Annotated in this window: 33 protein-coding genes and 3 pseudogenes (2 of these 36 cut by a window edge); 15 read left to right on the top strand and 21 right to left on the bottom strand. The window is 43.9% G+C overall.

From position 1 onward, the window contains the following. Positions 1 to 650, top strand: the 3' portion of a protein-coding gene (gene pgk, locus PSI14_RS07475) for a phosphoglycerate kinase (protein WP_273575317.1). It extends 517 nt beyond the left edge of the window; the window shows 650 of its 1,167 coding nt (coding positions 518-1,167); the start codon falls outside the window, past its left edge; the stop codon is at positions 648 to 650. 57 nt (positions 651 to 707) lie between these two features. After that, positions 708 to 1,784, top strand: coding sequence for a class II fructose-bisphosphate aldolase (gene fbaA / locus PSI14_RS07470; protein ID WP_273575316.1), 1,077 nt, complete (start codon positions 708 to 710; stop codon positions 1,782 to 1,784). Between the two features lie 265 nt (positions 1,785 to 2,049). On the opposite strand, the gene dtpB is transcribed toward fbaA, so the two are convergent. From dtpB to PSI14_RS07405, 13 genes are all read right to left on the bottom strand, one after another. Then, positions 2,050 to 3,516 carry a dipeptide/tripeptide permease DtpB gene (gene dtpB, locus PSI14_RS07465; RefSeq protein WP_273575315.1) on the bottom strand — a complete coding sequence of 489 codons (1,467 nt, stop codon included), beginning with the start codon at positions 3,514 to 3,516 and terminating at the stop codon, positions 2,050 to 2,052. A gap of 598 nt (positions 3,517 to 4,114) precedes the next feature. Beyond that, the gene (gene hpaC, locus PSI14_RS07460; protein WP_273575314.1) at positions 4,115 to 4,633 is read right to left on the bottom strand and encodes a 4-hydroxyphenylacetate 3-monooxygenase, reductase component; all 519 of its coding nucleotides are present in this window, start codon (positions 4,631 to 4,633) and stop codon (positions 4,115 to 4,117) included. A gap of 21 nt (positions 4,634 to 4,654) precedes the next feature. Continuing rightward, complete coding sequence (hpaB, locus tag PSI14_RS07455; RefSeq protein WP_273575313.1) at positions 4,655 to 6,217, bottom strand: 4-hydroxyphenylacetate 3-monooxygenase, oxygenase component; 1,563 nt, start codon at positions 6,215 to 6,217, stop codon at positions 4,655 to 4,657. An 802-nt stretch (positions 6,218 to 7,019) separates the two neighbouring features. Continuing rightward, positions 7,020 to 7,925 carry a 4-hydroxyphenylacetate catabolism regulatory protein HpaA gene (gene hpaA / locus PSI14_RS07450; RefSeq protein WP_273575311.1) on the bottom strand — a complete coding sequence of 302 codons (906 nt, stop codon included), beginning with the start codon at positions 7,923 to 7,925 and terminating at the stop codon, positions 7,020 to 7,022. A gap of 65 nt (positions 7,926 to 7,990) precedes the next feature. Then, complete coding sequence (gene hpaX / locus PSI14_RS07445) at positions 7,991 to 9,355, bottom strand: 4-hydroxyphenylacetate permease (RefSeq protein ID WP_273575309.1); 1,365 nt, start codon at positions 9,353 to 9,355, stop codon at positions 7,991 to 7,993. 145 nt (positions 9,356 to 9,500) lie between these two features. Then, positions 9,501 to 10,307 carry a 4-hydroxy-2-oxoheptanedioate aldolase gene (gene hpaI / locus PSI14_RS07440; protein WP_273575308.1) on the bottom strand — a complete coding sequence of 269 codons (807 nt, stop codon included), beginning with the start codon at positions 10,305 to 10,307 and terminating at the stop codon, positions 9,501 to 9,503. A 47-nt stretch (positions 10,308 to 10,354) separates the two neighbouring features. Next, positions 10,355 to 11,158: a 2-oxo-hept-4-ene-1,7-dioate hydratase gene (hpaH, locus tag PSI14_RS07435; protein WP_273575307.1), complete on the bottom strand. Its 804-nt coding sequence runs from the start codon at positions 11,156 to 11,158 to the stop codon at positions 10,355 to 10,357. Positions 11,159 to 11,178: 20 nt separating this feature from the next. Further along, entirely contained in the window at positions 11,179 to 12,636 is a 1,458-nt protein-coding gene (locus PSI14_RS07430) for an NAD-dependent succinate-semialdehyde dehydrogenase (protein WP_273575306.1), read from the bottom strand. 119 nt (positions 12,637 to 12,755) lie between these two features. Beyond that, positions 12,756 to 13,145: a 5-carboxymethyl-2-hydroxymuconate Delta-isomerase gene (locus tag PSI14_RS07425; protein WP_273575305.1), complete on the bottom strand. Its 390-nt coding sequence runs from the start codon at positions 13,143 to 13,145 to the stop codon at positions 12,756 to 12,758. Positions 13,146 to 13,195: 50 nt separating this feature from the next. Next, the gene (gene hpaD / locus PSI14_RS07420; RefSeq protein WP_273575304.1) at positions 13,196 to 14,065 is read right to left on the bottom strand and encodes a 3,4-dihydroxyphenylacetate 2,3-dioxygenase; all 870 of its coding nucleotides are present in this window, start codon (positions 14,063 to 14,065) and stop codon (positions 13,196 to 13,198) included. 121 nt (positions 14,066 to 14,186) lie between these two features. Beyond that, a complete protein-coding gene (gene hpaE / locus PSI14_RS07415) occupies positions 14,187 to 15,653 on the bottom strand; it encodes a 5-carboxymethyl-2-hydroxymuconate semialdehyde dehydrogenase (RefSeq protein ID WP_273575303.1) in 1,467 nt (488 codons plus the stop codon). Then, positions 15,650 to 16,414, bottom strand: coding sequence for a fumarylacetoacetate hydrolase family protein (locus PSI14_RS07410; protein ID WP_273575302.1), 765 nt, complete (start codon positions 16,412 to 16,414; stop codon positions 15,650 to 15,652). The genes hpaE and PSI14_RS07410 overlap by 4 nt, the downstream gene beginning before the upstream one ends. Beyond that, entirely contained in the window at positions 16,411 to 17,043 is a 633-nt protein-coding gene (locus PSI14_RS07405) for a fumarylacetoacetate hydrolase family protein (protein WP_273575301.1), read from the bottom strand. Before PSI14_RS07405 ends, PSI14_RS07410 begins: the two co-directional genes overlap by 4 nt. Positions 17,044 to 17,706: 663 nt before the next feature. On the opposite strand from PSI14_RS07405, the gene hpaR reads away from it, so the two are divergent. Both hpaR and PSI14_RS07395 read left to right on the top strand, forming a co-directional pair. Then, entirely contained in the window at positions 17,707 to 18,147 is a 441-nt protein-coding gene (gene hpaR / locus PSI14_RS07400) for a homoprotocatechuate degradation operon regulator HpaR (RefSeq protein ID WP_273575300.1), read from the top strand. 482 nt (positions 18,148 to 18,629) lie between these two features. Continuing rightward, positions 18,630 to 19,409, top strand: a complete 780-nt coding sequence (locus PSI14_RS07395) for an SDR family oxidoreductase (RefSeq protein ID WP_273575299.1) — start codon at positions 18,630 to 18,632, stop codon at positions 19,407 to 19,409. Positions 19,410 to 19,675: 266 nt separating this feature from the next. On the opposite strand, the gene PSI14_RS07390 is transcribed toward PSI14_RS07395, so the two are convergent. The 4 genes from PSI14_RS07390 to PSI14_RS07375 all read right to left on the bottom strand — a co-directional run bounded on the left by PSI14_RS07390 (position 19,676) and on the right by PSI14_RS07375 (position 35,559). Further along, positions 19,676 to 19,903: a hypothetical protein gene (locus tag PSI14_RS07390; RefSeq protein WP_273575297.1), complete on the bottom strand. Its 228-nt coding sequence runs from the start codon at positions 19,901 to 19,903 to the stop codon at positions 19,676 to 19,678. 157 nt (positions 19,904 to 20,060) lie between these two features. Then, the gene (locus tag PSI14_RS07385) at positions 20,061 to 31,661 is read right to left on the bottom strand and encodes a non-ribosomal peptide synthetase (RefSeq protein ID WP_273575296.1); all 11,601 of its coding nucleotides are present in this window, start codon (positions 31,659 to 31,661) and stop codon (positions 20,061 to 20,063) included. Positions 31,662 to 32,551: 890 nt separating this feature from the next. Further along, positions 32,552 to 34,225, bottom strand: a complete 1,674-nt coding sequence (locus PSI14_RS07380) for a condensation domain-containing protein (RefSeq protein ID WP_273575294.1) — start codon at positions 34,223 to 34,225, stop codon at positions 32,552 to 32,554. A gap of 500 nt (positions 34,226 to 34,725) precedes the next feature. Then, positions 34,726 to 35,559, bottom strand: a complete 834-nt coding sequence (locus PSI14_RS07375) for a MurR/RpiR family transcriptional regulator (RefSeq protein ID WP_273575293.1) — start codon at positions 35,557 to 35,559, stop codon at positions 34,726 to 34,728. A gap of 284 nt (positions 35,560 to 35,843) precedes the next feature. On the opposite strand from PSI14_RS07375, the gene PSI14_RS07370 reads away from it, so the two are divergent. After that, positions 35,844 to 37,355, top strand: a complete 1,512-nt coding sequence (locus PSI14_RS07370) for a CoA-acylating methylmalonate-semialdehyde dehydrogenase (RefSeq protein WP_273575292.1) — start codon at positions 35,844 to 35,846, stop codon at positions 37,353 to 37,355. Between the two features lie 7 nt (positions 37,356 to 37,362). Next, positions 37,363 to 39,310 (top strand): annotated as a pseudogene (gene iolD, locus PSI14_RS07365) (3D-(3,5/4)-trihydroxycyclohexane-1,2-dione acylhydrolase (decyclizing)). 212 nt (positions 39,311 to 39,522) lie between these two features. Here iolD and PSI14_RS07360 read toward each other — a convergent pair. Both PSI14_RS07360 and speD read right to left on the bottom strand, forming a co-directional pair. Beyond that, positions 39,523 to 40,178 (bottom strand): IS1 family transposase gene (locus PSI14_RS07360; protein ID WP_273575384.1). Its coding sequence is split into 2 segments (ribosomal slippage): positions 39,523 to 39,968 and positions 39,968 to 40,178, totalling 657 coding nucleotides; the frame shifts between segments, so codons are not numbered across the junction. 18 nt (positions 40,179 to 40,196) lie between these two features. Then, positions 40,197 to 41,702: an adenosylmethionine decarboxylase gene (gene speD / locus PSI14_RS07355; protein WP_273575291.1), complete on the bottom strand. Its 1,506-nt coding sequence runs from the start codon at positions 41,700 to 41,702 to the stop codon at positions 40,197 to 40,199. A 309-nt stretch (positions 41,703 to 42,011) separates the two neighbouring features. Between speD and PSI14_RS07350 the strand changes: the two genes are divergently transcribed. The 5 genes from PSI14_RS07350 (at position 42,012) to PSI14_RS07330 (ending at position 53,062) form a co-directional block, all read left to right on the top strand. Further along, positions 42,012 to 42,706, top strand: a protein-coding gene (locus tag PSI14_RS07350) for an IS1 family transposase (RefSeq protein ID WP_273575289.1) whose coding sequence is annotated in 2 segments (ribosomal slippage) — positions 42,012 to 42,258 and positions 42,258 to 42,706 — 696 coding nt in all. Because the reading frame shifts where the segments join, the coding sequence is not laid out codon by codon here. A gap of 624 nt (positions 42,707 to 43,330) precedes the next feature. Further along, positions 43,331 to 43,945 carry a helix-turn-helix domain-containing protein gene (locus tag PSI14_RS07345; protein ID WP_273575288.1) on the top strand — a complete coding sequence of 205 codons (615 nt, stop codon included), beginning with the start codon at positions 43,331 to 43,333 and terminating at the stop codon, positions 43,943 to 43,945. Next, positions 43,929 to 44,786: a queuosine precursor transporter gene (locus PSI14_RS07340; RefSeq protein WP_273575287.1), complete on the top strand. Its 858-nt coding sequence runs from the start codon at positions 43,929 to 43,931 to the stop codon at positions 44,784 to 44,786. Before PSI14_RS07345 ends, PSI14_RS07340 begins: the two co-directional genes overlap by 17 nt. Positions 44,787 to 46,105: 1,319 nt before the next feature. After that, positions 46,106 to 46,309 carry a hypothetical protein gene (locus PSI14_RS07335; protein WP_273575286.1) on the top strand — a complete coding sequence of 68 codons (204 nt, stop codon included), beginning with the start codon at positions 46,106 to 46,108 and terminating at the stop codon, positions 46,307 to 46,309. A gap of 60 nt (positions 46,310 to 46,369) precedes the next feature. Beyond that, positions 46,370 to 53,062 (top strand): TcdA/TcdB pore-forming domain-containing protein, encoded by a 6,693-nt coding sequence (locus tag PSI14_RS07330; protein ID WP_273575285.1) that lies wholly within the window; start codon positions 46,370 to 46,372, stop codon positions 53,060 to 53,062. A gap of 182 nt (positions 53,063 to 53,244) precedes the next feature. Here the strand turns inward: PSI14_RS07330 and PSI14_RS07325 are convergent, their stop codons facing one another. Continuing rightward, positions 53,245 to 54,132, bottom strand: a complete 888-nt coding sequence (locus PSI14_RS07325; RefSeq protein WP_273575283.1) for an alpha/beta fold hydrolase — start codon at positions 54,130 to 54,132, stop codon at positions 53,245 to 53,247. A 201-nt stretch (positions 54,133 to 54,333) separates the two neighbouring features. Between PSI14_RS07325 and PSI14_RS07320 the strand changes: the two are divergent. Further along, a pseudogene (locus PSI14_RS07320) lies at positions 54,334 to 54,450 on the top strand (phosphoenolpyruvate hydrolase family protein); the annotation flags it as partial. 80 nt (positions 54,451 to 54,530) lie between these two features. Continuing rightward, positions 54,531 to 55,224, top strand: a protein-coding gene (locus PSI14_RS07315; RefSeq protein ID WP_273575281.1) for an IS1 family transposase whose coding sequence is annotated in 2 segments (ribosomal slippage) — positions 54,531 to 54,784 and positions 54,783 to 55,224 — 696 coding nt in all. Because the reading frame shifts where the segments join, the coding sequence is not laid out codon by codon here. Between the two features lie 22 nt (positions 55,225 to 55,246). Here the strand turns inward: PSI14_RS07315 and PSI14_RS07310 are convergent. Continuing rightward, positions 55,247 to 55,671, bottom strand: a pseudogene (locus tag PSI14_RS07310) (ParA family protein); the annotation flags it as partial. Between the two features lie 565 nt (positions 55,672 to 56,236). On the opposite strand from PSI14_RS07310, the gene pdhR reads away from it, so the two are divergent. Together pdhR and aceE are read left to right on the top strand one after the other, a co-directional pair. After that, the gene (gene pdhR, locus PSI14_RS07305; protein ID WP_273575280.1) at positions 56,237 to 57,001 is read left to right on the top strand and encodes a pyruvate dehydrogenase complex transcriptional repressor PdhR; all 765 of its coding nucleotides are present in this window, start codon (positions 56,237 to 56,239) and stop codon (positions 56,999 to 57,001) included. 241 nt (positions 57,002 to 57,242) lie between these two features. Next, positions 57,243 to 57,671, top strand: the start of a protein-coding gene (aceE, locus tag PSI14_RS07300) for a pyruvate dehydrogenase (acetyl-transferring), homodimeric type (protein ID WP_273575278.1). Its footprint extends 2,235 nt past the window's final position; 429 of the gene's 2,664 nt are visible here — the first part of the coding sequence; it begins with the start codon at positions 57,243 to 57,245; the stop codon falls past the right edge of the window.

The raw sequence follows: 57,671 nt of genomic DNA, 5'->3' as shown, positions 1-57,671 counted from the left end.
CTTTGGGTAAAGCGCTGCATAACCCAGCCCGCCCAATGGTGGCGATTGTGGGTGGTTCTAAAGTTTCAACCAAACTGACTGTTCTTGATTCACTGTCCAAAATTGCCGATCAACTGATCGTGGGTGGTGGGATTGCCAATACATTCGTTGCCGCTGAAGGGCACAATGTTGGCCGTTCACTGTATGAAGATGATTTGATTCCAGAAGCGAAAAAACTGCTGGAAAGCTGTGATATCCCAGTTCCTACCGATGTTCGTGTTGCGACAGAGTTCTCTGAAACTGCGGAAGCAACGCTGAAATCCACCAGCGAAATTAAAGACGAAGAACAGATCCTTGACTTGGGAGATGATTCTGCCGAACGTCTGGCTGAAATTCTGAAAAGTGCCAAGACCATTCTGTGGAATGGCCCGGTAGGTGTTTTTGAATTCCCTAACTTCCGTAAAGGAACCGAAATTATTGCCCGTGCAATTGCTGAAAGCGATGCTTTCTCAATCGCAGGTGGCGGTGATACCTTAGCAGCAATCGATCTGTTCGGAATTGCTGACAAGATCTCTTACATCTCTACTGGTGGTGGTGCTTTCCTTGAGTTCGTTGAAGGCAAAAAACTGCCAGCCGTTGTGATGCTGGAAGAACGTGCTAAAAGTAACTAAGTTGTAATAGCAGGCAGCATTGACTGCCTGTTCAATGTCAATACAGGACCACGTAACATGTCTAAAATTTTTGATTTCGTAAAACCGGGTGTCATCACTGGTGATGATGTTCAAAAAGTCTTTGCCGTCGCTAAAGAAAACAACTTCGCGTTACCAGCGGTTAACTGTGTCGGTACTGATTCTATCAACGCAGTGTTGGAAACGGCGGCAAAAGTACGTGCTCCGGTCATTATCCAGTTTTCTAACGGCGGTGCGTCTTTCGTTGCTGGTAAAGGTCTGAAAGCCGAAGGTCAGCAAGCCGCGATTATCGGTTCCATTTCTGGCGCTCACCATGTTCACCAGATGGCAGAACATTATGGTGTTCCTGTTATCCTGCATACCGACCATTGTGCACGTAAGTTGCTGCCATGGATCGACGGTCTGTTGGATGCGGGTGAAAAACACTACGCACAAACTGGCAAGCCACTGTTCTCTTCTCACATGATTGATCTGTCTGAAGAATCTCTGGAAGAAAACATCGAGATTTGCGGCCAATATCTGGCACGCATGGCGAAAATCGACATGACGCTGGAAATTGAACTGGGTTGTACCGGTGGTGAAGAAGATGGCGTTGATAACACTCATCTGGACAGCTCTTCCCTGTATACTCAGCCAGAAGACGTGGCTTACGCGTATGAGAAACTGAACGCTATCAGCCCCCGTTTTACTATCGCGGCTTCTTTTGGCAACGTTCACGGTGTTTATAAACCAGGCAATGTTAAACTGACGCCAAAAATCCTGCGCAACTCACAGGACTACATTTCTGAGAAATTCAACCTGCCACACAACAGCTTGGATTTCGTCTTCCACGGTGGCTCCGGCTCTACCGCAGAAGAGATTCAGGAAGCGGTTAGCTACGGTGTAGTGAAAATGAATATCGATACCGACACCCAGTGGGCAACTTGGGAAGGTATTCTGAACTATTACAAAAAGAACGAAGGCTACCTGCAAGGCCAGTTGGGTAACCCAGAAGGCGCGGACAAGCCTAACAAGAAATTCTACGATCCGCGTGTATGGTTGCGTGCCGGTCAAACTGCCATGATCGTTCGTCTGGAACAGGCTTTTAAAGAACTAAATGCGATTGACGTGCTGTAATTGAGATAATTCATTGCATTGCATAGATAGTCAATTTTCACATTGCACTCCATAACGGAGTGCAATTTGATTTAAGCTCTAACTCAGATTGGGGAATTTACAGCCACGAGTTAACCTATTGTTATCACCGCCATAGGATAAACAGCCTGATAGGGACCTGACAGTGCAGGTAAGGTAGCATTAGATTTGAAGAGACAGAATTTCCGCCCGTTATTTGAATTATCAACGAGCGGAAAATTTGCTCAATAAAGCAGAATTAGGCAGATTACGCCTTCACTTCCTCTTTCATAATACGATTCAGCCACGGCACCATAAAGGCCATAATCACGGCAACAACCAGAGTAGCAATCCCGATTTTACTGAACACGCTAGTATAAATTGGCAGAGTTTGCAGGGGATCAGTCACACCATCTGGTGCGGCGGTAAAGGCAGCTACATAACTGCCCAATACTGATGCAGCGGCTTGTGACAGGAACCACATACCCAGAATAAAGCCAGTCAGATAGCTAGGAACAAATGCAGCCACCATTGCCAGTCCCAGAGCACTAATCATCAATTCGCCGACACTTTGGAACAGATAAACCAGCACAATAAACCACGGGGAAGTTATGCCATTTTCATCGGCAAATAGACCTGAAGCTGCGGCTGTCAAGAAGCCCAGAGAGCACAAGAACATGCCGAAGGTGAATTTTGTTGGCATGGAGAAATCTTTGCCTTTGGCACCCAACTTAGTATAAACAACCGCCAATATTGGACTAACAACGATAATCCAGAATGGGTTCAGTGCTTGGAAACTGATAGGGTTGACATCAAAACCCAAAATTTGGTGATGCACGTTATTGATGGCAAAGAAATTGAGGGAAGTGGGCATTTGGTTATACAGGATGAAAAATACGACCGCCTGAAGCATCAAAATAAATGCCACGAACATTTTATTACGGCCAATGCGATTTTGTTTAAATGCCTGCCAGAAGAAAATGAAAACGACAACAGCGGAAATCACCATCAGGGCGATATTGGCAATTTTGATATTGTGGAGCAACCAGGTACAGATGCCAATCGTGATCACTGTGCCGATAAGAACCGCAAACAAAGTTGCATAGTTTACCGGAGCATGATCGGGTTCTGAACCAATGTCATGCACCATACGGCGGCAGGCGATATAAACCAGCAGAGCGATAATCAGACCAATACCACAGATATTATAGGTAACTGCATAACCATATTTTTCGGCAATGACGGGAGCAAGAGAAAGAGAAACCAGAGAACCAAGATTAATGGACATATAGAAGAGCGTAAATGCACCATCTAAACGTGGGTCTTGTGGCTGGTAACATTTTGCCAGCAGGCTGGCGGGGTTGGCTTTGAAAAGGCCATTACCAACAGCGACGGTTCCCAATGCATAAAAAATCAGGTCAGGGTGCATGATAGACAGGCCAATCATGAAATAGCCGATTGCCATTACAATGACACCCAGAATAATGGTGCGTTTTGTCCCTAGTAAGTGATCACCAACATAACCACCGATAGAAATCAGGCCATAAACCAGTGCAGTAAATGCACCAAAGGTGATAAAAGCTTGTGCTTCTGAAAAACCGAGTTGGTGAACGAAATAAACGGCAAGAATGCCTTGAACTCCGTAGTAACCAAACCGTTCCCATAGTTCCACAAAAAAGATCATAAAAAAGGGTTTTGGTTGATCCCATAAACCGACCGGACCGGTTTTACTCATAGTGAATGCCTCTGTTAACTATCATTGCGATGGGCAATACATCCAGATAATTATACTGTTGTTAACATGTTTGTAACTTAATGTATCGCACGGGTTGTGATTTGGTTTATTTATTCAGGGTGATCGTGAAGCGAAGTAGGTTAATATACTGGTATAGTATCTTCTCAATGGTTGATCACACTAACGGAAAAAAGTAATACCAGATTTGACAGAATATTCACTAAATTAATATCAAAAATTATTAATCAGAGGCTTGTGTGTTCGTAAATGAATCGATTTGATTGTCATTTAACCTATTGTATTTATTATGTGTTGAAAAATGAGAGATGAAATGAAAGTAAACACCAAATAAAATCACTAATATCTATATATTAATTTTTTGTTATGTATTTAACTGTCGATTTCATCTTTTTAAATAATATGGAGGATTTTCAAATTGGGATTTATCAAAACTTTTAGGTGATAATCAGTTAAAAATCTCTTAAATATTAATTAAGAAAGATATTGGTAAGAATGAGTAGATGAAGGCCTTTTGATAAAGAACCTTCATATTTGGAGGCTAAGTTGGGAATATTGCTGTTTTAAACATGAGGTTATTTTAAACAGTGGCCGTCATGTTTTTATCCATTACTGAATGAAAATCACGCTTAAAATAAATCAATCCATGGCCTTCTTCTCTGACCATGATCTGTTTTATTTCCACTAAATAAACATAGTGAGTACCGACTTCCTGTATCTGCTCGATACTGCCTTCCAGATTGGCAAGGGTTCCTTTTAGCATAGGTTGCCCCAGTGAGCTGTTGTGCCAAATATCCCAATTGAAGCGCTCTTCCATACTGACATCAGTCATGCCAGCGAAATGGCGAGCCAGCGATTCTTGTTCATGATTCAGGATATTGACACACAGGTGACCATTTTCCTGAAATACCGGATTCATGGCGCTATTGCGATTCATACATATCATCAGAGTCGGAGGCGTATCTGTCACAGAACACACCGCCGTTGCAGTTATACCACAGCGCCCCGCAGGGCCATCCGTGGTGATGATATTCACCGCAGCGGAAAGGCTTGCCATCGCATCTCTGAAACTCAGGCGATGTTTATTTTCTATAGACATAATAGGCCTCCTGCTACTGATTTATTTCAGCAGCTTATCTAACAGGTTAATATCACGGTTATTGTGTAAGTGGGGTTTGGTCCAGCCATCCAAATCATAGTCAGAGAGGCAGCGATCCACTAATTCCGTCATTTTTTTCATATTGCCGGAGCCATGGGCATGACGCAGACATTGCAAGCGAATTTCGTCCTGACTGCCGGCATAATTGATTTCGTATAATTCATGGCGACCGCCGAATTCACTGCCAATGGCATCCCACATTAATTTCAAAATCTTAATTCGTTCTACGTGGTCAATACCATTAGAGCCACGGACATACTTTTCAAGATACTTATTGATTTCAGGGTTATTCATATCACGCACACTGGATGGCAAATAAATCAAGCCGCTGGTGACATTGCTTTCAATAATATTCTTGATTTTGGTATAAGCCATGGGAGCCATCACGCGATAGGATTGAATCGCTTGGGTATCGGGCAAATAAGCGCCGTTTTCCCACGGCTTGGATTCTGCCCACATCGCATCTGTCAGTGACCAGAACAGATTGCGCCATGCGACGACTTCTCCCAGATCGGCCTGAACGCCGCGAAAATCCACCACGCCAGTGCATTCAAGGCTTTTTTGCAGTAGGCCCGTGATGAAATCCAGCTTAACGGCAAGGCGCGTACAGGCTTGCATAGGGAATAGTCGTGCAAATCCACTTTGTACTGCCCAGTGACGGGCGCGATCAAAATCGCGATAAATTAACACATTTTCCCATGGAATTAATACCTTATCCATCACCAGAATAGCGTCATTTTCATCAAACCGACTGGAAAGAGGGTAATCAAAAGGTGATCCGGTAGCACCCGCCACCAATTCATAGGAAGCGCGAGAGATCAATTTCACGCCATCGGCATCCATTGGTGCAACGAACATAAGGGCAAAATCAGGGTTGTCACCAATAACCTGCGCAGAGCCAAAACCGATAAAATTATAGTGAGTCAGGGCTGAATTGGTTGCGACAACTTTGGCGCCACTGACAATAATTCCGGCATCCGTCTCTTTTTCTATCTGGATAAAAACATCTTTGACCTGATCCGCGGGCTTGTGGCGATCAATTGGTGGATTAACAATCGCATGATTGAAATAGATGCAACTTTCCTGAATGCGCTTATACCAGATGCGGGCATTGTCAGCGAATTGTCCATAATATTCGGGATAAGCTCCCAGTGAGCAGCAGAATGCAGCTTTATAATCGGGTGAACGCCCCATCCAGCCGTAGTTTTGGCGCGACCATTCGGCGATGGCATCACGCTGTTGGCGGAGGTCATCAGTGCTGGTGGCGAAACGGAAGAATTTGTGGGTGTAGCCGCCATTTCCGGTATCGGTATCCCAACAGAGTACATCATGAGTTTCCGGGGCATGCAGGGAATCATACAGCTGACCAATTGAAGCAGCCGCATTGCGGAAAGCCGGATGTGTTGTAACATCTTTGACTCGTTCACCGTAGATGTAAATTTCGCGGCCATCTTGTAGTGAACTCAGATACTCTTTGCTGGTAAATGGGCGTTTATGATCAGCACGCAAATCTTCTAGTTTCATAGTAACCTCATGCTCCGCAGAATCCCCTCATTTTGATTTGTTATCCATATGAGGATTAGGTGTTAATTTTATGTTTCTTTCACTGTTTGATTGAAGCGGCTAAATGGTTTCTATTGAAGAGATTTTCAGAAGGTTTGCTGGTACTTTTCGGTGAATGAGAATAAATTGTTGTGAAAGTGTGATCAAGTAGGTGTTTTGAAGATTAAAAAAATCCATATCGTTATATGTCTAATGGATTTCACAGGAATATAATGCGGCTGGGAACTTAATTCCCAATCGCATTATATTTCATGGGGATGGAGGACTGCTATTTGTGAGATTAATACTTTTTGTGAGATTAATGCTTTGTTTCGGGTTGTGGTGTTGTTAACGTTTTTTTAGATATACCAAAATATTTTTCTATTGAATAAGCTAACACTTCTTGGCGTTTGGCTTCGGGAATAAGTAACATGGAGGAGTCCAATAAAAAACAAGTAATTAACTATAAATAGTGCTTTTGAGAAAATATCTTGTATATAGCGAGCGCTCATTTTAGATATTTTCTGTTGAGATGAAAGAAAATCACTATCAAAGCTAATTGAACGAGTAATTTGTATTACAACAGACTTGGAGTTTTTCTCACTTTTTCTTTTAGTGTGCATATAAATCTCCTTTTTATTCGTTCATATATTTTTTAACTTACACGAGTTTAGTCTAAACTTGGATGTTATACCATCGTAATATTATTTATAGTATGAAGTTATTTATATAAAATAATACAAATAAATAATTGTTTCATTTAAACTAATTTTAAAGCACTCTTTTATCCTCCAGTTACACTCCTTTCTCGCCAAACACTTGGTGAGCACCCCACCAACCGGTTAAAAAATCGGGTAAAGTAAGCCGGATCTTTAAACCCAAGCTGATATGCCACTTCAAATACGGGGCTGTCACTAAACAGCAATAACCGTTTTGCTTCTCGTAACAGTCGGTCAAAGATCAACTTTTTCGGTGGTCGATTGGCAAAACGTCGGCACATATCTTTCAGGCGTGATTCTGTAATATCCAATTTTTCCGCATATTTCGGCACAGGAAGATGCTGGTGATAATGTTGATCGACTAACTGGTGAAAGCGCTGGAATAGTTTTAATTCTCCTCTGACACCACCGGAACGGTGATCATCAAGGGGAATAGTGCGCAGCAGAAAGGTAAACAAAGATTGAGCCAGAAATGCCAGTGATTGTTCTCGTCCAGCAAATTGATTGGCAGATTCCCGCCCGATCAGTGCCCAATAATGGTTGAATGTTTCCAATTCATCGGATTTCTCTGCGACAGAAAGGCAGATGGCCGGAATATCAACCATTTCTCGATGAGTAGGATAAAGCGAACTGAGCAATGGGGTAATCAATTCCTGACGGACGGTCAGTACATAACCGTCAGTATCTTCCTGCGTAAAAAAGGCGTGGGGGACAGAAGGCGGGGTCAGGATAAACAACGGAGCTTGTACGGAATAGCGCTGTTCGTCCAATTGCAGTTCAATTCGCCCTGTTACCAGATAGTGCAGCTGAAAAAAACCATCATGGCGATGCGCCTGCATATCACGCCCGAAAAATGCCGCCATGCGACCAAAAGTTTGATAATGGATATCATCCGATCCCTGTGTTTCATCATAGTCCTTGCTGATATCAATATTGGTGATGATGGATTTAGCGTTATTACATGCAGGCATTGACTTTCCCTCTGGTATCTTATTGTTGGTTCAGGTATTTGGCGTATGAACATGTTGCTCGTTCTTTACGGGGTAACCTGTGACCGTAAGTGTTTCATCGGAATCAGAAAAACCATCAATGCCCCGATGATCAGTAATCCGGCTACGAAATAAAGCCCTGCGTTGAAATTACCTGTTTGATCTTTCAGCCAGCCGATCAGCAGAGGACTGACGGCTGATCCCACATTTCCAGTTGCATTGATCACGGCGATCCCGACGGCACGGGCGCGCAAGCTGAGCGATTGATCCGGTGTCGTCCAGAATACCGCCATCGCAGTAAACGATCCGGTGGAAGCCATAATGATCCCTAACAATTGCACCATGCTGTTATTGGTTAGTGAGGTTAAAATCCAGCCAGCGGCGGCAAACAGGTAAGGTAAGGCCGTGTGCATTTTGCGCTCTTGCAGGCGGTCTGAGCGACGGCTCCAGTAAATCATGCCCAAAATCGTGCAGAATTGTGGAATGGCAGTCAAAATACCAATGACAATATGGCTGCTGTTCTGATTGAAGCTCTGCATAATCTGTGGTGTCCAGATATTAATAGCGCTCAGAGTATTGGTCAGGCAGAAATAAGCGAAGGTGTACATTAATACCATTGGGGTAAAAACTTCGCGCCATAAGCTGGTTTGTTGTTGAATATGTTCATTGGGCTGCATCGTCGAAAGATTATCGTTTTCTATCATTTCTTGAAGACATCGTTTATCTTCACGAGTCAGCCACTTGGCCTTTTCCGGTGAATCATCCAGATAAAACCAGACAGCAAAACCAAGCAGAACAGAAGGGAAACCTTCCAGCAAAAATAACCACTGCCAGCCCCGCAGATTCCAGATGCCGTCCATTTCCAGAATATAACCGGAAATCAGTGAACCAAACGCCATCGTTACAGGCATGGCGATCATAAACAGTGCATTGGCACGCGCACGGTAATAAGCCGGAAACCAATAAGTCAGGTAAACTAAAATACCCGGCAAAAATCCCGCTTCTGCAATACCTACCAACATACGCAGGATATACAGGCTCGTAGGGCCAGTGGCAAACATGGTTGCAGTGGAAGCGATACCCCATAACACCATAATGCTAGCGATCCAGCGACGAGCACCCACAATGCTTAACATGACATTGCTGGGAATGCCGAAAATGACGTAAGTAGCGTAAAATAGCGTGGCGGCCAATCCAAACATTGTGGATGTTAAACCAAGATCTTTCCCCATCGTCAAACCCGCAAAACCAATATTGATGCGATCCAGAAAAGAGAAAACGAACAGGATAAAGAGAAAGAGGATCAAACGCCGGAATAATTTATTGATAACACTTTGCTGTTGGGACGTCAGTTTCTTATGTTGATGGGGCGGATTTTCTGGTTTTGGTATGGCGTCAGGTGAAGTGCTCATTGTTGTTTCCTTTTTTATTATTGTTATACCCCTTTATCTTTCTAATCCTTGTTTATTGCTTGCTTTTCCTTTAGGTGGGGATTTGAAATCCTTCAAATTCAATGGCAGATGTCACGATCAACATCAGCCATATTGGGAAATTAAATTAATAAGTGTTAGATGATGGTGTATTTTGCTCTCCCTTAATTTTGCCGAAACGTTTTGCCAAAGCGTTGGCTGCTCCGGTTAGCAAGATGGTATCAACTCCCACGGCAACAAACAGTGCGCCCAGATTGAGGTAATGTTCAGCGATATCAACATTGGTCATCAAAATGCCGGCGGCTTTGCCGGAAGATTGGATCTGAACAATGGCTTGTTCAATTGCCGCCTGGACTTCAGGATGCTGTGGGTTACTTATGTGTCCCATATCGGCGCTGAGATCTGCCGGGCCGATAAACACACCATCGACACCTTCGACTGCCGCTATCTCCGCTATGTTTTGCAGAGCTTCACGAGTTTCTACCTGTACCAGTACACACATTTCATCATTGGCACGGGATAGATAATCAGGGATGCGGTTCCAGCGGGAAGCTCGTGCCAGAGCACTCCCTACGCCACGAATACCCGCGGGAGGATAGCGGGTCGCCCTGACGGCTGCACGCGCTTGTTCCGCATTTTGAATCATCGGGAGTAACAAGGTTTGCGCGCCAATATCCAACAATTGTTTGATGATCACAGGATCATTCCAGGCAGGACGAATGACAGGTTGGCTTGGATAAGGGGCAATGCCCTGCAATTGTGCAAGCATGGTAGAAATATCATTGGGGGCATGTTCACCATCAATCAATAGCCAATCAAACCCTGCTCCTGCCAGTATTTCCGCACTATACCCACTGCTTAGTCCAAGCCATAACCCGATTTGTGGATGCCCTGCTTTCAGGGCATATTTAAATTTATTTGTTAGTTGATCCATGTGTTATCTCATTAGACCTTATATCTCAGAAGACGTTAAACAAGGCTTTAAACAAAGTGACAGCTAATTGAACCTAATACGCCATAATCCACATGAAAGGTGTCACCTTTGCGCGCGGGAATAGGGCGGGTAAAGGAACCGGCCAGAATAATCTGGCCCGCTTCAAGTTCGACACCATGCGGAGCCAGCTTATTGGCAAGCCATGCCACACCATTAGCAGGATGATTGAGAACTGCTGCTGCCACGCCGGATTCTTCAATCACCCCATTGCGGTAAAGCAGGGCACTGACCCAGCGCAGATCAAGTTCATTTGGCTTGATCGGTCGTCCTCCAATAATCACTCCACCGTTGGCGGCATTGTCAGAAATCGTATCGAATACTTTGCGCGGACGCTGAGTATCGGGATCAATGTTGTGGCAGCGGGCATCGATCAGCTCCAGTGCCGGAATGACATAATCTGTCGCGTTATAAACATCAAACAGCGTACAGTTTGGCCCACGCAGGGGCTTTGCCAGCACAAAGGCCAGCTCTACCTCAATGCGTGGCACAATAAAACGTTCGCAAGGAATGTTACTGCCGTCCTGAAAAAACATATCATCCAGCAAGGCACCATAATCCGGTTCATCAATCTGTGAACTGGCTTGCATGGCCTTGGATGTCAGACCGATCTTGTGTCCTTTCAGAATCCGGCCTTCCTTGATTTTCAAATCCACCCATTCACGTTGAATGGCGTAAGCATCCTCAATAGTTATCTCTGGATAATCCAGTGAGATTTGTCGGATTTGCTCACGGTTTTTCTCTGCCTGATGTAAACGGCGTGCCACTAGAGATACGACTTCTTGCTGTAGCATAGGTGTTAAGCTCCTTTAGCTTATAATCCACCAAAACAGAGGTATTTCACTTCCAGATAATCTTCGATACCGTAACGTGAACCTTCACGTCCCAGCCCCGATTGCTTAATACCGCCAAATGGCGCAATTTCGTTGGAGATCAAACCTTCATTGATGCCGACCATGCCACTTTCCAATGCTTCCGCTACCCGATAAATTCGGCCAATGTCGCGGGAATAGAAGTAAGCAGCCAGACCAAATTCAGTGTTATTGGCGATGCGGATGGCTTCATCCTCATCACAGAATTTGAACAGTGGTGCCAGAGGGCCGAAGGTTTCTTCATGGGCAACCTGCATAGATTCAGTAACATCCGCCAGTACCGTTGGTTCAAAGAACAGGCCACCCAAAGCATGGGGTTTACCACCAACCAGAATACGTGCGCCGTTGGAAACTGCATCACTGATGTGTGCTTGTACTTTTTCTACTGCTGCTTGATTAATCAGAGGGCCTTGTTGTGATGCAAGGTCAATGGCTGGCCCGACTTGAAGCTGTTTCACAGCTTGCGTCAGACGTTCGGCAAAAGCATCGTAAATGCCTTCCTGTACCAGAATGCGGTTGGCACAGACACAAGTTTGTCCGCTGTTACGGAATTTCGCTGCCATCGCACCTTTCACTGCGGCATCAAGATCGGCATCATCAAACACAATAAAAGGTGCGTTGCCACCCAGTTCGAGGGAGAGTTTTTTTACGGTATCGGTGCTTTGTGCCATCAATAACTTGCCAACACGGGTAGAGCCGGTGAACGAAAGTTTACGCACGATAGGGCTTGACGTCAGCACTTCACCAATCGCCTTGGCATCTATTCCTGTTACGATATTCAGTACGCCCGCCGGAATGCCTGCCTGTTCTGCCAATACAGCCAATGCCAGCGCAGAGAGTGGCGTTTCAGCCGCAGGTTTCAGAACTACTGTACAACCCGCAGCGAGTGCCGGGCCAACTTTACGGGTGATCATCGCATTGGGGAAATTCCACGGTGTAATGGCGGCAACAACGCCAATGGGCTGTTTAATAGTAGCGAGACGTTGACCCGGCATTGGGGAAGGAAAGGTTTCACCATAAATACGTTTGCCTTCTTCCGCGAACCATTCGATAAAACTGGCACCGTAAGCAATCTCCCCCATAGCTTCGGCATGGGGTTTACCCTGTTCTGTACTCAGTATTTCAGCCAGGGCAGTTTGGTTTTCCATCATCAGATGAAACCATTGCCTGAGCTTTTGGCTACGCTGTTTGGCAGTCAGTGACCGCCATGCAGGAAGGGCATTCTGAGCTGCTTCAATGGCACATTGTGTCTCTTTGTTTCCCATATTACTGACATTAGCAATCACTTCACCATTGGCAGGGTTGGTGACTTTAAAAGTCGCTTTATTGTCCGCATCAACCCATTGACCGTTGATATAAGCCTGTTGGCGCAGTAATGATGTATCCAAATTACTTGTCATGGTTTCCTCTTTAATTCAACAAAATATACCCGTCGTCTTTCAAGTTGCAGTTTTGTTGGCCGCATCTTGAAATCCACAGAGATAGAGATGAGCGGCCTTAATTATGTCACTTATTACCATCACGCTTTTGCTTGAAACAGGTTATGAACGTTGTTGGATTTATAATTCAGCACCGGGTCGAGTTCTTCCATAGTGAAAGAGAGGCCAAGATAGCGCCGTGCCATCAATTCGCTGAAATGCGCCTTGATTAAGCCAAACAACATTTCACCGACTTTTTGCCGATCTTCAAGGCTGCGTCCGGCACCAATTTTCAGTGTCATGTGAACGAAGGCATAATCTTGTTTACCATCCGCCATTTGCCACGTATCCAACCAAATGGCACGGCTGCGGATACCGCCCAGCGGAAAAATGCCCGTATCTGCCAGTGTTTGATTCACGTTGGCAAACAATTCCGGCAACTTGGCTTCTTCACGAATATTTTCAGTACACTCAGCGTAAAAATGTGGCACGGTTTTCTCCTGTCAGACTTCCGTTTTATTGATGGTTTTTTGATTAATAACTAATTCGGATTAACAATATAGTCCGGCAGTGGGAAAACTGCGTTAACTTGTCCTGTCCCGGAGCTGGCGAACAATTCCGTTAAAAACTCCACCTTGCCGTCATACTTGTCCCATCCGAGCAGGCCCAGCAGCATCACGGTATCGTGCATGTTGCCTTCTCCCCGGCAATATTGCGCATATTCCGGCAGCATTTTGCAGAACTCCTGAAACTTCCCTTCTTTCCAAAGTTGTACGACGCGGCGATCCATCTGTTCATCAAACTCGCGGGTATAGCTGTTCATGCCTTCTTCGGCTCGTTGATCTTCAATGAAACTGTGGGAGAGTGAACCGCTTGCCAGCACGGCAACTGTGCCATCGTATTTCTCAATCGCCCGTAAAATTGCCTCTCCCAGTTTGCGGCTGTCCTCAAACGCATGGACAGTACAAAAGGCAGAAATTGAAATCACCTTGAAATGGCGGTCGCTGTTCATATAACGCATTGGCACCAGCGTGCCATATTCCAGTTTCAAGCTTGGAATTTCGTGTGACTGAGCACGAACCCCCATTTGACGTGCTTCTTCCGCAATCACCCTGCCAAGTTCGGGGTTACCGTCATACTCGTAGGTCATATCGCGGATAAAATGTGGTAGCTCATTGCTGGTATAGATGCCGGAAAAATGATCGGCACAATTAATATGGTAGGCACTGTTAACCAGCCAATGGGTGTCGAACACGATAATTGTATCAACTCCCATTTCACGGCAGCGCCGGCTGATCTCTTTGTGTCCGTCAATGGCACCTTGCCGGCAACCGTGATGCTTGCCCGGTAATTCAGACAGGTACATTGAAGGTACATGTGTAATTTTCGCTGCTAACGCTAACTTTCCCATAAATCCTCACTTGGTATCAGAATGGCAATCCGTGGTTAACGCTGAGATTTATTACGTTCCTTATTGCTCAAATTTTTTTATTCGAGTCTTTTATTCAAACCTTTTATTCAAATCGTATGGCTCAAACGCCCCAACGAGGAATAGGATGCTCTCCCATTGAGATACAAACGTTCTTCACTTCGGCAAACACTTCAAAACTGTATTCCCCACCTTCACGCCCTACGCCGGAAGCTTTGATGCCACCAAATGGCTGGCGCAGATCGCGAACATTCTGAGAATTGACAAACACCATGCCAGCCTCAATGCCACGAGCCAGACGCAAAACTTTGCTGACATCTTGTGTCCAGATATAGGATGCAAGGCCATACTCCACATCATTGGCCATGCGCAGCCCATCCTCTTCGCTCTTGAACGGCAGCAAACAGGCTACAGGCCCGAAGATCTCTTCCTGTGCCACGCGCATGTGGTTATCTACATCTGCCAATACAGTCGGGCGCAGGAAGTTGCCATTTTTCAGATGAGCAGGTAAATCGGCCGGTTTATCGGGGCCTCCGGCTAGCAGTGTCGCGCCTTCTTCGATTCCCAGGCGGATATAATTGGAGACTTTTTCCCAGTGTTGCTGGCTTATCAGGCTGCCAACCTGAGTTTGCGGATCTTGGGGATCACCGACACGTAACCGATTAGCGCGTTCAGCAAAGCGTTTGACAAATTCAGGGTAGATACTTTCTTGGATGAAAATGCGGGAACCTGCTGTACAGCGTTCGCCATTGAGGGAGAAAATGGTGAACAGGGCGGCATCCAGCGCGCGTTCGATATCTGCATCTTCAAAGATGAGAACAGGAGATTTTCCGCCCAGCTCCATGGAATATTTTTTCAGTCCGGCATTTTGCATGATCAGGCGGCCCGTTGCTGTCCCACCAGTGAAGGAAACAGCGCGCACATCATGATGTTTTACCAGCGCATCGCCTGCGGTGTTACCGTAACCCTGTACCACATTCAGCACTCCGGCCGGAATTCCGGCTTCCAGCGCCAGCTCCCCTAAACGGTTGGCAGTCAATGGGGAAAGCTCGGACATCTTCAAAACAGCCGTATTTCCCAGTGCCAGACAAGGTGCGACTTTCCACGTTGCTGTCATGAAAGGCACATTCCACGGGGAAATCAATGCGCAAACACCAACAGGCTGGATTAACGTATAGTTGAGCATCTTGTCATCAACGGGATAGGTACGTCCGTTCATCTGCTGGCAAGTTTCAGCGAAAAAATTGAAATTCTGTGAAGCCCGTGGGATCAGGACATTTTGTGTTTGGTGGATGGGGAGCCCCGTATCCTTAGTTTCCATCGCAGAAATATCAGGAATATTTTGGTCGATTAATTCACCCAAACGGCACATCAAACGGGCGCGTTCTTTCATTGGGGTATTTGCCCATTTGGGGAAAGCCTCTTTGGCCGCTTCGACGGCGTGGGCGATCTCTTCCTGCCCACCCGATGCAACTTCAGCCAGCACCTCACCTGTAGCAGGATTGGTCGTTTCAAAATAGGTTTTGCTGCCGATATTCTTGCCGTTGATCCAATGGTTAATCATGGTCATAACAAATTCTCCTCATATTCTTGCTGGCTGACGATGTGATTCACCAGACGCCCAACACCTTCAACTTCCACAATGACTTCATCTCCCGGAACAACGTTGGACAGCCCTTTAGGCGTTCCTGTGGCGATCATGTCGCCCGGTTGCAATGTCATGAAATCGCTGAGATAGCTGATTAAGAAAGGAATGTCGAAGATTAAATCGGCTGTTGTACCTTGTTGGCGAAGCTCACCGTTCACCCATGTTTTCAAGGTCAGATTATGAGGATCGGCAATCTTCTGCTTATCTATGATCCAGGGACCGATTGGGGTAAGTGTATCGCGGCTTTTCACTCGCAGATTGGGGCGATAATAATTTTCCAGATAATCACGAATGGCGTAATCGTTACAAACGGTATAACCCGCAACGTAATTCATGGCTTCTTCTTTGGAAACTTTGTGGGCGGGTTTACCAATCACGACAACTAATTCTGCTTCATAATGCATGTATTCCACATTATCAGGACGCACAGAAACTTGACGGTGCCCTGTTAAGCTATTGGCTGCCTTAATGAATACCAAAGGTTCTTCCGGTGGCTTAAACTCCAGTTCTGTTGCATGGTCGGCATAATTCAGTCCCAATGCGAACAGAGTTCCATTGGCGGGAGGAAGCCACAAAACCTCGTCACCGCTTACCGTATTTCCATCCGGCAGAAGGATATTTTCCCGTTCGTCAATGTTGACATTTAGATATTGGTCTTGATAAAAAATTTTGGCGTATCTCATTCTTGACCTCCAGTCAATACAACCGAATTTTCCAAGTTAGGGAAGCCTTCGGCCCTGACTGTGACTTTGTCGGCAGGATGGAGAGTGACACGCTGGTGGGGAGTTCCCAATAGAATTGCATCACCCTCTTTTAAAGTGGCGAATTCGCTTAATGCTGCCAACAATTCTGGTGCTGAACGGACAAGATCTTGGGTAGACCAGCGATCGACTTCGTGTCCGTTAATCTCGGTCACGATATCGAGTGATTCCACTGAATGAGTCTTGGACATTTGACCCATCGGACAAAAACCGTCCCGACATTTTTCTTTAATGGCGGGACGATAAAATGAAGTTTCTGGTAGGCTAATTTCGTTTGCCAATGCATAACCTGCAATATATTGTTCTGCCTCCTGAACTGAAACTTTGTGTGCTGTTTTTCCTATCAACAGCGCCAAAGTTGCTCCACTTTGCACCGTTTCACCGATGGGATGAGGAATAATATCCCCTGAGTTAATGACGGTATTGCGGGGTTTTATAAACCAAATTGGCGTTTTTGGGGGGGAATTATAAGGTACTTGGTGAAATGTCTCATGCCAGAAACTGATTTGGCTACTATGGTTGAGGGCAACGGCAAAGACAGTGCCTTTCATTGACAGCTCCTTGAAACCTGAATGACGTATGGCAAGATGATTTATTAATAAGGCATGTGGTAATAATCTTCAATATGTTAGATAAATTGTTAATTTTAATTGTGATCTATGTAACAGTGCCTTGTGGGCGCTTGTTTTTTATACACCAAAATCCACTGTTATATTGTTGGTAAAGTCATTTGAGATCAAATCTAAGACAGTTCCTTGAAAACTAAATGACGTATGGCAAGGTGATTTATTGATATGCTGTGTTGACAATGTAATATTAAATATAGAGTATATAACATTAGTTATTCTATGTTATATGCTCTATATTCCAAATAAATTTGTTAATTTTAATCGTGATCTGTGCAACAATGCCTTATCTATGGATGTTTTTTACACATTAACATTTTCCGTTATATTACTGGTAGAGTCATTTGAGATCGAACCTAACTATTATTAGATTATCTTTTTTAAAATTTTAAGAGAGATTTTTATTTTATTGTTTATATTGAATTGTTTTTATGAGGGGGTATCGATAAGCATGATATAGTCTTTATTACTTTATGTATTCCATTGTATGAAATTTGAAATAACCGTGACGACTATAATTAAACGCATTATGCGCCAAGATTATAATTTATATGTAACTGATTTAACTGAAAAGAGTTTACTTTAATTATGAACCAATCTTTGACAATTTCATTACTTCAAGCTAAAGGCACAGCTATGTTTTTCTTTCGGCCTATATTGAAAGATTATAAGCTGACGGAACAGCAATGGCGCATTATATCAATACTGGCACATAGGCGTTCTGTTGATTTTCATGAGTTATCTCGCCACACTTATATTTTGCGTCCAAGCCTGACAGGTATTTTGACACGTATGGAGCGTGAAGGCCTTATCCACCGTATGAAGCCTTTAAACGATAAGCGCAAGCTGTATATTAGCCTGACTTCGAAGGGCCAGAAATACTATGATCAGGTAAAAGGGCCGATAGAAGAAAGCTATAAGGAGATTGAGATTGCCTTTTCTCCAGAAAAGTTAACTCAATTTTTAGGGTTATTGGATGAATTTAATTCTATCGGAAATCATTCTCCAGAAGATATGGATGAGGTATAAGATTAAAAATTTATGAATATAATAATCATTAGCACTTTATGAATGTAATAACGAATTATTTTTTTGGTTATTTTAAATGTAGTATAAAGCCGCAGTAGGTAAATTTCATAAAATTAATTAAAGAAAATTGAAGTTTCTATAAGGTATTGCGGCGTTTTTTTTAATAAAAATATAATTAAAAACAAAGCTGATTGAATCATTGCTGAAATGGAAATTGAGATAACTTTTGTATTTGAAACATAAAAAATTTTTTAAAATCATATAAAAATAGCACAAAGTAATAGCACTATAATGAAAACTTTCAAGTAAAGTTGGCTTTCTAAACCCAATGAATTTCAAGATGCGTCGCGGCGGCCAGGGAGTACAACCAACAAAGTGGCAATTTGAAAGACGAAGGGTATAAACCGTAACTTATTAATAAATCAGACCAGCAGAGTGACGGTTCCTCATCCAGCTTAATCACTGATATAAGGAAAGCCAACATGATGTTCAATGAAGTTAAAGTATCGAGTGTTTTGAAAGGTAAGCGAGTGGTGGTGACAGGCGGAGGGCGTGATTTTGGGCAGGCAGTTTCTGTTTGGTTGGCCCGTGAAGGCGCATATGTTGATCTCTGTGCCCGCCAATTAGCCAGCGTTGAAGCGACATGTGAAATTATCCGCAATGAAGGCGGCATAGCCCGAGGTTACCAGTGTGATATGAGTGATGCCCGATCTGTGAGTGATTTCGCCACTCAGTTGCTGCAAGACAATCAACCTATCGATATTCTGATTTTGAGTGCTGCCCAATGGTTGGAAGGGCATTTAGGAGAAGGTGATCGTGATGCTGATATCGTCAGTACAGTGAATTCAGGTATAACCGGTTCTATCCTGCTGACCAAGGCACTCTTGCCGAGCCTGCGCCAGTCAAAAGGTGCCGACATTGTTGCAATGGTATCAGTTTGTGGTATTCCTCAATTTACTGAATCCGTCGCTCATCCGGCATTCTTTGCAGCTAAACATGCCATGAGTGGCTTTAGCCAGAATTTAGCCCATCATTTAAGCAAAGAAAATATTCGCGTGACCGGGCTTTATCCACCTGACTTTGAACTTAATGGCTTTGATGAGGAGTTAGGTGATCATCAAATTGATCATAAAACAACAGGAAAGCAAATGCTTAACGGCCGTTCCGTATGGGAAACGCTACGGTTTGTGATCACCCAACCTCGCAGTTGCCATATCAACGCTGTTTATTTCCAAGGCCCGACTTTTCAGGATTTTGAATAGTGTAAAGCTGGCTAAGTTATTTTGAATTAGCCAGCTTAATCCAGTAATACTAATGCTGTTAAGAGTGCTTCATCATTTTTAACATTGTATTTAGAATGAGTAGAGAGAAATTCCCTAAATCCCATCACACGCTTGTAATCATGTAACTCTTTTTTGATACTTTTATCGCTGGCATATTCTGTTGGTTTATTGGCATCCCAGACAGCATTGGTTATGTCATTTTGTATCAGTATATTGTTTTTTATCTTTTCCTTTTTTCCAAGACATTAACCGAATCTGGACAATAATGTTTTTGAAGAATCTAGCGTAGGGCCTTTACGCTTAAATCCCATTTTATCTAGCTTTGATAAAGCGCTAGCCCTTGGTGCATCCAGATCATAGAGAATATCACCTTGCTTAAATTCATTGATGAGGAACGGTGTTGCTGTTTCTTGCTGTGAAGTAGGCTCCAGATTTTGATCAACAAGTTGAGTTCTTTTATACCCGCTTGGCACGCTCGATAGGCGTAATCAAGTTGAAAGGTTCGTTTAACGCTATTAAGAAGATGAAGGATATATATTTCCTAATCTGATTAGGAAATAATTAGGCGCAATTAATAGGACTCTTACCCTAAAAATTGCGCCTTTTTACTAAAGACTTACTAAAATTGACTTAATCAGCCAGTTCTAACACTCCCTCAATACGCTCAATAATCTGTGATTTCTGCTCGATAATATCGTGGTGATCGCAAAGCAGTGGAATGATAGACAGATGCTGGCAAGCTTGCCCGATATGGTTGTCATTGGCATACATTGCCTCGGCTGCCGATATCGTTCCGTGTTTATTTAACTGGGAATGAAATTTCGGTAGTCGGGTGGCTTTGAACAGGGTGACTTGGCTATGTTGCAAGCGTTGGGAAATGTCACTCTGGCAAATGCCATCATCCGCAGGGCCGGCTTCCAGTGCCCGTGCTGCGGCATCACCTTCAAGCCCCAACTCATGCAGTAACGTTTGCCGCCAGCTTGGGTGCATGGAGCTTAAGCTGACCCGATAGAAACTGTCCAGCAGATAGAGATGGATATCAGTAACCCCTTTGGCTTCCAGTTGGGCGGCAATTTCCAGCGCAATCAGTCCTCCCATTGACCAACCCAAAATATGCACAGGGCCTTGAGTCAATGGCTGATAGTGTTCCATTTGCTCCAGATAGAAGCGGGCAATGTCATGCAATGACGTGATTAACGGTCGGTGGTACAGATTGTAATTATCGACTCCCAGACAATGCAGTTGCCCTTCCAGTGTTTTGGCGATATCCAGATAAACTTCACATCCTGCCATCGCTGGATGGATCATCCACAAGGTTTCCTGAGCTGTTTTCTTGTTCAATGGCTGTATCAATTGGTATTCCAGACTGTCCAGAATGCCACAGATATTGCGTTGCTTGAACAATTCCATCACAGGGATCGACTGTCCCAGTATGGCGGACATCTGTTGGCAGACAGGAATTGCCAGAATAGAGGTGCCCCCACATTCAAAAAAGTCATCACTCACGCCAATATGATCCACCCCTAGTTTTTGCTGCCAGAGCTGGCAAAGTTGCTGTTCTTGCTCGGTTTGTGGTGCTTGATAGTGAAGCTGTTTTGGCGCGAAGTGATGGAGTGCCGACAGTTGCTTACGGTCGATCTTGCCACTGGCATTCAGCGGCAATTCCGGCATCTGCACCAATACAGCCGGCACCATATACGGTGGTAGTGTTTGGGCAAGGCGTTGGCGCAAGCCAGTTTCATCAAGCGGCACATCACTGACATAATACGCGGCCAGACTATCAGATGAACCACTCACTTTGACCAACGCACATTGGCGGATCTCCTCCACTTCCATCAGTGTGTTTTCAATCTCTCCCAGCTCAACCCGATAACCATTGATTTTAACCTGACTATCCATCCGGCCTAAGAATTCGATATTGCCATCTGGCAGCCAGCGGCCTAAATCGCCTGTGCGATACAGGCGTTCACCACTTATCGGGTGTTGGATGAAGCGTTCTTCTGTGCGAATCGGATCTTGGTAGTAACCTATCGCCAATCCGACTCCACTGATATACATTTCACCGATGGCATGGGCCGGTACAGGTTCCAGATCATTATCCAAGATCAGGAAGGCTTGATTGGCTAATGCTTTGCCATAAGGAATGCTCTGGTTATAGCTGGCACTTTGTGGCACTTCGAATAAAATCGACCAGACTGAGGCTTCGGTAACACCACCGCCGCTGAATATACGGCAGTTAGGAAGCCAATCGCGGCAACGTTGTACATGGTTTACAGGTATCCAATCACCGGATAACAACACTCTGTCCATTGCAACTAATGTTTCTACTTCTTGTAATGCTTCTACTTCTTGTAATGCTTCTACTTCCTGTAATGCTTCTACTTCCTGTAATGCTTCCACTTCTTGTAATAAAAGCTCGAACAACGCGGGAGCCGCATTCCAGATAGTAACGTTGTGTTCACGGATCAGGGACAATAAGGCGTCAGGTTGGTATCGTTGATCCTCAGTAGGAATAACCAATCTCCCACCCACACCTAAAACGCCGAAGATGTCATAAACGGACAGATCAAAGCATAGGGCATTGAGCGCCAGCAAAGTATCCCCCCGCACAACGTTGAGTTTACGGTTGATGTCTATCAAGGTGTTATTCGCGGTGTCATGCCGGATAGCAACACCTTTCGGTATTCCTGTCGATCCAGAAGTGAAAATCACATAAGCCAGACTGTCACAGTGAATAGGAACAGGAAGTGACATGGGCGCAGGTGCTGGCAGGAGCAATGCACATCCATCAGGAGTAATTTGGATGGTTTCACAGGTGTCTGTTGTCCATGATTTGCTGCTGATCATCAACTGGGTTCCAGTTTTTTCAATGATCTTCTGGCAACGCGAGTGAGGCCAGGATACATCCATCGGCACATAAGCCCGTCCCGTCAGGAGAATTGCCAGAACAGTGATGATTTGCGCCCGACCCTTGCTGACCTGAACCGCAATTAGTTCAGATTGGTTGCGAGGATGTTGATGAATTTGCGCCGCCAATCTTTGTGCAGACTGGAGCAATTGTGCGTAGCTGCATTGACCGATGGCATCAATTAACGCGATATCATTCGGGTGTTGCTCAGCCCAATCGAGGATTCCCTGATACAGCGGGTGGTGGTAGAGAGCTGGATCCTGCATTTCCATTGGCGGTTTCAATAATGCGATTCGCTCTTCCGGTGAGTACAGGCTGATGCTTTTCACCAATTGCTCAGGATGTGCCACCATCTGCATCAATATATTCTGTAAGTGTTTGATCATCCCATCAATGGTGTCTGGTGCAAACAGTGCGGTGGCATAGTTAATATTGCCAGACAGTGCTTCATCACCGTCTTCAAAATAGAAGCCGAGGTCAAATTTGGCAACATCATACAAATCCACCAGATTTTGCATAACGAAGGGGGCATTGTCATCAAGAACGTTCGCTTTTTGTTCCAGGGAAAAAGAGACCTGAAATAGCGGATGGCGTGACAAATCACGTTTCAAGTTCAGTGACTCAACCAGTTTCTCGAAAGGCATATCCTGATGCTGCTGGCTGGCGATAGTGTTGCCGAATACCTGCCGGATTTGCTCCGTCACACTCCAATCTGTCGTGATTTGATTACGCAGTACCAACATATTGACGAACATGCCAATCAGGGGTTCTAACTGTGGATGTGAGCGATTGGCAATCGGGTTGCCGACAATAATATCATGCTGACCGCAGTATCTGACCAACAGGAAATTAACCCCAGTCAACAACACCGCATGTAGGGTGACACCCAATTGGCGTGCCAATTGTCGCAGTTGATGACTCAAGTGTGGCGCGATGGAAAAAGTAACCGTGTGCCCACGGTGGTCAAAAATGTTAGGGCGTGGGTAGTCACAGGGTAGTTCCAATTGAGGGCAGTGCTGCAACTGTTGTAGCCAGAACTGTTTTAACGGTTCTAGTTTATCGCTGGACAGCAATTGCTGCTGCCAGGTGGCATAATCCATATATTGAATAGACAGCGGTGCTAATGCTGGTGGACGTTGGTTCAATTCTGCGATGTAAAATTCGGCCAGTTCCCTCAACAATACATTCAGCGACCAGCCGTCAAAGCTGATGTGGTGAATGTTGATCAGACAGAAATAGGAGATGTCCCCATCTGCCTCAATCCGTTGCAGTAGTTTGGCCCTAATGGGATACTCGCGGCGCAAATCAAAGGCCCGGAAAATTTCCTGATGCAAGAAATCGGACCATGCATCGGCCTGCACTTCCGCACGGGGAACCTGCAACGCTTCATCATGGGCTTGCAGGAAAAATGCCTCTTTATCCTCCTGCACTAAATCACTTTGCATTAAATCATCTTGCATTAAATCATCTTGCACTAAATCACCCTGCACAAAAGTACAGCGCAATACCTGATGACGGCAGACGACGGCTTGCAGGCTACGGATAAAACTCTCTATTTGGGTATCGGCCCGCAGACTGAATAGGAGCGGGATATGATAGACGTGACTTTCCTGCATCAGCGTTTCAACGAACCAGAGCCGCATTTGTGAAAAAGACAGGATGCTGCGCTGCAAATCCGCTTTTGGTATTTCGTCAAGCTGTTCAATGTGGCTTGAGTGGTTTGACAGGAAAGAGCACAGTGATCTGATGGTGGGGTGTCGATTCAATGCGGCTAATGGTATCTGACGTTGTAATGCCTGACTGAGACGGTTACTCAGCTGAATCGCCATGATGGAATTGCCACCCAGTTGGAAAAAGTTATCGTCTATACCGATCCGCTCAGATGGCAGTAATTCTGCCCAGATATCGCAACATTGCTGTTGCAACGGTGTTTCTGCGGGGGAATATCCCTGCTGTAAATCAGTAAAGGTCGGTGCAGGGAACTTGCGGCGATCCAGTTTGCCATTGATAGTCATGGGAATGAGAGGCAACGGAATCAAGGCACTGGGCTGCATATAGTTAGGTAACTTTTGTGCCAGAAATTTACGGATTTCCGCGGATTCTACGCCACTGGCTGAGGTGTAGTAACAAACGATTCGGGGGGACTCTTTACCATGAATGATTGCGACCGCCTGATCAACACCAGATACAGTGGCGAGTACACTTTCAATTTCCCCAAGCTCAATTCGATGCCCGCGAATTTTTACCTGACTGTCGTTACGACCGAGGTATTCCAATGAGCCTTCTTCCAGCCAGCGAACAACATCGCCAGTGCGATATAAGCGTGAATGATCTGTGTGTTGCTGGTAAGGATTGGCAATGAATTTTTCTTGGCTCAATGCGGGTTGATTCAGATAACCGCGCGACAATCCTATACCTGACAGGAATAACTCACCCGGTACGCCGACAGGCTGTGGTTGCAGATTGGTATCCAGCACATAGACGCCATCCTTAGCCAACGGCTTGCCAATATTGGTCGCACCATTGTAACGATAGGGGTTAGTGGTGGAACAAACACTGGCTTCGGTTGGGCCGTAACAGTTAAACACATTGCGTCCCTGATCAGCATAGTGATCCAGAACATCCTGAGACACCGCTTCGCCACCGACTAACAGCCATTGCAGACTATCCGGCAATGTTGGTTTGAGTTTGAGTAAAGGGGGTGGCAGCATCGCGTAATTCACTTGCCTCTTTTGCAACATCGTTTGCAGTTCCTGCAAATCATAACGCTGTGTGTCAGATGCCACGACCAGAGTGTGACCGCCGACAAATGCCGGGAAACTCTCCATCAAGTGGGCATCAAATACAAGGGAAGAAAATTGCAGGAAGCGAAGGCCCGGTTGCGCCGATCCCAATCCTATTCTGGATAGCAGACTGCGTGCCATGTTTGCAGGGCCGCGGTGCTCTATCAGTGTTCCCTTCGGTTTTCCGGTTGTGCCAGAGGTGTAAATCACATAAGCCAATTGTTCTGGTTCAACCTGTGGTAGAAACGACGGTATATTGTCAGTATTTTCTGTATCGGCCAATTCGCTCAGGTAAAGCTGTTGCAGGTTAGGGCGTTCAAATAAAGATGCCAGATCCGGCTCAGTCAGTACCAATCGCATTTTGCTGTCTTGTAAGATGTAATCCAGCCGTTCTGTTGGTGATTTGGGATCCATCGGTACATATGCCGCACCGGCTTTTAGAATGGTCAATAAAGCGACAATCATATCAATGCTGCGCTTGCAGCACAGGCCAATCAGTTCCCCGGAAGCCAGTTCACGCTGGAAACGCTGGCGGTATATAGCACGAAGCTGAGCCGCATAACGTGATGAAATATCGTCCAACTCTTGATAGCTCAACGTCCGTTGGTCATCCATTAATGCGGGATGATGTGGTGTCAGTCGTGTTTGTTTTTCCAGTAAGCCATGCAGGGTACTGGGTTCCCATGTTTCTGATTCTGGTGCAACAAAAGCCCACTCTTCTAAGAGTTGTCTGCGCTTGTTGTCACTCAGTGCCGATAACTGTTGGTGCGGATAATGGAGATGAGAAGGCAGGCGAGCCAGCAATACGCTTAACATTTCCAAAATAGCATTGGCCCGTTCTGCATTCAGGCAACTGGGTTTGTAAGCCAGAGAAAACTTCAGGCCTTGTTCTACATCACCTTCTGCAATCAGGTTTAGTGGGTAGTCAGTCTCGCCCTTGGCAGTCCTTACACTGGCCTGCATGGTATCCAATTCTGTTGTGGGATAGTTTTCATAAACAAAGAGTGTCTGGAACAGTTTTTCACCACTGAATGGCAATTCTGCCAGAGGCTGGTAACTGTATGCATCCAAATCAATCATGCGCTGATGAAGGGTACGAAGCTGTTGCAGGCAAGTCAGTTGTGGCTCCCAATCCATCGCCAAGGGTAATGTATTGATAAATAGGCCGACGCTATTTTCTATTCCTGCGACAGGATGATTTCGGCCAGACAAGGTAATGCCAATAATAGTTTGAGTTTGTTGGCTAAACAGGTGCAGTAATTTGTGCCAAGCGAACTGCAACATGACATTGAGTGTCAGGCCATGATTGCGGGCGGTTTCCTGCAAAGAGAGGGCAACGGCATGGGGTAATGTGTGATACGCTGTAGCTTGGGCTTCTGATGTGCCAGTATCAGGGGCATTCAACAACAGGGAAATATCGGTACTCTCCCAATGCTGGGTAGTGTATTGCTGCCAGTGATTCCGGCACTCTTCCGCTTGACTGGCGTAATAACGCTGTGTAGCCAGATAGGCTGTATCAATGTGGATATCTGGAGACTGACCTGCTTGCAGTTGTTGATAAGTATGGTGAACGTATTCCAGCAAGATCTGATTACTCCAGCCATCAATAATAATATGGTGACTGGTATGAATCAGGCTGTATCGGTCTGCTGCCAGCTTAACCAGACAAACGCGCATCAGCTCTGGTTGATGCAGGTCGAATGGCTGACTGTTTTGTTGTTGGCTAAGTTCAACCAATGCTTGTTCTGGTGTGGCGTGAGTACTCAGATCATGGTATTGCCAGGACAATTCAGCATGCTGGAACACAATTTGCTGAGGCTGATCCTGCCAGTCAAAACCCGTGCGCAATATAGGATACTTTTGTTGTGCACATAGCCAAGCTTTGCGGTAATGGCGGGGTTCGATAGGTTGTGTGTAATCCAGGATAAACTGAAAGTGATAGGTTGAATTATGTGGATGGCTCAGGTGATGATGGATGAACCCCTGTTGCAGACTGTTGGCCGCATAGACCCAAACCGGCTCCAACCCTGCCGGCAGCCGCGCCAGTAAAGCCGGATCAATCCCATGGTCCGTTTCTTTCAGGATAATATCGGAAGAAGAGGTGACATTATCGATTAATCGCATCAACTCAGTCTGGAAGTGGTGATCCAAATGGACAAGCTGTGTCTGGCTCAGTAAACCATCCCAGCGATAATGCAGCGCTTGACCGATAAACCAGACATTAAGGGTAAGCAAATCAGTATCACCATTATTATTTGGATGAATCGTCTGACCAGCCGTTTCAGCCGTGATTTGCCAATCACTTTCATTTGTCTGTAACTGTCCCAAATAATTGAATACGACTGCCGGATAAGGCAAGGATAATCCGCTGCGCAGAGTACCGTATGAAATACCTGAATCCGGTACGTTGGCGAGGGTAGCCTGAACTTGTGGCAAAGAAATCTTTTTTTCACCATTTGTTTTTTCACCATTTGCTTTTTCACTACCGACAGAAAAATGCAGGGGATACAGTGCAGTAAACCAGCCAACAGTACGGCCAACATCCAATTGTACTGATGGGAGTTGGCGACCATGTCCTTCCAGTAGCAGCGTGTGGTTTGATATCCCGCTGACATGGCTCAGAGTATGCAGCAGCGCAGTCAGTAATACCTCATTGGGGCTATGTTTGATGGAACTGTGTTTATCGGAACCGCGTTTGTCGGTGCCACTGGTTACATTCAGCAGACGGGTACTGGCTGCGGATGGCAAAGTTTGCCACAAATATTGTCGCGTCTCGCAGGTATCCAGCAGCAGCCGATAATCATATTGCGATACACATTGTTGTTGCCAGAATTCATGTCGAGACTCAAAGTGAGGAATTTGTTCCGTCAGGGCCGTTTGCCATTGCCGATAGCTGGCTGTCTTAGGGCCGAGAATTTTACTATGATCGAAAGCTTCGCTATGATCGAAAGCTTCACCATGATAAAGCTGTTTCAAATCATCCAGCAGAATACGCCATGAGACGGCATCAACAATCAGGTGATGCAGGGCACAATAAATACGTGCTGAACCATCTGGATAGCCATCAATATAAGCAAAACGCCACAATGGACCATTGGCGATATCGAAATCACTTTGCCAGGAATCCAGACGATGATTGAACTCGCTCTCGCTCAATTGATCATAATGACAAATTTTTAATGCTGTTGGTGGCACCTGTGTAATATCCAGATAACATTGGCGTTCAACAGAGAGAAAGCGAGTCCGTAGCATATCGTGTCGTTCTGCCAATGCCTGAATTGCGGTTTCTAATTTCTGTGGCAGCAAAGGCGGAACCCGAATCAAGAAAGCCTGATTCCAATGGTTAGATTGAGTGAATTCCTGTTCAAAGAACCAATGTTGAATAGGATGCAGAGGAAAATCCCCCTGTAATATTCCCTGTTCGGCAGGCTGTATCTGAGTTTCGGTTGTCTCTGCCAACTGTGTTGCCAGTTTGGCAATGGTACGGCATTGATGTAATAGCTTGGTGCTGCATGGCAACTGCTGGCGGCGCATTTCTGAAATTAGGCGGATGACGGAAATAGAGTCCCCTCCCAGATGGAAAAAGTCATCATCAATGCCAACTTCATCCTGCCCCAGAATATGCTGCCAGATAGTTTGTAGCTTGTGCTCCAGTTCCGTGTTTGCAGCACGATAAAAGTGGTGGCTCTGTTTGAAATCAGGTTCTGGTAACGCCGCTGTATCCAACTTGCCATTGATGGTCATTGGCAGGGTTTCCAACTGCACGAATGCAGAGGGCATCATGTAATCCGGCAGGGAAAGCTGTAATGTGCGACGGAGATTATCTTCGCTCAGGGTGATGTCTGACACATAGTAGATCACGATTTGTGAGTGATTCTTTTGACCACGCACTTGCACAGTACATTGACTCAGCCCCGATGCCGCAATAAACGCCTGTTCGATTTCAGTCAACTCAACCCGATGACCGCGGATTTTTACCTGAAAATCTTTGCGTCCCAGATATTCCAGTTCTCCACTCGGTAACCAACGTGCCTGATCACCGGTGCGGTAGAGTCGTTGATCATCGGCATGCTGGGTAAACGGATTGGCGATGAAGGCTTTTGCCGTTAACTCAGGTTGTCCCAGATATTCTCTGGCTAACACTGTGCCGGAAAGATACAGTTCGCCACCTACTCCCATCGGTACTAATTGCAACTGTTCATCCAACACATAGGCATGAACACCCAGAAGCAGTTGCCCAATATTGCGCTCGTTACCTCCACACTCTCGATAATGATGCATGGCAACACACACACTGGCTTCAGTCGGCCCATAAGCATTGAACACCCGCCGCCCCTGCATTGCATAGTGATCCAAAATGGCTTGTGGAGTTGATTCGCCGCCGACCAGAATGGTTTGTAACTTTACAGGCAATTCTGGTTTTGTTTTCAGTAGAGTCGGTGGAAAAATAGCGCCTTCAACCTGATATTGTTCGATTAATTTTATCAATAGGTCGAGATCATGACGTTCTTCTTCTGAAGCAATTACCAAAGTATGACCAAAACACAAAGTGATGAACGTTTCGAACACATGAGCATCAAATGCCACGGAAGCGAACTGCAACCAACATTGAGGCATTCCAAGATCTTTGTTGAGAACAGCATATTGACCAGCAAGCATAGTCAAAACACCGCGATGTTCTAACAAGGTTCCTTTTGGACGGCCAGTTGTTCCAGAAGTATAAATACAATAGGCCAACGAACGTGACCCTGCGGCAGATTCAGGAGCATAGTCTGGTTGGTTATGATAATTATCCTTGGGATTGTCTAATGACAGTAGAGCCAAATCCTGCCCATGGTCGTTCAATTTGGTTTGATGCGCCAGTTGTGTAATTACCAACCGAGATTGACTGTCTGCCAGAATATAGGCCAATCGTTGGGACGGTATTTGTGGATCAAGAGGCAGATAGGCCGCGCCTGCCTTTATTATCGCCAGCATGGCGATCACCATATCAACCCCGCGGTTCAGGCAAATAGGCAGTAAGGTATCAGGGGACAATGATTGCCCTGTTGCCTGTTGATAGCGTTCTTGTATCAGGTGGGCTAATTGGTTGCTGCGTTGTTCCAGTTCCGCATAACTCAATTGTTGCTGATTATCAATCAAGGCAACGCGTTGCGGATATCGTTTCGCCTGCTGCTGAAAACTTTCATGAAGAGTTTTTGCGTGGATATCTATCTGTTTCCCTTGATTCCCGAATTCCAATAATGCTCTGCTTTGATTAGGGGGCAGAAAAGGAAATTGTTGCAGTGGTGTTTCAGGATGCGTCAGGGCATTCACCAGCAATTGCTGGAACTGTTCCCCCAATACTGCGATTTGGGTTGGGTGAAAACGGTCGGGCAGATAGCGAATGCGGAAAGACCATTGATCATCTTGTTGTTGATATTCCAACACTAATTCTGAATTAGCCAGATCATTGTTGAAACGGTGATTGTAATGAACTTCGCAACCCTCCAGCTCCAGACAAATATCTTTGAGATGGGCTTGAGATAGCGTCACATTCAACTGACAAACAGGGGTAGAGCGGAGAACTTGAAAAATCGGCCAGGATGAGAAACGCAGGCCAGGAGCTGCTTTCAGCGATGAAGTATAATTTAGTGTTTGCTGATAGAGCGAAGCAAAACTGGCGGTGTCATCCAACCGGAGGGGGAAGATGGCGGTATTTATTTGCGCGCCCAGTGAGAGAGATTCACTGCCTGTCAGCGCAAGGGGATAACTGATATGCGCTTTCTTATCAGGGGAATATTGCGCAATCAATGCTGCCCACAATGTTTTGAATATAAGGAAGGGGATGCCGTGCCGCAGAGAGCGCTTGAGCTGTTGCCACTCATTCAACGGCAGGTTGAAACGAAATTCTCCGGTCAACTCCTGCTCATCATCTGTTTTTACTGATGGTTTTGTTTTTATTGATAAATAGGGCAAGGAGTTGTTGGCATGCATACCATCCAGACAGGTTTTCCAGAATTGTTCGGGATGATGTTCCTCCAATATTTCTACTTGTCTGTGATATTGCGCGAACTTTTCTGCAATTTGCTCTTGCGTCAGCGGGGAATGACGCAGTGGCCGCTGATTATAGAGATCGGATATAGCGTGATAAAACTCTTCTGTGCTCTCACCATCCACCACTATATGGTGCAATACCATAACCAGTTGAAATTGCTGTGTTGCCTGCTGAAATAATCCGAACCGGATGAGTGGCCCTTGTTTTAAATCAAATGGCAATAAGGTGAATTTTCGAATATTTTCTTCACTATCAAAAATTATTAGAGGGTTTTCGTAATTAGGGCAGGGTTTCCAATATAATTCACCACTTTCTTCCTCCAGCCGAGATTTCAATAGAGGATATTGATTTACCAATTCCTGTAACGACCGACTTAATCTATTTGTATCCAAATCTCCATGAATGGTTTGGTCAATAACCATATTGTACTTAAATGAATCAGGATCGAGAGTCCATTCATTCCAAAACAAATAGGTAAATGGAGAGGCCAAAATGTTATCCATACGAATATTTCCTTCGGATCTAGGGTTAAATAAAAATGTGCTTCTCTGAGCAAAAATCAGGCGAGCGTTTTTTGAATCAATCCTGGTGACACATTGGAAAAGAAATACCTTATCTAGCCTTTATGCCTGGATTGACTGGCTAGCGAATATTGTTATTTATTGTTGTTATCGATATTTTTAATTGAGTAATTATTCTGTTTTTGAAACACATGCATCCCATTGTTATTTGGGAGTAAGTCTCTTTTTCTCTTTGTTTTTTATATGGATTTTCTATATTTCGGCTGCGTCTGCTTCAATATTTTTCGAGTTTACTTGGCATAGAAATATTTTGGCATCGTGATATATATCTTTAAATTTTTTCTGAATTGCAGGCAGCTATTGAACTCATGAAGAAACGATTATTTCTGCTAGCAACATTTGGTTAAAATTAAAATGATATTTATCAATGTTTAGTGCTTTAATTTTACGAAGTGCTTTAATTTCACGATTTTGATTATCCTACGTTGCGGAGTGAATGCCGGAAAAGAGAAATAAAAATTAGTTACCAATAATTATCTTAATTGGTAGTTATTATTCTCTGTGAAACAGTTTGTCTTTAAAAGATACTTTCACGCTAAAATTAAATAAATATCATTTTAAATAATACGAGAATCATAAAATATTTAAATATATAGATAATTTTATAATATATATTGATAATAAAAAATTGATGGGATTGTATTTAGATGTAAATATAACATTGAGTTACAAAATTAGGAGGGTAAAATAATATCGGGTCTATAATAATTTTTCTGCTTGATACAGTCGTAACTTAGCGTGAAGTAATCATTTGGCGTGATCAGTATGTCTATAAATATCACGATCACGCCGTTGCTTCACAGGGTGTTAGCTTAACTTGCTTCTTTCAGTGAATCGCAGCACTTTGCACCCCGATATTCCAGTTCTCCATTTGGTAGCCAACATACTTGCTCGCCGGTACGGTAGAGCCACTTATCATTGGTCTGTTGAACAAACGGATTGGCAACCAAGGCTGATTTTTCTAAACAGTTATTGTCCAGTTCTGGCCCTGAGAGATACAGTTCACCACTTAACCCCATTGGCACTAACTGTAATCGTTCATTCAGCACATAAGCCTGAACGTTTGATATTTCAGTCTCAACGGATTTTGATTGCCCGATTGCCTGTTGATAATGTGTGCGTATCAAATCAGCCGTTAGACTGTTGTGTCGTTTTGCTTCTGTATCGCCTGATTGGTGTGGATTACCGTATTCCAGTACTGTCTGTGTCTGCTCAGGAGTTAGTAAAGGAAGTTGTGATATCGGGGTTTCGGGATTGGTCAAGGCATTCACTAGCAATTGCTGGAATTGTTCACCCAACGCTCTGATTTGTTTTGCATGGAAAAGATTAGGATGATAGCGGATGCGAAAAGCCCAATGATCCTTTTCCAGATGATATTCCAATATCCACTCTGTAACGGCTAAGTCATTATTGAAACGATGACCGTAATTAACTTCACAACCATCTAATTCCAGACTGATGTCTTTAAAACTAGCCTGATTGATACCGACGTTGAGCTGATTTACGATATTAAGAGGCACCGACTGAAATATAGGTAAATTTGAAAAACGCAGATCAGGCTGGGCTTTCAATGATGCGCTATAGTTCAACGTAGCTTGATAGAGAGAGTTAAAATTGTCTGTATTATGCAAACGCAGAGGAAAAACGACTGCATTGATTTGGGCTCCAAGCGAAAGAGATGTTCCTTCAGGGGCTGCTATGGGATAGATGAGATGAACTTTACCGGATGGAATATATTGGGCGACTAATGTTGCCCACAACGTTTTAAACACCAGGAATGGCTTATAAGGATGTAAAGATTGTGTGAGATTCTTCCAATCTTCTAATGGCAAGTTGAAACGAAATTCATTAGGTAATTCAGGCTTACCTATCGCTTGTTGAGACAGATAGGGCAATGGATTACTGGTAGTTACATCCGACAGGCATTTTTTCCAGTATTCTTCTGGATTATATTTGCTCAATAATTTTAATAGTTGGTGATCTCGTTCAAATTTCTCTGACACTTGTTGCAAAGTCATTGGGGAATGACGCAGAGGACGTTGGTTGTACAGATCAGATATATTGTGAAAAAATTCTTCTAAACCCTGCGCATCACCAGTGATGTGGTGCAGTACTATGAATAATTGATATTGTTGATCTGCCTCTTTGAGTAAACCAAATCGAATCAATGGCCCTTTTATGAGGTCAAATGGTCGTAAGGCAAATTGATTCAATTGTTCTTCATCATTAGAAAGATAAGTAAATTCAACGAGATATGGTTCATCTGAATCAGAGACCCAATATAACTCATTATTTTTTTCTTCAATTCGATATTTGAAAAAAGGATAAAGATTAATAAATTCTTGTAGAGCCCCTTTTAATTTACCTTCATCTAAACTTCCCTTAATGATCTGTTCTATAACGATATTAAATGTAGATGAGTGAGGTTCAATAGCCCATGACTTCCAAAAGAACTGAATAAATGGAGAAGCGAGAATCTTATCCATGTGAATACTCCGCTATGATTCTAAATTATATTTAATACAGCTTGATCTATGCTTTTTAAGCATGCTCAGCCTGTATTTTTGTTAGGTGAAAAACGGTTATTTAAATCAATTACAACAATGAAGTTTATTGGATGAATAATCACTATTGTAAGAAGTAACTTTTTGATATTAAATGTCATTATTGCATGACATTTTAGATTTCAATAGTCTGATTATTTTGTTTGGCAGAGGAATGGTTTTTTCTGTTAATACATTGATTATAATAATTATTTTCATTGATGAAGTTGTGTCATTATTAAACTATTCATTTGAATGACTATACCGATAGATTGGAAGCAATTAAATATTATTTTAAATTAGTCAACCTTTATAAAATATTAAGAACTGGAGTTTTAATGGCAGTTATTTAATAGTTTCGAACATGATTAGTGTGATCTTTATTGCATTATTGCCATAAAGATCACACGCTACATTTATTTCGGGTTTTTATGGATAAGTTTTTATCTTGCATCTCCCTGCCGATACGCCAGTGCTACCGTCAATGATTGCGCCAAACACAAGGTTGCAGACTGAGAGCGGAATGCATCAACCTGCGCTTCCTTCACCACAAAGCAAACATCACTGAAACTGGCGAGTGGGCTAATTTGGCTATCAGTAATCACAATTTGCTTCGCACCTGCTTGTGCGGCTTTTTCACTGACCATCACCGTTTCTTCGGCATACGGTGTAAAACTGATAGATACCACGACATCTTTAGGGCCAATCATATTCATTTGCTCGCGGAACATACCACCTAAACCATCGATTAGCAGGGGACGGCATTCCAGATGACTGAGGGCATAGGCAAGATATGACGCGACACTGAAAGAACGGCGCAGGCCGATAATATAAATATTGTGGGCATTCGCCAGTAAACTCACGGCTTTATTCAAATCTTCTACGGATGTGCGGGCTGCGAGTTGCAGCATGGCCTGAGCATTGGAATGGGCAAATTCCTGCAAAATATGTTGAGGCTCTTCCGGTATTTGATGATCACTATCCAGTTCTTTGAACAGTCGTGCCCGATCAGTATAACTGGCTGTTTCTTCCACCAAATTTATGCGAAACAGTTGTTTCATTTCATTGAATCCACTGAAATTAAAGGCATTGGCAAAGCGGATCAATGTAGAAGGTGGAACATTGGCCTCTTTTGCAATAACGGCGACAGTATCAAATGCGACACTATTGGTATTATCCAGTACATATCTTGCAACTTGTTGTAATCGCTTACTTAATTCACCATAACGGGATTGTACTTGTTCTTGAAGTTCATTCAGATTAGACGCAGCAGACATCATGCCCCCATAAAGAAATTGTAATGAAATGGATAATTTATTCATCCTCAGGCAATTATGCTTGATGCAGGCGAAGATGCTCGCAAGTTGCCGCTGTGTAATGAATGTAATTGCATAAAAATAGCGTGTTGATCACATTAATTAAAGAGTATTCCAAATTCAATTGAAAATGAAATATGTATTTCATATATGTGTATCACCATGATTCACGCTTGTAATTCAATCGTAACTTGCTAGTTCAATCGTAATTAGTTCAATCACAATTGTATTTAGAGAGGCTCAGAATGGAACAGATTAAAAATTTTATTGGCGGGCAACTTGTTGATAGTCAAAGTGATCGTATTTCACTCATTTTCAATCCAGCCACAGGGCAGAAAATTCGACAGGTTGCCTTGAGCACAGTTCATGAGACTGGGCAGGCCATTGAATCTGCCCATCTGGCCTTTAAAGAATGGTCAAAAACCTCTCCATTGAAACGTGCCCGGATCTTATTCAAATTCAAATCATTACTTGAAGAAAACCAAGATAGGTTGGCAAGGCTGATTTCTGAGGAACATGGAAAAATTTATTCCGATGCTGTGGGGGAATTGACGCGCGGCCTTGAAGTGGTCGAATTTGCCTGTGGGATACCTCACCTGCAAAAAGGGGAACACTCTGCCAATGTAGGGATGGGAGTTGATAGCCACTCCCTGATGCAACCATTGGGCGTCTGTGCTGGCATCACACCATTTAACTTTCCTGCGATGGTGCCAATGTGGATGTTTCCCATTGCATTGGCGACGGGAAATACCTTTGTCCTGAAACCATCTGAAAAAGATCCATCTCTTTCGATTGAACTGGCGAAATTATTGCAGCAAGCCGGTTTGCCGGATGGCGTGTTCAATGTTGTGCAAGGGGATAAAGAGGCGGTTGATGTGCTGCTGACCGATCCTCGCATTCAGACGGTGAGTTTTGTCGGCTCAACCCCGATTGCGGAATATGTCTATGCCACAGCATCAGTGCATGGCAAGCGTTGTCAGGCATTGGGTGGTGCGAAGAACCACAGTGTCTTGATGCCGGACGCGGATATGGATATGGCCGCGAATGCTATCATGGGGGCGGCTTTTGGTGCAGCAGGAGAACGCTGTATGGCATTGTCTGTTGTACTGGCGGTTGGGGATGAGATTGCAGACAAATTAGTAGAAAAGCTCCAACATCAAATCGGCCATATGTCTGTTGGTATTGGCATTACCGAAGGAAAAGAAAACGACATGGGACCAGTGATTTCCCCGCAGCATAAGGCAAAAATCTGTGACTATATTCGTAGTGGCGTAGAGCAGGGCGCAAAATTGCTGGTGGATGGACGAGGATATCAGGTAGCAGGTTATGAAAATGGTTATTTTGTGGGACCGACATTGTTTGATTATGTCACGCCAGACATGAAAATTTATAAAGAAGAGATCTTCGGCCCTGTCCTTACTGTTGTCCGCGTACCTGACTATGACACTGCATTGAAATTAGTTAATCACCATGAATATGGCAACGGGGCGGCAATTTTTACCCGTGATGGCGAAACGGCCCGCCAATTCAGTGAAGACGTGCAAGCTGGTATGGTTGGGGTAAATATTCCTATTCCAGTGCCAATGGCATTTCATAGTTTCGGTGGCTGGAAGCGTTCTATTTTTGGGCCATTAAATGTATATGGAAATGATGGTGTACGCTTTTATACCCGCATGAAAACCGTCACCAGCTGTTGGCCTGCCAGCGTACGTTTGGAACATCATGATAGCCATTTTGTGATGCCAACGATGGAGTAGCTATTTCATGAAAAACAGATCAACAAATACGAAGAAAATGACGATGGCCCAGGCCTTGGTCAAATTCCTTAACCAGCAATATCTTAATATTGATGGGGAAGAGTATCCTTTTATTCGGGGTGTTTTCACGATATTTGGTCACGGTAATGTGCTGGGATTAGAGCAGGCATTGGAGCAGGAACCGGGACACCTTCGCGTTTATCAAGGCTGCAATGAACAGGGAATGGCACATATTGCAACGGGGTTTGCCAAACAGAAAAAACGTCAGCAGATTTTTGCCGTAACCTCTTCTGTTGGCCCCGGAGCGGCCAATATGGTAACGGCTGCCGCAACTGCAACGGTGAACCGTATTCCATTGTTGTTATTGCCGGGAGATACCTTCGCTTGTCGCCAGACTGATCCGGTTTTGCAGCAAGTTGAACAATATGGTGATGGCACCATCAGTACCAATGATTGTTTCCGGCCAGTATCCCTTATTGGGATCGCATTTCCCGGCCGGAGCAATTAATGACAGCCATGATCCACTCCATGCGAGTATTGACTGATCCGGCAGATACTGGCGCTGTCACAATTTGTCTTCCACAAGATGTTCAGGGTGAAATATGGGATTATCCGGCTCACTTCTTCCAAAAACGAGTTCACCGGATTGAGCGCCGTCCCGCTTCTCTGGTACGGGTTCAAGAGGCAATCGCACTGATTCATCGCAAGAAAAAACCGTTGTTGATTTGTGGTGGCGGAGTACGTTACTCCGAAGCTCATACGGTTTTTCGTCATTTTGCTGAAACATTCAATATCCCGTTTGCTGAAACTCAGGCGGGAAAAAGTGCAGTTGTGGCAGCCCATCCGCTGAATTGTGGCGGAATTGGTACGACAGGTTGTTTGGCGGCAAATCAGCTTGCCAAGGAAGCCGATTTGATTATTGGTGTTGGCACACGTTTTACCGATTTCACAACGGCTTCAAAATCCCTGTTCCAACACCTGGAAGTCGAGTTCCTTACCATCAATGTAGCGGAATTTGATGCCTGTAAACTGGATGCCGTAGGTGTGCTGGCGGATGCTAGAGAAGGGCTGGATGCCATTGCACAGGAACTGTCGAAAACAGCATGGTGTTCAGAGTGGCAGCAAGAAATTGCACAGGTGAAAGCCGCTTGGCAGCAGGAAGTAGAACGCTTGTTTTCTATTCAGTATCAGGCCGGATGCAAGCCAGAAATTACAGGGCATCTGGACGATAAACTGGAAGAATACAGTGAAACACTGCAAACTCATCTGACCCAAACCCGTGTGCTTGGCTTGCTGGATCAGTATCTGGAACCCAACGCCATCATTGTAGGGGCTGCGGGTCTCTGCCGGGAGATTTGCAGCGTGTCTGGCAGCCTAAAGTGCCTGATACTTATCACCTTGAGTATGGCTATTCCTGTATGGGATATGAAATTGCCGCATCTCTGGGGGCAAAACTCGCTTGTCCAGAACAACCCGTTTACGCAATGGTTGGTGATGGTTCATATCTGATGTTGAACAGCGAATTACAAACAGCTATTCAGGAAAACATTAAGATCACTGTGCTGTTGTTTGATAATGCAGGATTCGGCTGCATCAATAACTTGCAGATGAGTCAAGGTATGGGAAGTTTTGCCACGGAAAATCGTTATCGCAATCAGCAAAATGGCAAATTGGATGGCGCTTTGATACCCGTGGATTTTGCCAAGAATGCGGAAAGTTACGGTTGCAAAAGCTATCGGGTGCATAATGAGCAACAATTGATAGCAGCTTTGCAGGATGCACAGAAGCAGCCATGTGCGACATTGATCGATATAAAAGTACTGCCCAAAACGATGACCCATGATTATGAGTCATGGTGGAGAACAGGAACCGCGCAGCTTGCTGATAATCCTAAAATTACTGCATCAGCAGAAAAAATCAGGGCATACGTGGAGGAAAAAGTACGTCAGTATTAACCAGTACTGGGTATCTATTGAATCAGGGCTGTGCTCAAAAACCTCACATACTGTATGTACGATGTACGCTTCGGTTTCTGCGTGCAGCCTATTTGAAAAACGGCTCAAATTAGTCGTTTTTGAGCATGGTATGATTTATTTGGGGGTAACAATTTTCGCGGATCAACAGAATTTCCATTTTTCCTGTCACGTATTCAATTTGTTGATTGGTCTTAAACATAATATTCTCTTTCGATAAAAGTCCCGATGACTTTGTCAGGCATTTCCGGTGATTTTGAATAACCCAATATTTTACGATTCAGCCGCTTAATTCGGTTTCTAAGGGTAAGATTTTCACGTTCAATACGCTGCGTAAAACTTTTTCCGATGAGGTGTTTATCCGTGGGCAACAAGTTGTAAGCCTTGAATTTATCGGTACACCCAAAAACGACTTTAAAGTGCGATAATTTTTTGAGGAGTTTCTTCAATGTCTTTTTGCTTCGTCGGCCGAAAGTATGGGCAATAATGCGCTTCAGACGAGGCTCCCAAGCATACCATAACCAACGTTGTTGCTTTTTATTTCCAATAAATGACCCCATCTCATCGACTTCACCGATGAGCTGAATTTCCACTTGTTCCAGCGGTAATGTGGTTACACATCGTGGGGACAATTTTTTAAAGTGCGAACGACGGCATTAATACTGATATGCAGTGCCCGTGCAGTGGCACGGATGCCGGCATTATTCATGGCAAGATCCACAACTTGTTCTTTTATGCCCGCCCGGCAAGCACGATAAGCATATTCAAGCTGAAAAGTACGGCGACAAGACCAGCAACGATAACGCTGACGTTCACCTTGACCCAACGTTGAGTAAGGTGTTAAGAATATATTCTGCTTATCTTAAAATTAAAAACCCCGCTGTAGTATTTTATATTCATATTCTTGAGCATTAAGCTGCGTTTGTAGCTGTATCATAAATGTATCTTGATGTTTAAATTCATTGCAAACGAATAAATCAAGAGCGGCATATTGGTGTTCAGGCCATGTGTGAATAGTAAAATGTGACTCTGCTAATATTAGTGCACCACTGACACCCCATGGTTGGAATTGATGGAAGTGATGAGTAATCACATTCAGCTCACATTGTTGGGCAATATCAAGCATGATTTTTTCAATGGCTGATACAGATTTCAATACCTCTACATTACAATCTTTCATATCTATGATCATGTGAGTGCCAAGTTGTCGTGTATTATCCGATGTACTGACTTTTTCCTGACCACGATATTGAAATTTAGTGCCGTGACATTTATTACAAGTTGCTTCTATGAGCTGCTCTATCGTTAATATATTCTTTCCATATCCAATGGTTATCATGTTATTACATGATTTACATTGGTAAAATTTTATACGAGGATTAATTTCTCCGGTATAGATTTTATCTGAATAATTATTTTCCCCTGAGATTGTCGGGTACGTTTGAGGTGTAACAGAAAGAACATAGAGATCGCTGACATTACTGATAATACTTCCACCATGATATTTATTGAATTGCGGATAAATATGTTTGATAAGAAGATTCTGATTGTTAAATAACCTTTGAACTTCTTGGTTTTCGATTGGTTTTTTTTGACCAAAGGAGAGTAAAATCTCACTATTATCATTTTTAGTGAAACTAATAGCGCGTGATAAAAATAGTTTTAATCCGCTCAATGTATAAGGGGGATCTGTCAAGACGATATCAAAATTTTTAGTGTATACATTAGAGAGTTTTAGATCTAAGTATTCAGTATTAATGACAAAATTATTTTGCTCTGCGACATCTCGAATAAATGTTAGTAGGTCCTGATCGATATCCTTGACAAAAATATTTTTTGAGCAGTCGTAGCCGAGCTTTTTAAATGCCATCATCAGGGCTAAGGAAGTCAAATCATCATCACCCAAAAATAAAATATTTTGTTTAAATACTCTTGGGTTATTAAGTAATAGCATTACCCGGCGTATTGATGTCTCTAATGTCGCATGTGCTTGATCTAACAAAACATTGACTTGAGGTCTACTGTTATATATAGGCTCCAATAAAATGGAAAGCTCTTTCTCAAACTCTTCTCGTTTCTCTTCTGATGATAGCAAATTATATTTATTTATATTAATTGATTGGTATCCCAGTTCATCTTGTACGTATTTTACGCCGATAGAGTTTAACTTAAAAACCCCTTTATTTTCAGCATAATCATATTTTATTAATTCTTTTTTAAATGCTGAGATGATAGGGATAGGTAATTTACTATTTAATGAAAGGTCTCTATTTGAGGTATGGCCATATAAATATAGTCGTATTAATAACTCTTCTAGTATCTCAACTGGATGTGATAATTTCATATTATCTTTTATGGTGTTAAGTTTGTTCATTTTAATCTCTTTTTTTGATATGTTATTTCGTTCGGATTTTTTCGATTATCTTCAAAAATATTATTTTTATTTCTCTAGCTCTAAGATTTTATCTTCCTGTAAATTATTTATTATGATTTTCATTATATAGAGCCGAATGAGTTTCAACTAGTTTTTATTATTTATGAAATAATAAACCTAAATTAGGTTATTTGATCATATACTGAATATTAAGCTTGGATTCGCCTAATAAGTGCAATTTCTAAAAAAGGAGTCACGTATTCAATTTGTTTTTTCTCATGTATACACCTCACTTTTTCAGGAAATAAGATGGCAACGGTAGAAGTGAAATGTCGATTTTGTCAACAAACTGAATCGGTCAGAAAACAGGGTACAGGTCAAGGTGAACGTCAGCGTTATCGTTGCCGGTCTTGTCGCCGTACTTTTCAGCTTAAATATGCTTATCGTGCTTGCCGGGCGGGCATAAAAGAACAAGTTGTGGATCTTGCCATGAATAATGCCGGCATCCGTGACACGGCACGGGCACTGCATATCAGTATTAATGCCGTCGTTCGCGCTTTAAAAAATTGTCCCCACGATGTGTAACCACATTACCGCTGGAACAGGTGGAAATTCAGCTCATTGGTGAAGTCGATGAGATGGGGTCATTTATTGGAAATAAAAAGCAACAACGTTGGTTATGGTATGCTTGGGAGCCTCGTCTGAAGCGTATTATTGCCCATACTTTCGGCCGACGAAGCAAAAAGACATTGAAGAAACTCCTCAAAAAATTATCGCACTTTAAAGTCGTTTTTGGGTGTACCGATAAATTCAAGGCTTACAACTTGTTGCCCACGGATAAACACCTCATCGGAAAAAGTTTTACGCAGCGTATTGAACGTGAAAATCTTACCCTTAGAAACCGAATGAAGCGGCTGAATCGTAAAACATTCGGTTATTCAAAATCACCGGAAATGCTTGACAAAGTCATCGGGACTTTTATCGAAAGAGAATATTATGTTTAAGACCAATCAACAAATTGAATACGTGACTCGCAAATGGTTATTCACCTGGGAAAAAGATCATCAATGGGTTAATGGAGAAGAATATGCTGAGAAACATGCTAGCCGTTAAGTATTTGCTCCCCAGATGGGGAGCAATAATCATTCTTTTGACCTTTTTAGAGAAATAGGCCGCCTTTTTCAATTAGACGTTCCGGTATATAGGAGAAACTCATCTTTATCTCATGTAGTTTATGTATGTTAATTTATATATTCATAATAGTAACGTTTGTTTTTATTTTCTTGCTTTCATTTATTTCATACCTATAAAAGATAATTCCATGAGGAAATTGGTATATTTAAATTTAAAAATATCAACATAAGTTATATTTTCTTTGTTTGTGTCTGCACTTGTGCTATTTATTGTCTGTTTTTATTGGTTTTCATTTAAATATATATTTTTCAGATAATGTTTCCTATGAAAAATAATTTTGTTATATTATTAAAAAATTCTATTCAAAATAAAATCGTTATCACTTTTATTGTTTAATGGCAAGGATATTGTTCATCCTTTCTTGCTCTCATAAAAAGTGTTTAATCTGAAAGATCATATAAATTGGTTGGTTATATATTTTTCTGGGCGTTAGTATGTATAAGAAACAAAAAATGGAACACCTGAGAAAAAATTTGCAATATTTGCTTGATTCCAGAGGGGAAACACGAGTATCGCTTTGTGATCGAACAGGGCTTAACCGTACAACTATCTATAATATCTTAGATGGCAGGGTTCAAAGCGTTCATTCTTCCACAATACAGAAAGTCTCCAATTTCTTTGGCGTATCATATAGTGAAATAGAAGCAACTGATATTGCAGAAAAAGAGCGTTTGGATGGGGTCGTCTCCTATGAAGGAAACATGAATCCCTGCGCTGTTCCGTTATTTATGCAATCTGAATGCATTACTCCTGAATTTTCTGATGGCAAGATAGGTTCTCTGATTGTTGAAAGACAACTGACATATTATTTTGGGACAGGGCCTAATATCGTTGCTGTTTTACTTGAGAATGATTTTTCAGGTAAATATAATGCAGGGGATTTATTAATAATCAAGAGAGGTAATTACCAGAACAACAATCCAAAACTATGTTTCGATCCAAAACAGCGGCAGTTTCATATCAAAGAATTTAATAGTGAAAGTCCCGATAATTTAATGGTAATTGGGGATATAATAGAAGAACGGTTCGGGTATGGGAAGAAAATATAAGTTATTGGGATTTAATAGTCAGGATAATACAGCTAACGTATTAATTTTATCAACTGGAAAAGTATTAAAAATAAACATAAAGGAGCTTGAAAAGAGTGAAATAGCTGATGATCTCGACAATCACGAAATAAAATCGCTTTATAGAAAACTATATTCTAGTTTTCCAAATATCCCTTCAGTTTATGAAATTGAAGAGCGTAATGAAAAATCTTGGATTGTTTATTCATTTCTCGCATTATTACTAACAATATTCTATACATTCAGCAACATTGCGGCAGCCAAGCCCGTTTACATTGAATACCTTGATATTATTGTTACCCCTGGTACCTTCATTTACCCTTTTTCATTTTTAGTAATTGATTTATTGAGTGAATTTTATGGTTTCAGGCTGGCAAGAAAAGCAATATATATGTCATTAGCTTCAAACCTTATCATTGTATCCCTGTTGAGTATTTCAACAAGCTTACCCGCCATTCCAACTTGGGATATGAATGAGCAATACAATGTACTAATGAATCATATTCTATCGGCAATTTTTGCATCCTCTCTGTCATTTTTAGTTTCGGAACTGGTCAACTCTTATATCTTGTGCAAGCTGAAGGATATGACAAATTCTCGCTTTTTGGCATTAAGAGTATTTTTCAGTACATTTGTTGCATCAGTGATTGATAGTTTTGTTTTCTGTTTTGTTGCATTTTATGGAAAACTTCCTGTAAATCAATTTATTACAATGATGGTTGTACAAATATTAATTAAAATTTTCTTTGCATTGTTTAATGTTTTCCCTGCTTACGGCTCACGCTATTTATTTAATAGATGGGTTGTGAAAGCAGCACATTAATGAACCGCATGGGGGAACTTCCCTCATGTGGTTTCCTCACTAAGATTTGCCTCATTTTTATAACCAAATCATATTTTAGATTGTCTTTTTATACTAATTTATAAAACTGATTGTTATCACATAAATTGGTTATATGAATATTTATGTAATTTGATAGTCAAAGTCCTTAGTGTTTGCAAGGTAAAAGATATCATTAGTTTTTATCTTGCTACTGAGCATAGATAAATTATAGTTTTAAAAATATTTCTTTTAATATCAAAGCGTTGTGTTGTTATTGTTTGGTTTTTTGTTTGTGCTGTATAAAATGAGGACAGACTTATTCATCATTAAAATCAACATTTGTGTTTTTATATGTTGATTTTAATATTTGTCTGGTGTATTAATTTCATCGTCAAAACATAAGTTAAAATTTATATTTTGTCTGAACGTTAGATTAGGGAGACATGTCTCCCTTTATATAGACAAATTATTTTCATTATTTTGAATTATAATTTTACTCGCCTACACCAGGGCAATATTAGTTCATTTTTTGAACTTTTGGTAGCCAGTCTCTTAGCCGAATATTTTTGGTTAAGAGACTGGAACTATCATCTAGCCAATAGATTACAAGCTAACATAGCAACTATTTTCAAGGTATATCATTTATAAAGTATAAGATGCGCTCTTTTACATTAAAGGCAGATAAATATCAGTGACAGCGTCGACTTCGGTCACTGCTGGGAACAATTTTACTCGTTCAAAAAATAGTGGAAAATCCCGAATTTCCTGATTGTGTTCTGATAACCAATTTTTATACAAGTCAATCTGTGGAAGTGATATTTAGAGCAAGCTGCAATATTACTCAGGCTTTCTCCATCCATCTGTGTATCAATATTTTCATCAATGTAATGAAGAAGAGCGCTCAATCGTTGTTTAATCATAGTCAAATATCCAATTTATCTGGAACATGGACATGCTATATAACCTCCTGTGGCAAGACATGATGATAATTGCTGACTTCTAATTTTATCTGTTATCTCCATAGCCTATGTAGTTCATTTATTGCACTACATCCAGATGTACAAAATAAACGAAAATAAAAAACAATCCGATAACAAACATCACGAGATAAATCAATTAATTGATTTTAAAGGTAATTATTTTTAGAAAAATTAATTGATAATGATTATTATTTTTACAATAATTATTAATTGTTATTGATTCTTTGCGGGGAAAATACCGCCTTGTGAGAGAAACTTTGGCTTAAATCTTCCACTTTTAATATGGATTATTGCCATTTACCAATGCGTCTTCTTCCAACAAAATGAGAATGGAATCACATGATGGATGTTACGATTAATAGGAACAATATATCTGCTGATGAGTTGTCATCTGTCCTTGATTGTTGCCGTTTAAAATTCCATAAGCTAATGCCCGATCAGGCTTTGATCCCCTCTCCTTATGCCACTTTGCCTGAAGTGTTCCCTATCAAAACGAGCTTGAAGTCAGATAAATTTGTCATGGATTATCATGGACATATTTAAAGTGTTGTAACCAGTAAAAACCGTCAGTAGGACAGTAGGATTTTTTTAAGGAAAATTATCATGCCCAATAACAGCTACCAATCGCTGCTTGTATCCGCACAGGCGACCCCTGAGCTGCTCAAAAAACATAAAGTGTTGGCAAAGTCGTTGGAGAAGGACGCTTATATGCGCTACAGCAATGACAAGCCAGTTGGTGTCAACAAACTCAATGAAGGTGAGCAACAATTATTTGTCAATTATATCAAAGCACAGGCGGCACGTACTCCGACTGGCATGTATCACGTAGATAAAAGCATTGCTTATTCTGAAACGGTTGAAGGTGAATCGAGCAGCCATGGTCAGTCCCGGATACAACTGATAGCGGCAGCGGGCACAGAATCCTTGATCACGAATACTTCGATCGAGAGAATCTTGTCGAGAACCTTGCAGGAGCGCGGGTACGATACACAAAATCCCGCACTGCTGGCGCAAGCGGTGAGGGATCGCGAACTTAAGGGGGGGTTGGGGCCCATAAGTGGTGGCGCTGAGTCCCGCGAAGGCAGCGCCAATATTCAGCAGTTTGCCAGCAATCCTAAATTATTTGCTAAATCCAACACTATCAGTACTGAGACATTGGTTAGAGCAGGACGACTCCCGGCAGAGGGGCGTGCCCAGTTGGTAAAGATTAAAAAAGGCTTATACGAGGTCGAATACTCTGCTCAAAGCACGAATAATGCTGTTGGGAAGGAAACTAACAGCGTGCCCGCGTATTTCCTCGGCTACAACGGCGCAAATCAGGCCAATGCATTGCCCGCTTATGTGGATATTCCTAAACATGCGGCTCCTGGGAGTTTTCTGTTCACGGGATCGTTGTCGGGATGTTCGATTGTGGTGACCAACTTTGATGCTGATACTTACCGGGTCTACCATGACGGTCGGGTCAACAGTTCTCTGCTGTACGACAATGTGGTCATGGCAGTGGACTATAAGGATTATCAAGTAGCAGGCACCGCTGAAGGCCTCGCTGCGGCGTACATGCAATACGTTAATGATGAATGGCAACTGGTGTTTCAGCGTCAGGAGTATCAGCGAGACGGTCAGATGCTCTGGCCGAGGTTACGCAATGGTGAGGAGCCAATATCGATCCAGGTTGCTGACAGTCAAAGGGCTGAGCGTAACCAGACCCAATTCGAAACTTACCGTGAGAGTATTCATCAAAAACTCAAAAAGATCGCTACCCAGTTCGAAGTACCCGTCGAAGGTGTCTCTGATGGTGTATACGAGGGGGGAGAATTTTCTCCTCATCATCCGGCGATTGCTGCGTGGGTTGAGCTGCGTGATAAGGTTCAAGCCAAGATCACAACAGACACTCAGCAGTTGGTGGACAAGCGAAGCGAACTCTATAAGACCCAAAGTAGCACCAGAGACGAACAGATAAAACAGCTCAATATCACGCTGGAGTACTATAAGGAACAATACGATTCAGTCTTGCGTGAAGTGTTCTCCGTCGAACAAAGCTGGTTGTGGCAGCAGATTAAGTCCAAGAACGGCATAGATGCAGTGTTGCGGATTAATGATACATCTATCCAAAGTGGCGGTCAGGAATACGGGCGTAGCTTGGGTGAACGTTATGCTATTGCCGAAGCTTACCAGCGAAGGGGGCCGAGTATCGAGTTTACTGATGGCCTGCATAATTTTCAGGATATCAGCATCCCAGGTTTTAACGATGGGATGTCGATCCTAGAGATGAAAAGCCTGTTTTTTGACGACAAGCTTACCCCTAAACAGCAGGGTGCCTTGAGCGGTCGCATCACTGAGGCCAGTCAGGCCGAATACATCGACAAAGTACTGAAGCAGACAGCAATGTTCAGCAAGGATTTTCGGCGTGCCGGTAGCAGCTTCAGTCGTCTGGCACCACAAGATTTTTATCTGTCATTGGTCGGAGACGTATCTGGCGGCCGCTGCTACCCTTTGGTCAGGGCCATGGCGGTAGCGCTGGCCAACAATGGCAAGACGGGTATCAACAGTCTGGTGGAAAAACTCTTCTTGGCCGCAGCGGCTCCTCAGGAAGGCAGTTCTACATTGCTAAAAAACAGTTTGGCAAAACTGCACTCCAATGTTGAGGCTGTGCAGGCGTCAACAGTGCGAGGACAAGTTACATTGCCTCAGGTCGTTTCCCTGCTGAAGGAAGCGACCGGAACCTCAATGTTCGCTCTCAATACCCGGAATCACTCAATGATGGTGGGATGTACTATCGGAGATGAAGGGCGTCGTTACTATTTCTATGATCCAAATGTCGGGATTTTTGCATTCGACGATTCGGCCAGTTTCTCCAGAGCCATAAATAGACATCTGGTGAAGCGTAATATGGCTGCTTACTATGGCTCGCTTGGCAGTGAGTTGGTCCCTGTCTTCAATCTGCTGGAGATCGATCCCGATAAAATGGCAAGAGTACCGGTGGGTAATGGCTTGGATGTCGCTGATTTAACCCGCCCCGATGAACTGGCTACAGTTATAGAGCAACGGCAGTGGGTCAAGCAAACGGTCAATGCCCAAGCGAAGATTGCCGAGGATACCCAGTTACGTACCGCATTGGCTACTCTTGATGCAGAGCAATGGGGAGCAAAATTCGATAAAGCCATAACAAGGCTTACTCAGGAAAATAAACTTGACCAGCGCTGGATGCCAGTGATTGGCAATACTGAGGGGCAGGGGGAAGGCCGCTACAGCGTCCAATTCATCAATCGAGATCGCCCTGAAGAGATTCGTTGGGTGAGCAGCAATGATGCCACTTTTATTGAATTCCGCCGCTTTGTCGATGAACATATGCACACTCTTAGCCAGCATTTCACCCTCGAACGCGGCCAGATCCGGCCCAAAGGCGGTGTTGGTGAGGTTGCTCCGGTTGATGGGTTGAATGCAGGGTTTGCGGTACAGACGTTGATCCAGTGGTTTGCTGACAAAAACCGCCACGATGCGGCACATGGGATCGCTTCGCCTGATCTGGCGACCGCACTCAAAGTCCACAGTTATCTTAATTATGCTCAGATGGTTCACAGTGGCGTGAAAGACATAGCCAAAGTTACCGAGTTGGTACGCACGGCGTTGCGCGGCGAAGTGGTGGTCGCAGAAACTTCGCTCAAAGAATATTCTTCAGCTCTGGCACATACCGTCAACGAAGGCATCGGCGTGCTTTTGGGAGGAGTCTTTGTTGGATTGGACGCCTATGAACTAGCCCATGCCGAAACGGATACTCAGAAAGCGGTATTCGGAACTCAATTGGCGTTCGATTCAGCCAGCTTTGTCACTGGTACTGCCGGAGTAGGTGCTGGACTGATTGGCGCCTCGACGACTGCGGCTGTACTTGGTGGGGCTGGAGTGATCCTTGGTGGGCTTGCGGTGGGCTTTACGGCGCTGGCTCAAGCCTTTGGTGCGGTCGCTGAGGATGCCAAGGCGGTGGGGCATTACTTCGATATGCTCGACAAGGCTTACAAGAGTAATGGCTATCGATATGACAGTGAAAAGGGAGTATTGGTACCTCTGGCCGGTGCGGTGATCAAAACCCTTGATTTGCGCAATAGTCAGATCGATTTCGACAGTCAGTACATTTATCGCACCCATTCAGGCTCTACGGGTTCCGGGGAAATCAATTATTTCTTCTGGATCGGCGATTTTCCAAAGATGGTGCATGACCGTAAACAAGCGATCGAGGTGCGCAGCGGGATCGGTTACAAGGGAGTTTCCCATAAACTTGATCATAGTGACAGTAACGTGTTGATCCTGCCGGGAACGCCGAAGTCCTTCATCCGCTACGAATACATGCAGCTACCCGGTGCAACTACACGTCACGATACTGGTTTTGATGTGATTCGCAGACTCGAAAAAGATAAGCGATTCGATTACGACTTCTACATTTTTCCGGGTGAGGTTACGATCCGCAGGATTCATCAGGAATATGTGGCGACACCAATCGAAGTCATTCTCGACCAGCACAGCAGGAAATTGATAGTACCTGAGCTACCTAAAGAATTGCATGGCTACTTGCATTATGAGATCAAGGGCGCGGGTGGCGAGTACCTGATCGGGCTGAATGAAGGCACCAGCGTGAAGCTCACGAGCGACATTCCCAATCCGGACGGCAGTGGCAATGTACCGTCGCGCTGGATCATCGATAGCAGCCAGCTCGCCAGCGATACGATAAAAGTCTCAAAAAACCGATTGGAAGTAGGTGGGGTCGTCGTTGAACTCGATCCGTCCCGGAACGGACAGGTGCTGGTGGTTAACAGCAAGAACGAAGTGCGCGAAGTCGACTTCACCAACCAGACAATTCAGGTGGTAAGTGAAGATGCAAGTCAGTGGCAAGTATCCGGCCAGCAAATCGAGCAGCACCTGAAAGATCTGGCCAAGGCGCATCAGTTGCACGGGCAGTATGTAGTAGTGGAGAACTACAACTATAACGGGCGTGATGTTGGTAGAGCTTTCTACGACGTGACTAAGGAGCAGATGCTGTTCACCGACACCACTCATGAACAAGCCAAACATGCTCAACTGGGAGCCGTGGTGGGTAATCAGGCCTATTTCTATGATGCTGACAATGCGGTAGCGTGGCGGGTGGATATTGCCACTGGACAGGTCAACGCACAGTTTGAGCCATGGTTCAACGACAATGAGGGCAAAATCAGTCACTTGTGGCAAGAGGGGGATGCGGTCTATCTGGCGCGCCGTTATCAGCTGAAAGAGAGGAAAGCTGAGTTAAGCTATCGGATTATCGGTGACCGAATGGAGTTGGTCAGCGCAGTCGGGGATGATGATTTGCTCCAGCTTTCGGCGCGTACTGGTCGGCATGGTGATGATCTCAAATACATACTCCGAGGCTATGAGAGTAATAGTACCCAACGTGAGACTCCGAAGTATACGTTAGGTGCACGGCTGATCCAGCCGACCAGTGCGGAGTTGGTCACCGTATTTGGCAAGGATGCGGCTGGTGTGGCGCATCGCTACTGGATGCGTACCAGCGATGGTACGCTGATCAAGCCAAATCTGGCACCACCGGAAGAGCAGACCTTGCACTTTGAAGCGCATGAACAAAACCGCAGTGCATGGCAGATCCCTGCCGACCTCGTATTAGCGGGCAGTATTTCCCGATCTACTGGCACAGAAGTGTTCTTCTTCTACAGCAGGGAGAAAAAGGTTCTATTCCGTCAAGAAGGCTCAGGTCAGGCAGTGCTTGATGCTAATCACCCCACAGCATTGCGCGTCAGTACTCCGCCGTTGGCCAACGTGGTCAACCTGAATGGCAGTTTGCTTGCTGTCACTGAGGATGGGCGTGTGGCCCAGCTTGATGCGATGGGGCAGCTTAGCTACGAAGCGGTCAACGAGCATTGGCTCAAGGGGCGTGCCCACTGGTGGCAGGATTTAGCCAACGTCGCAGATGGCAAAACTACTCTGGCTGTGTTCGGGGTCAAGGGTTCCGATGGCAAGAGCCTGCTTCCGGTGTGGTATCACAACGGACAAGTCGTAGTGGCTTCGAAGGGACTTCAGGACAAATCGCTTCAATTCCTGGGATTTGAAGCGGATGGCACCTCCGCACGGCTATTCGAGCCAGAAAGTGGCAAGCTGTATAACCAGCCAGCCATACCCGGAGATACGTTGACCGCAGCCTTTGGCACTGACCAGATGTTCAGTGCCTCGGTGCAACTTCCCGCTGCCAGTGAGTTGACTCCCGGGTTGCATCTCAAAATGGTGCAGCAGGTCGATACCGGCATGCGCCTGACTACAGCCAAGGGTGAGATCTTGTTGCGAACTAATAATGGCGAGTTGCGGTTAGTTGGCGTTGACAAAGACTGGCAGCAGAACAATTTGGCCCGACTGTCACCAGCACTCACTGAGCTCGCTGGTCAATGGCAGGCCAAAGGGGTACTGACTTTGCAGGATAGCAGTATGACAAGTTGGTTCGATGTTGGCAGTAGCCAGATGTTTTCAGGCAATGGAATCCCCGCCTCCAATAATTTGCATTTTGTGGGAACCCATGCAGAAAATAAGACGGCGTATGTGTATGACCAGACGACTCAAACGTTGTATGAACTCGGTGGCAGCAAGGCAAAAATACTCAATAGTTTCACAGGAATGGAGCGCATTGATTCTTTCCTGTTACTCCAGGGAGGAGAGGCCAGTGACAACCTGACGCTACCGATCATTGACGGTGTCGATAGTCTGGTATTGTATGGCGGGGCTAATAACGATACCTATCAATTCAGTAAAGAGATGTGGAGCCACTACCGTACGGTTATCATCGATAATGACGATCCGAATCAAGCCTTGGATCGCTTACGCTTACCGATAGCCAATCCGCAGAGTGTTCTGGCGAGCCGACACAATGATGATTTGATGTTGACCGATTCTGGCAACGGAACGGCATTGGTGGTGCGTCAGGTATTTGGTCATCAGGCCAAGAACCATCAACATCTGCATATCAATCTAGAGGGAGCTTCGTCGATGATCGACGTGGCGCACTTAGTGAATAGCATGAGTAAACAGAGGAACATCAATGGGGTGTTGATGGATTTATCTTGGGCCAGCAGGCAACCAGCCATGACAGCTAACGCAGTGACCACGGGTTCAGAAGCTGAAAGTTTGAGTCTGGCGAATTTGATTGGGGCTATGGCCTCATTCCCTGATGCCGGCAGTTCCCACGAGAACCTGCTGCAAGGTTTTAAGCCTGCCAAGGCCGAACAGCAGCTTTTGTCACCTGACTTCAATTCAGTCATAAGGTAAGTACGAAAATAACAGGAGAGGGAGCTAGCCTCTCCTGTTTCAGATTACTGACAAAGAGCTGGTTTGTTAGCCGGCATTTTAAGGCCGGAAATCTGAGGGGGAGCCACACTTCATTTCTATCACTCCCTACCCAAGTTCAACATAGGGTGGAAGTGCTCATCTTATTTCTTCTGCAAACTGGCTTACTCTTGAGTTAAGTTTTTACTTAAGTAAGAAGCCGCAGCAAAAATACAATCCAGATGGGAACACTCGGGTAAAACACTCACCTTGAGATATGGCGAACCGTGTATAGTGGCAAATTCTTTCATTGCTGTAGAAGAAAACAATTCATCCTTTTCAGCAATCAAAAAGTGTGAAGGTAAAGACAGAGCAGCCAATTGCTTTGCAGGATGGCGCGGCGTTAAAGCATTCGCTATATTGACGCTATAATGCTCAACAAAGCCGTCCATGGATGCAAGTGCCTCTTCAGAAAAATGGAGCTTAACTGCGAGCGTTTGCCCACAGAGCAGACCTCTGCTCAGAGCATTTATGATAAATGGCCACTGATTTACCTCAACAAAGGGGGTGGTATTGCCAGACTGACATTTAAGTTTGGCAAATGGCCCCAGCTCACATGCCAGCATAAATAAACCATCAACTTTATGTTGCGGGCGATAACAGGTAAAATAGTTCAACAGCATTCCCGCACCGCTAGAATGACCAAACAAATAGCGACGCGCCTGTGGAAAAAGACGCTGCATCTCCTGAAGCACAATATCAACATCACTCCAAATCCTCTCTGGATAATCCACAGTACCTCTTATGCCGTCGGATTTCCCGTGACCGCGAATATCTATCAGGCAGACAGCCACTGATGCTACCATGCACAATTGCTGAGCGAATATACCATAACCAGCCTGACTGTTCACACCACCTCCATGATATACCACTATAAGATCCCGGATCTGCCCTGTTGATTGGTACAACTTATAACTCAGGCCTTCTACGTTGCCTGAATCACAGTTTGCCACGTTATCTAACATGTGAGCGTAATAAGCAATCTTGTCTATGTAGCCGTTAAAATCTATCAATGTGAGGTTCTTCCATATTTTGATTGGATGTCCCCTAATAACATCGCTCAGGAACGTAAATGTAAATGTAAATGTTGTTTCACCATATCAGATCAGATGCCGACTTGAAGAGTTTTAGTTTGTTGCTCTGATATTCATTATTTATCAATCTGGCTTGCTCTAAGTTTCGTGACAACACGATGAAAGAATTGTTGATGTTGTATGTTGACCACACCATACGTATTTAACCCGAATGATACGGTGGTCATGATTCAGGCGGGAGCTGATATCATTGTTGTGCACATGGGGCTGACGACCGACGGTGATGTTGGTGCTGACATAATGGTGCTAGCTCCATGGAGGGTCATGTATTGAATAGTTAGTTATTGTGACATGCTCTAACTTTTTAAGGGTGGAGTATGGCTAAAGTTGACGTTTATTGTCGTTATTGTCACACATCAGAACATGTCAAAGGACATGGAAAAGGAAATGGCGGCCATCCCCGTTATCGCTGTTATGCCTGCTGTAAGGTCTTTCAGTTGGAATACACCTATCAAGCCTGTAAACCCGGTGTTAAAGAACAGATTATCGATATGGCAATGAATAACGGGGGGATCCGCGACACCGCCCGTGTCCTGGAAGTGACCACAAGTACCGTCATGACAACGCTAAAAACTTATCCCCCGAAACGTGACGACGCTTCCTCTTGACGGGGATAACATTCAGCTTATCTGTGAAATGGATGAGCAATGGGCGTTTGTGGGGAACAAGAAAAATCAACGCGGACTCTGGTATGCTTGGGAACCCCGTCTGAAACGAATAGTGGCGCCTGTTTTTGGGGATCGCAGCCGGAAAACATTAGACAAACTGCTTACCCTTTTATCGCCCTTTAATATCCGGTTTTATTGTACGGATGATTATGCTGTGTATGACAGCCTCCCAGAAGAAGAACACCTGACAGGGAAGGCATTCACCCAACGTTTAGAAAGAAACAATTTAACGCATCGAACCCGGATAAAAAGACTGAATCGAAAAACGATAGGGTATTCTAAATCAGAGGAAATGCACGATAAAGTGATTGGTACTTTCATTGAGCGTGAGAACTATTTTTAATAAGAGATCTAACTATTTAATACATAACCACCAGTTCGGTCATCACCCCAGTCGCCCCTTTGGAGTCAATAATGATGATGTCATATTGATGAAAACGCGGATGTTGCAGGATATTGCGCAGACGCAGGCGGCCATCCGGGGCATGAGGCATGGCCGTCGGCAGGAGTTCATCAGGATCATTGGAGACAATAATATTGAGGTGACGGATCTCCGAGCGGGAAATGATCGCGTCAGCCTAACTCAGATCCGCCGTCTGTATCAGCAGTTCATACAAACCTGCCGGGGCTTCATATTCCAGGATAAAAATACCGCTGGATGTCGGTTGTAATAATCGGCGTCAATCAGGAGAGTTTGTAGACCGGCATCAGCAAAAAATCCGGCCAGATTGGCTGCGTGTGTGGATTTACCTTCGCCGCCTTTGGGGGAAATGATGGGAAGTATTTTCATGTTGTACACTCAGTAATTTGAGCATACTAACTAAGCAAAAATCAACTGGTTACATTTTATTAACTTAGGAGGGGATTGGTGGGAATTTTTATAGGTAGATATCTGGGTTCTCTGCGATTTTTGGATGCCTATTTTGAGTCACCAGATTGGATGATTTATAGACTTCACTCGGAAAGCTTTTCTTGCTGTTTTTTAATTTAAACTCCATTAAATTGAGTATTTATTCACTTTTTGGAGATATTACGAAAAATATTGCCTATTTATGCGTTTCGTAAATGTTAAGTCCAATTAATTTTTCCCTTTTTAAAATCCCCTTTAGTTATAATTTTCTAATAAAATTTAAAATAATTTGTTAAAATTTGCAGCTTTTTATGATTTAGCCCAAGGTCTTTATAGACAGCTAGTGAATACTTTGTTACTTTAAGACCCTGTATTCTAAATTGGTATTACCAATTTACTTTAGCCCATTAGCTAGGGTTTAGTTACTAATGTTTAGTCACTAAGGCTTAGTTGAGTTGGGCATAGCCCGAAGCAACATTTACTTATTGAATGGCTTACAGCAGATATGGCCTATAGCAAAATTCGCCAACCAAAGTTATCAGATGTGATTGAGCAGCGTCTTGAACAGCTCATTCTCGAAGGCTCGCTACGCCCGGGAGAAAAGCTGCTGCCTGAGCGTGAGCTGGCAAAGCAGTTTGAAGTATCACGTCCTTCATTGCGCGAAGCCATTCAAAAACTGGAAGCCAAAGGCTTTCTTTTCCGTCGTCAAGGGGGAGGAACTTTCGTGCAGAATAATCTGTGGCAAAGTTTCAGCGACCCACTTGCCCAACTTATTGCAGAGAATCAAGAATCCCAGTTCGATCTTCTTGAAGCACGCCATGCTTTAGAGGGGATTGCTGCTTACTATGCAGCCCTAAGGGGAACTGATGAGGATTTCAAACGCATTGAGCAAAGCCATTTTGCCATCCAAGAAGCACAACAAAGTGGCGATGTAAATGCGGAATCTGATGCTGTCCTGCAATATCAGCTTGTTGTCACAGAAGCTGCCCATAATGTGGTATTGCTACATTTGTTGCGCTGCATGATCCCGATGTTAGAGCAAAATATCAGGCGCAATTTTGAAGTCATCTATACCCGTAAAGAAATGTTGGCAGCCGTGAGTGACCATAGGGCTGAGATTTTTCGCTCTATTATGGCGAGGGAACCAGAAAAAGCCCGTGAGGCTTCCCATCGCCACTTAGCCTTTATTGAAGAAGTTTTATTGGATCTGACTCGTGAATATACTCGTCGTGAGCGTTCATTGAGGCGGCTCCAGCAACATCAGGAATAAGAGCCTGTCCCTTGGGGCGTCATAGACAAATCAAATTCCCGAATGGGGTGGGTTCTAAACTTGGCTGTACAGATCCTGACTGCTGCGTTTGTACAGTTCCTCAACTCTTTATCCAAGAGTTTTAGCGGCAACATATAGCAGGGCCTATCTTCCGGTCATAACAGGCAGTTTAGTCAAAGGGTATGACCAGAAGATAGGCTCCAACAATCATTAGAAATAGATAACAGATAAGGAATACACCATGTCAGATATTTTGAAAAATGACGTGGATCCGATCGAAACTCGCGATTGGTTACAGGCGATCGAATCGGTCATCCGTGAAGAAGGTGTTGAGCGTGCTCAGTTCCTGATTGATCAGGTTTTGAGTGAAGCTCGTAAAGGTGGCGTTAACGTTGCTGCAGGTATTGCAAGCCGTGATTACATCAACACTATTCCTGTTGAGGATGAGCCTGCTTACCCCGGCAACCTGAATTTGGAGCGCCGTATCCGCTCTGCTATTCGCTGGAATGCAGTGATGACCGTTCTGCGTGCATCCAAAAAAGATCTGGAACTGGGTGGCCACATGGCTTCATTCCAGTCTTCCGCTACTGTTTATGACGTTTGTTTTAACCACTTCTTCCGTGCTCGCAGCGAAAATGACGGTGGTGACTTGGTATACTTCCAGGGCCAC

Source organism: Xenorhabdus anantnagensis (assembly GCF_028598555.1).
Lineage (GTDB): Bacteria > Pseudomonadota > Gammaproteobacteria > Enterobacterales > Enterobacteriaceae > Xenorhabdus > Xenorhabdus anantnagensis.
The sequence above is the reverse complement of the archived record's forward strand: the minus strand, read 5'-3'. Positions and strand labels throughout refer to the sequence as shown.

What these genes read in the sequence shown, in the direction of transcription:
- speD (WP_273575291.1), bottom strand. Translation starts at nt 41,702, where the DNA reads ATGAACAAACTTAACACCATAAAAGATAATATGAAATTATCACATCCA.
- dtpB (WP_273575315.1), bottom strand. Translation starts at nt 3,516, where the DNA reads ATGAGTAAAACCGGTCCGGTCGGTTTATGGGATCAACCAAAACCCTTT.
- PSI14_RS07405 (WP_273575301.1), bottom strand. Translation starts at nt 17,043, where the DNA reads ATGAAAGGCACTGTCTTTGCCGTTGCCCTCAACCATAGTAGCCAAATC.
- hpaX (WP_273575309.1), bottom strand. Translation starts at nt 9,355, where the DNA reads ATGAGCACTTCACCTGACGCCATACCAAAACCAGAAAATCCGCCCCAT.
- hpaA (WP_273575311.1), bottom strand. Translation starts at nt 7,925, where the DNA reads ATGCCTGCATGTAATAACGCTAAATCCATCATCACCAATATTGATATC.
- hpaR (WP_273575300.1), top strand. Translation starts at nt 17,707, where the DNA reads ATGAACCAATCTTTGACAATTTCATTACTTCAAGCTAAAGGCACAGCT.
- PSI14_RS07330 (WP_273575285.1), top strand. Translation starts at nt 46,370, where the DNA reads ATGCCCAATAACAGCTACCAATCGCTGCTTGTATCCGCACAGGCGACC.
- hpaB (WP_273575313.1), bottom strand. Translation starts at nt 6,217, where the DNA reads ATGAAACTAGAAGATTTGCGTGCTGATCATAAACGCCCATTTACCAGC.
- PSI14_RS07340 (WP_273575287.1), top strand. Translation starts at nt 43,929, where the DNA reads ATGGGAAGAAAATATAAGTTATTGGGATTTAATAGTCAGGATAATACA.
- PSI14_RS07430 (WP_273575306.1), bottom strand. Translation starts at nt 12,636, where the DNA reads ATGACAAGTAATTTGGATACATCATTACTGCGCCAACAGGCTTATATC.
- fbaA (WP_273575316.1), top strand. Translation starts at nt 708, where the DNA reads ATGTCTAAAATTTTTGATTTCGTAAAACCGGGTGTCATCACTGGTGAT.
- hpaD (WP_273575304.1), bottom strand. Translation starts at nt 14,065, where the DNA reads ATGGGAAAGTTAGCGTTAGCAGCGAAAATTACACATGTACCTTCAATG.
- hpaH (WP_273575307.1), bottom strand. Translation starts at nt 11,158, where the DNA reads ATGCTACAGCAAGAAGTCGTATCTCTAGTGGCACGCCGTTTACATCAG.
- hpaI (WP_273575308.1), bottom strand. Translation starts at nt 10,307, where the DNA reads ATGGATCAACTAACAAATAAATTTAAATATGCCCTGAAAGCAGGGCAT.
- PSI14_RS07410 (WP_273575302.1), bottom strand. Translation starts at nt 16,414, where the DNA reads ATGAGATACGCCAAAATTTTTTATCAAGACCAATATCTAAATGTCAAC.
- PSI14_RS07335 (WP_273575286.1), top strand. Translation starts at nt 46,106, where the DNA reads ATGATGGATGTTACGATTAATAGGAACAATATATCTGCTGATGAGTTG.
- hpaE (WP_273575303.1), bottom strand. Translation starts at nt 15,653, where the DNA reads ATGACCATGATTAACCATTGGATCAACGGCAAGAATATCGGCAGCAAA.
- PSI14_RS07375 (WP_273575293.1), bottom strand. Translation starts at nt 35,559, where the DNA reads ATGTCTGCTGCGTCTAATCTGAATGAACTTCAAGAACAAGTACAATCC.
- PSI14_RS07395 (WP_273575299.1), top strand. Translation starts at nt 18,630, where the DNA reads ATGATGTTCAATGAAGTTAAAGTATCGAGTGTTTTGAAAGGTAAGCGA.
- PSI14_RS07385 (WP_273575296.1), bottom strand. Translation starts at nt 31,661, where the DNA reads ATGGATAACATTTTGGCCTCTCCATTTACCTATTTGTTTTGGAATGAA.
- pdhR (WP_273575280.1), top strand. Translation starts at nt 56,237, where the DNA reads ATGGCCTATAGCAAAATTCGCCAACCAAAGTTATCAGATGTGATTGAG.
- PSI14_RS07380 (WP_273575294.1), bottom strand. Translation starts at nt 34,225, where the DNA reads ATGGATAAGATTCTCGCTTCTCCATTTATTCAGTTCTTTTGGAAGTCA.
- PSI14_RS07345 (WP_273575288.1), top strand. Translation starts at nt 43,331, where the DNA reads ATGTATAAGAAACAAAAAATGGAACACCTGAGAAAAAATTTGCAATAT.
- hpaC (WP_273575314.1), bottom strand. Translation starts at nt 4,633, where the DNA reads ATGTCTATAGAAAATAAACATCGCCTGAGTTTCAGAGATGCGATGGCA.
- PSI14_RS07370 (WP_273575292.1), top strand. Translation starts at nt 35,844, where the DNA reads ATGGAACAGATTAAAAATTTTATTGGCGGGCAACTTGTTGATAGTCAA.